General features: G+C 66.9%; 52 protein-coding genes (2 of these 52 only partly in view). 32 read left to right on the top strand and 20 right to left on the bottom strand.

Features of this window, described 5'->3' with window-relative positions; translation table 11 throughout:
• The 9 genes from ACT6UX_RS20490 to ACT6UX_RS20450 form a co-directional block, all read left to right on the top strand.
• Window positions 1-1,032, top strand: the 3' portion of a protein-coding gene (locus ACT6UX_RS20490) for an ABC transporter substrate-binding protein (protein WP_444776999.1). Its footprint begins 174 nt before the window's first position; 1,032 of the gene's 1,206 nt are visible here — the last part of the coding sequence; its start codon lies off the left edge, out of view; it ends in the stop codon at window positions 1,030-1,032.
• Between the two features lie 101 nt (window positions 1,033-1,133).
• The gene (locus tag ACT6UX_RS20485; RefSeq protein ID WP_444776998.1) at window positions 1,134-3,008 is read left to right on the top strand and encodes an ABC transporter permease; all 1,875 of its coding nucleotides are present in this window, start codon (window positions 1,134-1,136) and stop codon (window positions 3,006-3,008) included.
• Window positions 3,005-3,754 (top strand): ABC transporter ATP-binding protein, encoded by a 750-nt coding sequence (locus tag ACT6UX_RS20480; protein ID WP_444776997.1) that lies wholly within the window; start codon window positions 3,005-3,007, stop codon window positions 3,752-3,754. The genes ACT6UX_RS20485 and ACT6UX_RS20480 overlap by 4 nt, the downstream gene beginning before the upstream one ends.
• 11 nt (window positions 3,755-3,765) lie before the next feature.
• A complete protein-coding gene (locus ACT6UX_RS20475; protein WP_444777010.1) occupies window positions 3,766-4,467 on the top strand; it encodes an ABC transporter ATP-binding protein in 702 nt (233 codons plus the stop codon).
• 4 nt (window positions 4,468-4,471) lie between these two features.
• Complete coding sequence (locus ACT6UX_RS20470; RefSeq protein WP_444776996.1) at window positions 4,472-6,547, top strand: hydantoinase/oxoprolinase family protein; 2,076 nt, start codon at window positions 4,472-4,474, stop codon at window positions 6,545-6,547.
• An 8-nt stretch (window positions 6,548-6,555) separates the two neighbouring features.
• The gene (locus ACT6UX_RS20465; protein WP_444776995.1) at window positions 6,556-7,830 is read left to right on the top strand and encodes a metallophosphoesterase family protein; all 1,275 of its coding nucleotides are present in this window, start codon (window positions 6,556-6,558) and stop codon (window positions 7,828-7,830) included.
• Window positions 7,830-11,306 carry an AAA family ATPase gene (locus ACT6UX_RS20460; RefSeq protein WP_444776994.1) on the top strand — a complete coding sequence of 1,159 codons (3,477 nt, stop codon included), beginning with the start codon at window positions 7,830-7,832 and terminating at the stop codon, window positions 11,304-11,306. The genes ACT6UX_RS20465 and ACT6UX_RS20460 overlap by 1 nt, the downstream gene beginning before the upstream one ends.
• Window positions 11,307-11,382: 76 nt before the next feature.
• Window positions 11,383-12,522, top strand: coding sequence for a mandelate racemase/muconate lactonizing enzyme family protein (locus ACT6UX_RS20455; protein WP_444776993.1), 1,140 nt, complete (start codon window positions 11,383-11,385; stop codon window positions 12,520-12,522).
• Window positions 12,523-12,525: 3 nt separating this feature from the next.
• Entirely contained in the window at window positions 12,526-13,665 is a 1,140-nt protein-coding gene (locus tag ACT6UX_RS20450) for a mandelate racemase/muconate lactonizing enzyme family protein (RefSeq protein WP_444776992.1), read from the top strand.
• A 76-nt stretch (window positions 13,666-13,741) separates the two neighbouring features.
• Here the strand turns inward: ACT6UX_RS20450 and ACT6UX_RS20445 are convergent, their stop codons facing one another.
• The 3 genes from ACT6UX_RS20445 to ACT6UX_RS20435 are packed head-to-tail and all read right to left on the bottom strand — an operon-like array spanning window position 13,742 to window position 17,431.
• A complete protein-coding gene (locus tag ACT6UX_RS20445; RefSeq protein ID WP_444776991.1) occupies window positions 13,742-15,340 on the bottom strand; it encodes a GMC family oxidoreductase in 1,599 nt (532 codons plus the stop codon).
• Between the two features lie 35 nt (window positions 15,341-15,375).
• Window positions 15,376-16,146 (bottom strand): aspartate dehydrogenase, encoded by a 771-nt coding sequence (locus ACT6UX_RS20440; protein ID WP_444776990.1) that lies wholly within the window; start codon window positions 16,144-16,146, stop codon window positions 15,376-15,378.
• Between the two features lie 10 nt (window positions 16,147-16,156).
• Entirely contained in the window at window positions 16,157-17,431 is a 1,275-nt protein-coding gene (locus ACT6UX_RS20435; protein WP_444776989.1) for an amidase, read from the bottom strand.
• 128 nt (window positions 17,432-17,559) lie between these two features.
• Here ACT6UX_RS20435 and rutA point away from each other — a divergent pair, with 128 nt between their 5' ends.
• Together rutA and ACT6UX_RS20425 are read left to right on the top strand one after the other, a co-directional pair.
• Window positions 17,560-18,645, top strand: a complete 1,086-nt coding sequence (rutA, locus tag ACT6UX_RS20430) for a pyrimidine utilization protein A (RefSeq protein WP_444776988.1) — start codon at window positions 17,560-17,562, stop codon at window positions 18,643-18,645.
• Between the two features lie 81 nt (window positions 18,646-18,726).
• The gene (locus tag ACT6UX_RS20425; protein ID WP_444776987.1) at window positions 18,727-19,554 is read left to right on the top strand and encodes a transglutaminase domain-containing protein; all 828 of its coding nucleotides are present in this window, start codon (window positions 18,727-18,729) and stop codon (window positions 19,552-19,554) included.
• On the opposite strand, the gene ACT6UX_RS20420 is transcribed toward ACT6UX_RS20425, so the two are convergent.
• Both ACT6UX_RS20420 and ACT6UX_RS20415 read right to left on the bottom strand, forming a co-directional pair.
• Window positions 19,543-22,704: an efflux RND transporter permease subunit gene (locus tag ACT6UX_RS20420; protein WP_444776986.1), complete on the bottom strand. Its 3,162-nt coding sequence runs from the start codon at window positions 22,702-22,704 to the stop codon at window positions 19,543-19,545. The two genes, ACT6UX_RS20425 and ACT6UX_RS20420, sit on opposite strands and share 12 nt — an antisense overlap.
• Before the next feature lie 3 nt (window positions 22,705-22,707).
• Window positions 22,708-23,841, bottom strand: a complete 1,134-nt coding sequence (locus tag ACT6UX_RS20415; RefSeq protein ID WP_444776985.1) for an efflux RND transporter periplasmic adaptor subunit — start codon at window positions 23,839-23,841, stop codon at window positions 22,708-22,710.
• Window positions 23,842-24,119: 278 nt separating this feature from the next.
• On the opposite strand from ACT6UX_RS20415, the gene ACT6UX_RS20410 reads away from it, so the two are divergent.
• Entirely contained in the window at window positions 24,120-25,415 is a 1,296-nt protein-coding gene (locus tag ACT6UX_RS20410) for a hypothetical protein (RefSeq protein ID WP_444776984.1), read from the top strand.
• Between the two features lie 153 nt (window positions 25,416-25,568).
• On the opposite strand, the gene ACT6UX_RS20405 is transcribed toward ACT6UX_RS20410, so the two are convergent.
• The 3 genes from ACT6UX_RS20405 to ACT6UX_RS20395 all read right to left on the bottom strand — a co-directional run bounded on the left by ACT6UX_RS20405 (window position 25,569) and on the right by ACT6UX_RS20395 (window position 27,494).
• Window positions 25,569-26,399 carry a universal stress protein gene (locus tag ACT6UX_RS20405; RefSeq protein WP_444776983.1) on the bottom strand — a complete coding sequence of 277 codons (831 nt, stop codon included), beginning with the start codon at window positions 26,397-26,399 and terminating at the stop codon, window positions 25,569-25,571.
• An 85-nt stretch (window positions 26,400-26,484) separates the two neighbouring features.
• A complete protein-coding gene (locus ACT6UX_RS20400; RefSeq protein ID WP_444776982.1) occupies window positions 26,485-26,931 on the bottom strand; it encodes a TIGR01244 family sulfur transferase in 447 nt (148 codons plus the stop codon).
• Entirely contained in the window at window positions 26,928-27,494 is a 567-nt protein-coding gene (locus tag ACT6UX_RS20395) for a VUT family protein (RefSeq protein WP_444776981.1), read from the bottom strand. The genes ACT6UX_RS20400 and ACT6UX_RS20395 overlap by 4 nt, the downstream gene beginning before the upstream one ends.
• A 95-nt stretch (window positions 27,495-27,589) precedes the next feature.
• On the opposite strand from ACT6UX_RS20395, the gene ACT6UX_RS20390 reads away from it, so the two are divergent.
• Complete coding sequence (locus tag ACT6UX_RS20390; RefSeq protein WP_444776980.1) at window positions 27,590-28,108, top strand: DUF4142 domain-containing protein; 519 nt, start codon at window positions 27,590-27,592, stop codon at window positions 28,106-28,108.
• Between the two features lie 7 nt (window positions 28,109-28,115).
• Here the strand turns inward: ACT6UX_RS20390 and queC are convergent, their stop codons facing one another.
• Entirely contained in the window at window positions 28,116-28,829 is a 714-nt protein-coding gene (gene queC / locus ACT6UX_RS20385; RefSeq protein ID WP_444776979.1) for a 7-cyano-7-deazaguanine synthase QueC, read from the bottom strand.
• An 82-nt stretch (window positions 28,830-28,911) separates the two neighbouring features.
• Between queC and ACT6UX_RS20380 the strand changes: the two genes are divergently transcribed.
• The 5 genes from ACT6UX_RS20380 to ACT6UX_RS20360 all read left to right on the top strand — a co-directional run bounded on the left by ACT6UX_RS20380 (window position 28,912) and on the right by ACT6UX_RS20360 (window position 32,696).
• Window positions 28,912-29,343, top strand: coding sequence for a CBS domain-containing protein (locus tag ACT6UX_RS20380; protein ID WP_444776978.1), 432 nt, complete (start codon window positions 28,912-28,914; stop codon window positions 29,341-29,343).
• Between the two features lie 65 nt (window positions 29,344-29,408).
• A complete protein-coding gene (locus ACT6UX_RS20375; RefSeq protein ID WP_444776977.1) occupies window positions 29,409-30,155 on the top strand; it encodes an SDR family NAD(P)-dependent oxidoreductase in 747 nt (248 codons plus the stop codon).
• The gene (locus ACT6UX_RS20370) at window positions 30,152-31,171 is read left to right on the top strand and encodes a P1 family peptidase (RefSeq protein WP_444776976.1); all 1,020 of its coding nucleotides are present in this window, start codon (window positions 30,152-30,154) and stop codon (window positions 31,169-31,171) included. The genes ACT6UX_RS20375 and ACT6UX_RS20370 overlap by 4 nt, the downstream gene beginning before the upstream one ends.
• Entirely contained in the window at window positions 31,168-31,545 is a 378-nt protein-coding gene (gene crcB, locus ACT6UX_RS20365) for a fluoride efflux transporter CrcB (RefSeq protein WP_298311291.1), read from the top strand. The genes ACT6UX_RS20370 and crcB overlap by 4 nt, the downstream gene beginning before the upstream one ends.
• Entirely contained in the window at window positions 31,542-32,696 is a 1,155-nt protein-coding gene (locus ACT6UX_RS20360; protein ID WP_444776975.1) for an NAD(P)/FAD-dependent oxidoreductase, read from the top strand. Before crcB ends, ACT6UX_RS20360 begins: the two co-directional genes overlap by 4 nt.
• Before the next feature lie 190 nt (window positions 32,697-32,886).
• Here ACT6UX_RS20360 and ACT6UX_RS20355 read toward each other — a convergent pair whose 3' ends face one another.
• The 8 genes from ACT6UX_RS20355 to ACT6UX_RS20320 all read right to left on the bottom strand — a co-directional run bounded on the left by ACT6UX_RS20355 (window position 32,887) and on the right by ACT6UX_RS20320 (window position 40,701).
• Entirely contained in the window at window positions 32,887-33,588 is a 702-nt protein-coding gene (locus tag ACT6UX_RS20355) for an ABC transporter ATP-binding protein (protein WP_444776974.1), read from the bottom strand.
• Entirely contained in the window at window positions 33,581-34,309 is a 729-nt protein-coding gene (locus ACT6UX_RS20350; protein WP_444776973.1) for an ABC transporter ATP-binding protein, read from the bottom strand. Before ACT6UX_RS20350 ends, ACT6UX_RS20355 begins: the two co-directional genes overlap by 8 nt.
• Complete coding sequence (locus ACT6UX_RS20345; protein WP_444776972.1) at window positions 34,302-35,264, bottom strand: branched-chain amino acid ABC transporter permease; 963 nt, start codon at window positions 35,262-35,264, stop codon at window positions 34,302-34,304. The genes ACT6UX_RS20350 and ACT6UX_RS20345 overlap by 8 nt, the downstream gene beginning before the upstream one ends.
• Window positions 35,261-36,133 carry a branched-chain amino acid ABC transporter permease gene (locus ACT6UX_RS20340; RefSeq protein WP_444776971.1) on the bottom strand — a complete coding sequence of 291 codons (873 nt, stop codon included), beginning with the start codon at window positions 36,131-36,133 and terminating at the stop codon, window positions 35,261-35,263. The genes ACT6UX_RS20345 and ACT6UX_RS20340 overlap by 4 nt, the downstream gene beginning before the upstream one ends.
• A gap of 169 nt (window positions 36,134-36,302) precedes the next feature.
• On the bottom strand, window positions 36,303-37,520 hold the full coding sequence (locus ACT6UX_RS20335) for an ABC transporter substrate-binding protein (protein ID WP_444776970.1): 1,218 nt from the start codon (window positions 37,518-37,520) through the stop codon (window positions 36,303-36,305).
• A gap of 18 nt (window positions 37,521-37,538) precedes the next feature.
• Window positions 37,539-38,873, bottom strand: coding sequence for an MmgE/PrpD family protein (locus ACT6UX_RS20330; protein ID WP_444776969.1), 1,335 nt, complete (start codon window positions 38,871-38,873; stop codon window positions 37,539-37,541).
• A gap of 3 nt (window positions 38,874-38,876) precedes the next feature.
• Window positions 38,877-39,800 (bottom strand): polysaccharide deacetylase family protein, encoded by a 924-nt coding sequence (locus ACT6UX_RS20325; RefSeq protein ID WP_444776968.1) that lies wholly within the window; start codon window positions 39,798-39,800, stop codon window positions 38,877-38,879.
• 1 nt (window position 39,801) lies between these two features.
• Window positions 39,802-40,701, bottom strand: a complete 900-nt coding sequence (locus ACT6UX_RS20320) for a polysaccharide deacetylase family protein (protein WP_444776967.1) — start codon at window positions 40,699-40,701, stop codon at window positions 39,802-39,804.
• 80 nt (window positions 40,702-40,781) lie between these two features.
• Between ACT6UX_RS20320 and xdhA the strand changes: the two genes are divergently transcribed.
• Both xdhA and xdhB read left to right on the top strand, forming a co-directional pair.
• Window positions 40,782-42,167, top strand: coding sequence for a xanthine dehydrogenase small subunit (xdhA, locus tag ACT6UX_RS20315; protein ID WP_444776966.1), 1,386 nt, complete (start codon window positions 40,782-40,784; stop codon window positions 42,165-42,167).
• Window positions 42,164-44,482 (top strand): xanthine dehydrogenase molybdopterin binding subunit, encoded by a 2,319-nt coding sequence (xdhB, locus tag ACT6UX_RS20310; RefSeq protein ID WP_444776965.1) that lies wholly within the window; start codon window positions 42,164-42,166, stop codon window positions 44,480-44,482. The genes xdhA and xdhB overlap by 4 nt, the downstream gene beginning before the upstream one ends.
• Here the strand turns inward: xdhB and ACT6UX_RS20305 are convergent.
• Window positions 44,415-45,053, bottom strand: coding sequence for a TetR family transcriptional regulator (locus tag ACT6UX_RS20305; RefSeq protein WP_444776964.1), 639 nt, complete (start codon window positions 45,051-45,053; stop codon window positions 44,415-44,417). The two genes, xdhB and ACT6UX_RS20305, sit on opposite strands and share 68 nt — an antisense overlap.
• A gap of 67 nt (window positions 45,054-45,120) precedes the next feature.
• Between ACT6UX_RS20305 and ACT6UX_RS20300 the strand changes: the two genes are divergently transcribed.
• Window positions 45,121-45,546: a VOC family protein gene (locus ACT6UX_RS20300; protein WP_444776963.1), complete on the top strand. Its 426-nt coding sequence runs from the start codon at window positions 45,121-45,123 to the stop codon at window positions 45,544-45,546.
• Between the two features lie 47 nt (window positions 45,547-45,593).
• Complete coding sequence (locus ACT6UX_RS20295; protein WP_444776962.1) at window positions 45,594-46,391, top strand: SDR family NAD(P)-dependent oxidoreductase; 798 nt, start codon at window positions 45,594-45,596, stop codon at window positions 46,389-46,391.
• 222 nt (window positions 46,392-46,613) lie between these two features.
• Here the strand turns inward: ACT6UX_RS20295 and ACT6UX_RS20290 are convergent, their stop codons facing one another.
• Both ACT6UX_RS20290 and ACT6UX_RS20285 read right to left on the bottom strand, forming a co-directional pair.
• Window positions 46,614-47,570, bottom strand: coding sequence for a hypothetical protein (locus ACT6UX_RS20290; RefSeq protein WP_444776961.1), 957 nt, complete (start codon window positions 47,568-47,570; stop codon window positions 46,614-46,616).
• A 5-nt stretch (window positions 47,571-47,575) separates the two neighbouring features.
• Window positions 47,576-48,745 (bottom strand): acetyl-CoA acetyltransferase, encoded by a 1,170-nt coding sequence (locus ACT6UX_RS20285; protein ID WP_444776960.1) that lies wholly within the window; start codon window positions 48,743-48,745, stop codon window positions 47,576-47,578.
• Between the two features lie 217 nt (window positions 48,746-48,962).
• Between ACT6UX_RS20285 and ACT6UX_RS20280 the strand changes: the two genes are divergently transcribed.
• The 10 genes from ACT6UX_RS20280 to kdpA all read left to right on the top strand — a co-directional run.
• Complete coding sequence (locus tag ACT6UX_RS20280; RefSeq protein WP_444776959.1) at window positions 48,963-49,346, top strand: hypothetical protein; 384 nt, start codon at window positions 48,963-48,965, stop codon at window positions 49,344-49,346.
• Between the two features lie 125 nt (window positions 49,347-49,471).
• Entirely contained in the window at window positions 49,472-50,320 is an 849-nt protein-coding gene (gene cyoA / locus ACT6UX_RS20275; protein WP_444776958.1) for a ubiquinol oxidase subunit II, read from the top strand.
• A 3-nt stretch (window positions 50,321-50,323) separates the two neighbouring features.
• Window positions 50,324-52,297 carry a cytochrome o ubiquinol oxidase subunit I gene (gene cyoB, locus ACT6UX_RS20270; RefSeq protein WP_444776957.1) on the top strand — a complete coding sequence of 658 codons (1,974 nt, stop codon included), beginning with the start codon at window positions 50,324-50,326 and terminating at the stop codon, window positions 52,295-52,297.
• Window positions 52,294-52,893: a cytochrome o ubiquinol oxidase subunit III gene (cyoC, locus tag ACT6UX_RS20265; protein ID WP_444776956.1), complete on the top strand. Its 600-nt coding sequence runs from the start codon at window positions 52,294-52,296 to the stop codon at window positions 52,891-52,893. Before cyoB ends, cyoC begins: the two co-directional genes overlap by 4 nt.
• Window positions 52,893-53,201 (top strand): cytochrome o ubiquinol oxidase subunit IV, encoded by a 309-nt coding sequence (gene cyoD, locus ACT6UX_RS20260; RefSeq protein WP_444776955.1) that lies wholly within the window; start codon window positions 52,893-52,895, stop codon window positions 53,199-53,201. Before cyoC ends, cyoD begins: the two co-directional genes overlap by 1 nt.
• Window positions 53,202-53,217: 16 nt before the next feature.
• Window positions 53,218-53,730, top strand: coding sequence for a hypothetical protein (locus ACT6UX_RS20255; RefSeq protein WP_444776954.1), 513 nt, complete (start codon window positions 53,218-53,220; stop codon window positions 53,728-53,730).
• Window positions 53,727-54,944: an alpha/beta hydrolase family protein gene (locus ACT6UX_RS20250; protein ID WP_444776953.1), complete on the top strand. Its 1,218-nt coding sequence runs from the start codon at window positions 53,727-53,729 to the stop codon at window positions 54,942-54,944. Before ACT6UX_RS20255 ends, ACT6UX_RS20250 begins: the two co-directional genes overlap by 4 nt.
• A gap of 66 nt (window positions 54,945-55,010) precedes the next feature.
• The gene (locus ACT6UX_RS20245) at window positions 55,011-55,133 is read left to right on the top strand and encodes a hypothetical protein (RefSeq protein ID WP_444776952.1); all 123 of its coding nucleotides are present in this window, start codon (window positions 55,011-55,013) and stop codon (window positions 55,131-55,133) included.
• Between the two features lie 7 nt (window positions 55,134-55,140).
• Window positions 55,141-55,230 carry a K(+)-transporting ATPase subunit F gene (gene kdpF, locus ACT6UX_RS20240; protein WP_216956997.1) on the top strand — a complete coding sequence of 30 codons (90 nt, stop codon included), beginning with the start codon at window positions 55,141-55,143 and terminating at the stop codon, window positions 55,228-55,230.
• A 7-nt stretch (window positions 55,231-55,237) separates the two neighbouring features.
• Window positions 55,238-56,510 carry the 5' portion of a potassium-transporting ATPase subunit KdpA gene (gene kdpA, locus ACT6UX_RS20235; protein WP_444776951.1) on the top strand. The gene runs 437 nt beyond the window's last position, so 1,273 of the gene's 1,710 nt are visible here — the first part of the coding sequence; it begins with the start codon at window positions 55,238-55,240; its stop codon lies beyond the right edge, outside the window.

Here is a 56,510-nt window from a genome sequence, read left to right as displayed (position 1 = left end):
AACGCCGCGGGCGGCGTGCTCGGCCGCAAGATCGAGGTGGTGAGCCGCGACGACAACGGCAATCCCGGCGACGCCGTGCGCGTCGCTGAAGAGCTGCTGAGCCGCGAGGGCGCCGCCTTCCTGATCGGCACCTTCCCGTCGAACGTTGGCCTCGCGGTCGCCGACTTCGCCAAGCAGCGCAAGGTCCTGTTCATCGCTGCCGAGCCGCTGACCGACAAGATCGTCTGGGATCAGGGCAACGCCTACACCTTCCGCCTGCGCACCTCGACCTACATGCAGACGGCGATGCTCATTCCCGATGCGGTCAAGCTCAAGAAGAAGCGCTGGGCGATCGTCTATCCGAATTACGAGTACGGACAGTCGGCCACGGCCGCCTTCAAGAAGCTCCTGAAGGAGAAGCAGCCCGACGTCGAGTTCGTCGCCGAGCAGGCGACGCCACTCGGCAAGATCGACGCCGGCGCGGTGGCGCAGGCCCTGGCCGACGCCAAGCCCGACGCGATCTTCTCCTCGCTGTTCGGCCCCGACCTCGCGAAGTTCGTGCGCGAGGGCCAGACCCGCGGCCTGTTCAAGGGCGTCGAGGTCTTCAACCTGCTGGCCGGCGAGCCCGAGTATCTCGATCCGCTGAAGGAGGAATCGCCCGACGGCTGGTACGTCACCGGCTATCCGTGGAGCGAGCTCAAGACCCCCGAGCACACCAAGTTCCTCAACGCCTACCAGGCCAAGTTCAAGGACTATCCGCGGCTGGGCTCGGTCGTCGGCTACGCGACCGTGATGTCGGCAGCCGAGGTGATCAAGAAGGCGGGTTCGCTCGATCAGGACAAGCTGGTCGCCGCCATGAGCGGCCTCAAGCTCATCACGCCGTTCGGCATGATCGAATACCGGCCGATCGATCATCAGTCGACCATGGGGGCCTATGTCGGCCAGATCGGCGTGAAGGACGGCAAGGGCTACATGAAGAACTGGCGCTTCGTCGACGGCAAGGACGCCCTGCCCAGCGACGCCGACGTCCAGAAGATGCGGCCGAAGAACTGACGGTAAAGCCGTCATCCCGAACGGAGTGAGGGACCTTTGAGACATCGTGAAAGGTCCCTCGCTGTGCTCGGGATGACATTCTCTTCTTCCTCGGCCATCGCGTGACCCTCGCTTCCATCTTCATCCAGCTGCTGAACGGGCTGGCGGCGGCCGCGTCGCTGTTCCTGGTGTCGGCCGGTCTGTCGCTGATCTTCGGCGTCACGCGGATCGTGAATTTCGCGCACGGTTCGCTCTACATGCTGGGGCTCTACGGCGCCTATTCGCTGATCGAGATCTTCGGCCGGACGCCGCTCGGTTTCTGGGGCGCCGTCGTGCTGGCCGCCCTTGCGGTCGGGCTGGTCGGAATCCTGATCGAGGTGCTGGTGCTGCGGCGAATCTATCGCGCGCCGGAACTGTTCCAGCTGCTGGCGACCTTCGCGGTCGTGCTGGTGATCAAGGACATCGCGCTCTTCACCTGGGGCGCGGAGGATCTGGTCGGACCGCGCGCGCCGGGCCTCTCGATGGCAGTCGAGATCATGGGGCGGCGGATTCCGGCCTACGACCTGCTGCTGATCGCCATCGGCCCGGTCGTGCTGGGGCTCGTCTGGCTGCTGCTGACGCGCACGCGCTGGGGCGCGCTGGTGAGGGCGGCGACCCAGGACCGCGAGATGGTCGGCGCGCTGGGCGTCGACCAGGCCAAGCTCTTCACCTCGGTCTTCTTCGTGGGTTCGGTCCTGGCGGGCCTGGGCGGGGCGCTGCAGATCCCGCGCGAACCGGCCAATCTCGAACTCGACCTCGCCATCATCGCCGACGCCTTCGTGGTCACGGTGGTGGGCGGGCTGGGCAGCATCGGCGGCGCCTTTCTGGCGGCCATCATCATCGGCGTCGCCAAGGCCTTCTGCATCGGCATCGGCACGGTGACCTGGTTCGGCTTCGAGGTCTCCTTCTCCAAGCTCACCCTGGTGGTCGAGTTCCTGATCATGGCGCTGGTGCTGGTCGTGCGGCCGTACGGACTGCTCGGCAAGCCGCAGGCCGCGCAGCGGGCGGCCGAACCGGCGCCGCGGCTGCAGGTGCCATCCTGGACCTTCGCGCTGGTCTGGCTGGTGTTGCTCGCGCTCGTGCCGCTGGCTGCCGACCGCTACACCACGATCCTGCTCACCGACATCGTCTGCTTCGCGCTGTTCGCGGTCTCGCTGCACTTCATCATGGGGCCGGCGGGCATGGTTTCGTTCGGCCATGCCGCCTACTTCGGCATCGGCGCCTACGCCGCGGGCCTGCTGATGAAGCGCTTCGGCCTGCCAATGGAAGCCGCACTGCTGCTGGCGCCGCTGGTCGCCGGCGCCTTCGCCATCGTCTACGGCTGGTTCTGCGTCCGCCTCTCGGGCGTCTATCTCGCCATGCTGACGCTCGCCTTCGCACAGATCAGCTGGTCGATCGTCTTCCAGTGGGATTCCGTCACCGGCGGCAGCAACGGCGTATTCGGCATCTGGCCGCCCGCCTGGCTTGCCGACAAGACCGCCTATTACTATCTCGCGCTCGTGCTGTGCGGCGCCGGCATCGTCTTTCTGTGGCGCGTGCTGTTCTCGCCCTTCGGCTATGCCCTGCGGGCCGGACGCGACTCGCCGCTGCGGGCCGAAGCGATCGGCATCGATCTGCGCGGCTTCCAGTGGGCGGCCTTCGTGCTGGTCGGCGCGCTGGCCGGCCTTGCGGGCGCGGTCTACGCCTTCTCCAAGGGCAGCATCTCGCCGTCGAGCATCTCGATCGCGCAATCGACCGACGGGCTCATCATGGTGCTGCTGGGCGGTGTCGAGACCCTGACCGGTCCGGTGGTCGGCGCCGCGATCTTCACTTGGCTGCGCGACGTCGTGGCCCGCAACACCGAATTCTGGCGCGCCGTCATGGGAGGCGTGATCCTGCTGATCGTGCTGCTTTTCCCGCAAGGACTGGTCGGCGGCTTGAAGGCGCTGGTCGCGCGCTGGCGGGAGCAGCGGGCATGAGCCAGGCGATCCTCCAGGTCGAGGGGCTGCACAAGTCCTTCGGTGGCGTGCAGGCCGTGGCCGACGTGTCCTTCGCCGTGTCGGCCGGCGAGATGCTGGCGCTCATCGGGCCGAACGGGGCCGGCAAGAGCACCTGCTTCAACATGCTGAACGGCCAGCTCGTGCCCGACTCCGGCATCGTGCGCCTCGAAGGCCGCGATATCGTCGGCCTCCGTCCGCGCGCCATCTGGCGGCTGGGCGTCGGCCGCACTTTCCAGATCACCGCCACCTTCGCCTCGCTCAGCGTCCGCGAGAACGTGCAGATGGCGCTCTATTCCCATGCCGGCCGGCTGCGCTCGCTGCTGTCGCGCTTCGGTGCGGCGTTCCATGCCGAAGCTGACGCGCTGCTCGACCAGGTGGGCATGCTCGACCAGGCGGAGCGGACTTGCGGCGTGCTGGCCTATGGCGATCTGAAGCGGGTGGAACTGGCGATCGCGCTGGCCAACGAGCCGCGCCTATTGCTGATGGACGAGCCGACCGCGGGCATGGCGCCCAAGGAGCGCGTGGCGCTGATGGAGTTGGCGGCGCGGCTGGCGCGGGCGCGCAACATCGCCGTCCTGTTCACCGAGCACGACATGGACGTGGTCTTCACCCAGGCCGACCGCATCATCGTGCTCGACCGCGGCGTGCTGATCGCCGGCGGCACGCCGCCGGAAGTGCGCGCCAACCCCAACGTGCGCGCGGTCTATCTCGGGAGCGCGCATTGACGCCGGCCCCGATGCTGGAAGTGAAGGACCTGCACGCCTTCTACGGCCGCGCCCATATCCTGCATGGCATCTCGCTGGAAGTGCGCGCCGGCGAAGTCGTGGCGCTGCTCGGTCGCAATGGCGCGGGCAAGTCGACGGCGATGAAGGCGATCATGGGGCTGGTGCCTCCGGCGCGCGGCGAGGTGAGCTTCGCCGGAAAGCGCATTGAGCGCCTGCCGTCCTATCGCATCGCGCGCCTTGGTCTCGGCTATGTCCCTGAGGAACGGCGCATCTTCACCGAACTGTCGGTGATGGAGAATCTCGAAGTCGGCCGGCAGGCCGCGCGCGCCGGCGTGCCGACCTGGACCGAGGAGAAGCTCTTCGCGCTCTTTCCGAACCTTGCGCGCATGCGCGAGCGGCCGGGCGGGCGCATGTCGGGCGGCGAGCAGCAGATGTTGACCATCGCCCGCACCCTGATGGGCAATCCGAGCTGCGTGCTGCTCGACGAGCCGTCGGAGGGGTTGGCCCCGATCATCGTCGAGGAGATGGGCAATTCCATCCGGGCGCTGAAGGGCGAGGGCGTGTCAGTCATCCTGTGCGAGCAGAACCTGCATTTCGCGCTGGGCGTCGCCGACCGCGCCTACATCATCGAGAAGGGCCAGATCCGCTTCGGCGGCTCGATGGCCGAGCTGGCCGCCAACGACTCCCTCCGCGAACAATATCTTTCGGTTTGAACCCATGGCGTCCAAGAGCAGCTTCACCGTCGGCATCGATGTCGGCGGCACCTTCACCGACCTGCTGGCGATCGATCCGGCCACCAACGAGGTGCGGCTCGCCAAGGTACCAACCACGGTCGACAACCAGGCGATCGGCTTCATGGCGGCGCTGGCGGCGGCGGGGCTCGATCCGGCGCTGCTGCAGGCGGTCGTGCACGGCACGACGACGACCACGAATGCCGTACTCGAGCGCAAGATCGCCAAGGTCGGGCTCATAACGACCAAGGGCTTTCGCGACGTGCTGGAACTGGGCCGCCGCACGCGCCCTCAGGCTTACGGCTTGCGCGGCACCTTCATGCCGCTGATCGACCGCGAGGTGCGGCTCGAAGTGCCCGAGCGCATGGATGCCGACGGCAAGGTCCTGACGGCGCTCGACGAGGCGGCCGTCGCCGACGCCGCGAGGGCGCTGCTGGCGGCGGGCTGCGAGGCGGTCGTCATTCATTTCCTGCACAGCTACATCAACCCTGTGCATGAACGGCGCGCCGCCGAGATCGTGCGCGGGCTTTGGCCGAACGCCTACGTCACGGCAGGCCACGCCATCCTGTCGGAATATCGCGAGTACGAGCGCGGCGTGACGGCGGCGGTGAATGCTTCGGTGCAGCCCGTGCTCGACCGCTATCTCTCGCGCCTTCGCACGGAGCTGAAGGCCAGGGGCTACGACCGCGACCTGCTGGTGATGCAGGGCAATGGCGGCACCATCTCCTCGCAGCTGATCGCCGAGGCGGCGGTGAACACGGTGATGTCCGGTCCCGCCTCGGGCGTGATGGCTGCGGCCTATACCGGCCGGGCCTCGGGCCACCCCAACCTGATCACCTATGACATGGGCGGCACTTCGACCGATGTCGGGCTGATCGAGAACGCCGTGCCGCAGGTCTCGGGCGAGCTCGAACTCGAATATGCCATGCCGATCCATGTGCCGATGGTCGACGTCCACACGATCGGCGCCGGCGGCGGCTCGATCGCCTCGGTCGATGCGGCGGGCATGCTGCGGGTCGGCCCCGAGAGCGCCGGCGCGCGGCCCGGTCCGATCTGCTACGGCCGCGGCGGTTCAGAGCCCACCATCACCGACGCCAACCTGGTCCTGGGTCGTCTCAACCCCGACAAGCTTTTAGGCGTCGACCATCCGGTGACGCTCGATCACGTGCGCGGGCTGGTGCTGGAGAAGGTCGGCCAGCGGCTCGGTCTCGATGCGGAAGCGGCGGCGGCCGCGATCCTGCGCATCGCCAACGACCGCATGGCCGGCGCCGTGCGCCTCGTGTCGCTGTCGCGCGGCCACGATCCGCGCGACTTCGCGCTGTTCGCCTTCGGCGGTGCGGGTCCGCTGCATGCGACGGCGCTCGCGCGCGAACTCGCCATCCCGACCGTGCTGGTGCCGGTGCGGCCCGGCATCACCAATGCGCTGGGCTGCGTCGTGGCCGATCTGCGCCACGACTATGTGCGCACCGTGAACAAGCCGCTGTCCGCCGTCGACGACGCCACGGTGGCGCGCATCTATGCCGAGCAGGCGGCCGAGGGCGAGGCGACGATCGCGCGCGAGGGCGTGCCGGTGCGCGAGTTGCGGCGCGTGCTCTCGGCCGACATGCAGTTCCAGGGTCAGAGCCACATCCTGACGGTCGGCGTCGACAGTGCCGCCATCGGTGTTGCCGGCCTGCACAAGGCTTTTGCTGCCGCCTACTGGCGCCGCTTCGGCATTGAGCTGCCGGAGATCCCGCCGGTGCTGGTCAACCTGCACACCGCGGTGATCGGCGTGCGCCCGGAAATCTCGTTGGCCGCGCTCGCCGCGACCGAGCGCGCAGCCACGCTCGAAGCCGCGCAGCTCGGCACCCGCCGCGTCTGGTTCAGCGACGGCTGGCACGACACGCCGGTCTATGCCCGCGAGAAGCTGCCGCTCGATGCCACGCTCGACGGCCCGGCGATCCTCGAACAGCTCGACTGCACCACCGTCGTCGAACCGGGCGACACCGTCCGGCAGGACAGGCTCGGCAACCTGTTGATCTCGGTGAGCCGTCAGGACACGATCCGGACCTCGGCAGAGTAGGGATATCGATGGCGTTTCGCTTCGTGCATGCGGCCGATATCCATCTGGATTCGCCACTCCAATCGCTCGCGCTCCGCAATCCCGAGCTTGCCGATCTGATCGGAAACGCGACGCGTCAGGCCTTCACCCTCATCATCGATCTGTGCCTCGCCGAGGAAGTCGATGCGCTCTTCCTCGCCGGCGATCTCTACGACGGCGATCAGACGTCTATGAAGACGGCGCGTTATTTTGCGGATCAGCTTCATCGCCTCGACCAGGCTGGCATCCGGGTCTTCATCGTTCGCGGCAATCACGATGCGCTGTCGCGCATCACCAAGGAACTCGTCCTCCCCGAGTCGGTCAAGGTCTTCAGCGGCCGCGCCGAGGCCATCCCCATCGAGGGTGCGGCCGGCAAGCCTCGCGTGGTGATTCACGGTTTGAGTTTCGCGCAGCCTCACGCGCCGGACAGTCTCCTGCCGCGCTACAAGCCGCCCGTCGAGGGGGCGGTGAACGTCGGGATCCTGCACACGAGCCTGGCCGGGGCGATCGGGCACGATCCCTATGCACCGTGCAGCGTCGCCGATCTGCGCGCCACGGACTTCCGCTACTGGGCGCTCGGCCATGTGCACAAGCGCTTCGTCGCGGATGGCGCCTGTACCATCGTGATGCCCGGCAACCCTCAGGGCCGCGATATCAACGAGGCCGGGGCAAGGTCCGTCACCCTGGGCACGATCGCCGATGACGGTTCGATAGACATCGAGGAACGGTACACGAGCGTTGCGCAGTTCGAGAGGACCGTCGTCGACGCGAGCGGAATAGACGAATGGCGCGACCTGATCGCGGCGGCCGCCAAAGCGATGGAAAGGACCCGGGAAAGTGTCGCGGCGGGCCACCTGGTGGTCCGGTTGAAGATCGCTGGAAAGACCCCCCTGGCGTGGCGGATCCGCAGCGATCTCGATCTCCTGAGGGCCGATGTGGAGCACCGCGCCGCCGCGATGGGCGGGTGCAGCCTGGAGAAGCTGGAAATCGACTGCCAGCCGTCGGGCACGCTCCCCATGTCACCGGGCGATCCGATCGCGGAGTTGCGTCGGCTGATCGAGAGCGAGATCGTCCGCTCCGATGCGTTCCAGCGAGAGGCCGTCGAGATCGGCGAGGAACTGAGGGGGCAACTGCCGCAGGAATGCAGGCATCTCCTCGGGGCCGACGAGGCGGGGCTCAAGGATTTCGTTCTGTCGCTGGCCCAGGACGGAGCCGACGATGTGCTTGCCAGGCTTCATGCCCAGGCGAAAGCTGGAGAGGGCTGATGCGCCTAAGGCGGCTCGACCTCACGCGCTACGGCAGGTTCACCGGGCAAAGTATCGATTTCGGCTTGGCGGAAGAGAAGCAGCCCGATCTGCACATCCTCTACGGTCCGAACGAGGCGGGTAAGTCGACGGCGTTGGCGGCGTTCCTGGATTTTCTGTTCGGGATCGAGCCGCGGTCCCGCTTCAACTTCCTTCATCCGTATCCAACGATGCGCATCGGTGCCGTGCTCGAACTTGCGCGGGGCACCCGCGAACTGGTCAGGGTGAAGCGGGCACAGAACAGCCTCCTCGACTCCAGCGACCAGCCGGTCCCGGATGCGATCATCCAGGCGGAGCTGGGCAGCATCGATCGCGACTCCTACCGGACGATGTTCTCGCTCGACGACGACACGCTGGAAAAGGGGGGCGAAAGCATCCTCGCGAGCAAGGGCGATCTCGGGCAGCTGCTGTTTTCGGCCAGCGCAGGCCTGTCCGATCTGGGCCGCAACCTCGAGGAGATCCGGGGCGAAGCCGACAGGTTCTACAGGTACCGCGCCCGGAGCGGAGAACTGGCCGATCTCAAGGCCCGGCTGGCGACGTTGCGGGCCGAACGAGAGAAGATCGACACCTTCGCCGCGCAATATGCCCAGCTGGTCGCGACGCGGGACAAGGCTTTCGGCTTATACAACGAGGCTCTGGGAGACTGCGCCAGGATCGCTGCCCGATGCGGCGAGATCGAGCGACTGCTGTTCGCCCTTCCGCGCCTCGGAGAGCTGCGAGACATCCGGCAACGTCTGCTGCCGCTCGCCGATCTTCCGGACGTTCCGCGCGATTGGGCGGAGCAGCTGCCCGGGATGCAGAAGGATGAGATCGCCCTGGAGACGCGGGCACAGGCCGCCGAGGACGAAGTGGCGAGGCTGGAAGGTGAGCTGGCGTCGATCGTCGTCGATCAGGCCGCTCTCGCCCTGGCCCCACGGTTCAGCGGCCTCTCCGATCTCCGGGCCCGATACGTCACGGCGACCAAGGACATTCCAGAGCGCCGGCTGCAGTCGCGGGAGGTCGACCTCGTCATCTCGGGCATCCTCGAACGGATCGAGCGTAAGGACGAGCCGGAGCCGGGCAGGCTGCTGCTGGGCGCGTCCATCACGGCGTCCCTGCGGGCGTTGATCGAGAGCTGGTCCGGAATCGAGGCCGCCCTGAAGGCCGCCGAGAACGAGCTCGACGGCGCCAGAGACCGTGTGGAGGAAGCACAGGTCCAGCTCGAGGAGGCCGGAGGCGCCAGCGAGAGGGAACGCACCCCGTCTAGCCTTGCCGCCACGCTTGGTCCGGTCGTCGCAGCCCTGCGGGCCGACGATCACGCGGCGCGGCGGCGCCTTGCCGACCGCTCGCTTGCCACGCATCTGCGCGTGCTGGACGAGCGGTTGCGGGACCTGCACCCCTGGTCGGGCGATATCGAGCAGCTGGCAGGCTTGAAGCTGCCGGACTCCAGTACCGTCGAGCGGTGGAAGAAGGAGGAGGCCGCCGCGCAACGGCTGGTCGACCGGCACGAGGACGATATCGAGCGGCTGACCACCGAGCGCGACAGGATCAAGGCGGAGCGTGATGCGCTGGGTGTCACGGGCGTCGTCAGCGATCAGGAAGCGAGCGAGGTCCGCATGGCGCGGGAGCGCGCCTGGGCCAGCCATCGACGGACGCTCGACGAAGCCTCGGCCGACACGTTCGAGGTGGCTCTGCGCCAGGACGACCTCGTGACGACGACCCGGCTCGGACACACGACTGACCTCGTCAAGCTGCAGGAGGCGACCCGTGCGCTCGTGGTGGCGGAGCAGGCGCTTGGGCGCGCCGTGGGCCTGCGCGATGCGGCGGCGGCGGTCTTGCAGCGCGTGGGAGACGAGATCGCGGCGGCGCTTGGCGATGCGTCCCCGGCGCTGCCGGTCACGATGACCGTGCCGCAGCTGGAGGCCTGGCTGTCGCGGCGCGCCTTGGCCCTGGAAGTGCGAGCGAACCTTCTCTCCGCGCAAAACGACAGGGACGGAGCGGACTCGGACGCGAGGAGGGCGCGCGACAGGCTCACGGCGGCCCTCGCCGCAAGAGGTATCGCGGTCGAGGCGGAGGCAAGCTTCGAGGGGCTTCTGGAAACGGCGCAGAGTGCGATCGACCGGGAGGGTGAACTCGAGAACCTGCGGGCGGCGCTTGCCGCGCGCCAGCGCGACCTGTTGAGGCGAGAGCGGGAGGTGGAGAGAGTTGCCGCCTCGAGGAACGAGTGGACGGACGCCTGGCAGGCTGCGGGCAAGCGATGCTGGTTGGGCGATGCTGACCCGATGCCGTCGATGGGCGCGGTCCGCGAGATTCTGGCGGCATTGGTCGAGTTGCGCCCCGCTCTCGAAAAGCGCGCGGGCTTCGCCGACCGGATCGAAAAGATGGAGAACGACCAGGCGGCTTTTGCCGCGGAACTCGAAGGCATGGCCGGGGAGTTGGGCGTTGCCTCGGCGGGGGTCGCAACCCTCGATCTCGCCCGCGAAATCCAGCGCCGCGTCGATGCGGCGCGCGCGGCCGAGGCGGAGCGTCTCAGCAAGAAGCGCGACCTCGAAGCGGCGCGGGCAAAGCGACGCGCTCTCGCCGAGGATGTCGCCATCCACGCACGACTCAAAGCCGAACGGACCGGGTTTTTCGGCGTCCAGTCGCTCGGCGAGATGGCTGTGAAACTGCAAGCCATCGAAAGAAGGAGCGGGTTGCAGGAACAGTACGATGCGGCGGTCCGCGACATTGTGTCGATGCTGCAGGTATCGACGATCGACGAGGCCGAACGCCTCCTCGATGGCTTGGAAAGAGGCTCTCTCGAAGCCGAGCTGGCCGAGTTGAAGCCGCGGTCTGCCGATCTGGATCAGCGCAGCCGCGATCTCTTCTCCGAGCACAGCAAAGCCGTGGATGACGTCGAAGCGGTGGGAGGCGACGACGCGGTCGCTCGGATCGAGGAGCAGCGACGGACGACGCAGCTCGATGTCGAGGACAAGGCGTTGCACTACTTGCGGCTGAGGCTGGGTTCTGCCGCGGCCGAACACGCCCTGCGGGCCTATCGCGAGCAGCACCGCAGCTCGATGATGGCGCGCGCGTCGGATGCGTTCCGAACCATCAGCCGCGGGACCTATGAGGGCCTCGCCACGCAGCCGGACAAGGACGGCGAGACGCTGATCGCCGTTGGCGCCGACGGCCGCTCGAAGACGGCGATGGAGTTGTCGAGAGGCGCTCGCTTCCAGCTCTACCTGGCGCTCCGGGTTGCCGGCTACCACGAGTTTGCGCGGTCACGCCCGTCGGTGCCTTTCGTCGCCGACGACATCATGGAGTCGTTCGACGACTTCCGCGCGGAGGAGGCCTTCCGCCTGTTCGCCGAAATGGCCGGAGTGGGACAGGTGATCTATCTCACCCATCATCGCCACCTGGCCGAAATCGCCTTGCGTGTCTGTCCGACGGCCCGTCTGCACCAGTTGGGAGCGTGATCGCCGAGTTTGGCCGCTTGCTGATTTGCGCTTCCTGCTCAAGAGTGACGCCGCTGAGTCTGGGAGGAAAAGAAAAGTGAAAATTACCGACGTCGTCTGCCACATCCTGAGCTGCAAGGTCGACAAGCCGTTCGTCTCGGCGCGCGGCTGGGTCTATGGCACGCGCTCGACCTGCCTGGTCGAGATCTCGACGGACGAGGGCATCACCGGCTGGGGCGAGTGCTACGGGCCGGCCGCCGTCGCCAAGACCTTCGTCGAGACGCAGTACAAGGCGCGCGTGGTCGGCCGCGATCCGTTCGACGTCGAGGCGATCTGGGAAGACCTCTACAACAGGATCAAGGATTACGGCACGACCGGCATGGCGATCTCGGCCATCTCCGGCATCGACATCGCGCTGTGGGACATCATGGGCCGCGCCGTGAACAAGCCGGTGCACAAGCTGATCGGCGGCGCCTATCGCAGCGAGGTGATTCCCTACGCGACCGGGCTCTACTTCATCGACATGAACCGCCTGATCGACGAGGCGGTCGAGGAGGCGCTGGAGTTCAAGCATGCTGGCTTCCAGGCGATCAAGATGAAGATCGGCCTCGGCGACCTGAAGCTCGATGCCAAGCGCGTCACCGCGGTGCGCGAGGCGATCGGTCCGGACGTGAAGCTGGCGGTCGACGCGAACCACTGCTTCTCGGTGCCCAACGCCATCAAGCTCGGCCGCATGTTGGAAGATCAGGACATCCTCTGGTTCGAGGAGCCGATCAGCCCCGAGGACCATGACGGCTATATCGAGGTGACGCGTGCGCTCGACATGGCGGTGGCCGGCGGCGAGAACGATTTCACGCGCTGGGGCTTCCGCGACGTCATCGCGCGCAAGGCCATGGACATCGTTCAGCCCGACCTGTGTGCTGCCGGCGGCTTCTCGGAATGCCGCAAGATCGCGACGCTCGCCTCGGCCTTCGGCGTCGAATGCGTACCCCATGCATGGGGCTCGGCCATCGGCCTCGCCGCCACGGTGCAGTTCCTCGCAGCCCTGCCGGACCAACCGCCGGCCTTCCGTCCGATGCCGCCGATGCTCGAGTTCGAGCAGACGCCCAACCCGCTGCGTGACCACCTGGCGCAGGAGCCGATCGAGCAGAAGAAGGGCATCGTGAAGGTCCCGACGGGCCCCGGTCTCGGCATCGAGATCGATCGCGAGGTGCTGAAGAAATACAAGGTGGCCTGAGCCATGAAAATCGTCGACGTAAAGGCCTATCCGACCAGCTATCGCGTGCCCAAGGAGCTGCAGGTGTCGCTCGGCATCGGCACCATGACCAAGCGCGACTGCGTGATGGTCAAGGTGACGACCGAGGACGGGATCGTGGGCTGGGGCGAGAGCCACCATGCGCGCTCGCCGGGCAGCATCGGCCACCTGATCAACACGACGCTCAAGGGCTTCGTGGTCGGCATGGACGCCACTGACACGGTCGGCATCTGGGCCAAGATCTACAAGTTCCAGCTCGGCAGCCACGGCATGGGCGCGGCCACCGCCATGGCGATGAGCGGCCTCGACCAGGCGCTGTGGGACATCAAGGGCAAGGCCGTGGGCTGGCCGCTCTACAAGCTTTTAGGCGGCTCCAACAGGCCGGTGCCGGCCTATGCCGGCGGCATCTCGCTGGGCTATCAGGCGCCGGAATCGCTGGCCGATGAGGCGGAACCCATGGTCGCGGCGGGCTACAGGGCGCTGAAGCTCAGGGTCGGCGACAGCGTCAAGAACGACATCGCGCGCATGACCGCGGTGCGCAAGCGCTTCGGCGACGACATGGTCCTGCTGACCGACGCCAACACCGGCTACACGGTCGAGGATGTGCGGCGCGTGATGCCGGCGATGGACGAGCTGGGCATCGCCTGGCTGGAGGAGCCATTTCCGGCGCACGACCACCGCTCCTACGCGATGGCCAAGGGCTGGGGCGCGACGCCGCTGGCGGCCGGCGAGAACCACTACACGCGCTTCGAGTTCCACCGGATCATCGAGGACGGCAACATCACCATCCTGCAGCCCGACCTGTCGAAGAGCGGCGGCATAACCGAGGTGCAGCGCATCGCGGCCGCCGCGTCGATGTGGAAGCTGCCGATCCATCCGCACAGTTCGATGACGGGCCTGAACCATGCCGTGTCGATCCACTTCCTGGCGTCGATCGACAATGGCGGCTACTTCGAAGCCGACTTGTCCGTGGCCAACAAGTTCCGCGACGAGCTGGGCAGCGCGCCGTGGGAGATCGGCAAGGACGGAACCGTCCGCCCCCTCGACAGACCCGGCATCGGCGTCGAGATCGACGAGCAATTCCTGATCGCCCATCCGGTCATCGAGGGACCTGGGTACGTCTGAGTTTCATTGGAGCGCGCCACTCCAGTGGCGCTCATGATCTTGATGCGCCACTGGAGTGGCGCGCTCCATTGAAAGACTACGTGACGGGAATCAGATCCGACGCCTTCTCCGCGATGGCGTTGGTCGCGGCATAGGTGTTGCCCGAGACCATGGTCGGCATGCAGGAGGCATCGGCGATCCTCAGGCCTTCCAGGCCGATCACGCGCATGCTCAGCGGATCGACGACGGCCATCGGATCGCTGCCGAGCTTGGCGGTGCCGACCGGGTGGTAGGTCGTCGAGCCGGTGGCGCGGGCATGCGCCATCCACTGCTCGTCGGTCTGGACCGACGGTCCCGGCAGGTTCTCCTCGATCACGTAGCCGCTGAGGGGCGGCGTGTCGGTCAGCCTGCGCAGGTACTTCATCGCCGCCAGCAGCGCGTCGCGATCATGCTGGACGGCAAGATAATTCGGCTGGATCTCGGGCTTGGCCGTGGGGTCGGCGCTGGTCGCCTTGACGTGACCCGTGCTCTCGGGCCGCAGTTGCGACACGCCGAGCGTCATGCCCGGCACGCGATCCAGTTCCGACGTGCCGTAGCGGCCGGGCATATAGCTGGCCGGTGCGAAGTAGAGCTGCATGTCGGGCGTGGCGAGGCCCGGTCGCGTCTTGAAGTAGCCGCCGGCATGGCTCGGCGCCGCCGTCAGCAGTCCCCTGCGTGTGAGAGCATAGCGCAAGACCTCGCCCACCAGCGGCAGGCCGCGGCTCTTCTCGTTCAGCGATCCCGCGCCCTTGACCAGCGCCGAGACGCGGACGGCGTAATGGTCGCGCAAATTGCGGCCGACGCCCGGCAGGGCATGCTTCACCGCGACGCCGATGGCGTTCAGGTCGTCGCCATTGCCGATACCGGAGATCTGCAGGAGCTGCGGCGTGTTGATGGCGCCGCCGCTCAGGATCACGTCGCGGCGGGCGCGGATCTGCTTCGTTTGACTGCCCTGGCGATAGGTGATGCCGACGGCCTTCCGGCCTTCGAGGTCGATGCGCTCGACCAGCGCATGGGTGATCACATTGAGGTTGGGCCGGCCCATCGCGGGACGCAGATAGGCGTCGACCGGGCTCCAGCGCCGGCCGCCCTTCATCATGTTCTGGTAGAGCATGGTGCCCTCCTGGTCACCGCTGTTGTAGTCGGGCGAGCGTTTGAGCCCGAGCGCCTCGTTGGCGGCCATGAACGCGTCGCTCAAAACGTGCGGATCGCGCTGGTCCTCGATGACGAGCGGACCCGCGCGACCGCGCGTCTCGTCGCTGCCGCCTGTGCGGCTCTCGGCGCGCTTGAAGTAGGGCAGCAGGTCGTCCCATGACCAGCCGCGGCAGCCGAGCTGCGCCCAGGTGTCGTAATCCGCCGACTGGCCGCGCACATAGAGATGGCCGTTGATCGAGCCTGAGCCGCCCAGCACTTTTCCACGCGGAAACCGGATCTTCCGGCCGTCGATGTGCGGACCGGGCGCGGTCTCGTAGCCCCAGTTGAGATTGTCGTTGTAGACCGTCTTGTTGAATCCGGCCGGCACCTTGATCCAGATGTGGTTGTCCTTGCCGCCGGCCTCGATCACCGCGACTGTGTTCTTGCCCGACGCGGACAGGCGACTGGCCAGCACGCAGCCCGCGGCGCCGGCGCCGACGATGACATAGTCGAACTCTTCCATATGTTTCCTCCCCTTCTTGTGAAGGTGGCTTCTCTTCAGGCCGCGACCACGAGCGTCGACGCGAGTTGGCGGACCGACTTCACCATCGCCATGGCGACCAGCTTGCCGGTCTTGCGGTTCTCCTCGCTGACGGCCACGTCTTCCATGAAGGTGAAGCGGCCGAAGGTGCCCTTGGCTTCCAGCTCGACGATGTGCGTGGTGATGGTGGGATCGGCCACGATGACGAGGCGGGTCTTGTCGAGGCCGAGCCCGGCGATCGCGGCAGCGGCCGAGATGTTGACGTTCTGCGGATAGAGCCGAGCGCCCTCGCGTACCGGTCCGTCGAAGACCGTGTACGGGGCTTTCAGCCCGTCGAGATCGACCAGCGTTTCGGCAATCGTGCCCTTCCAGGCCGAGGGATCCTTGCGCACCGTGACGGTGACGCGGTCGAGCCCGCCGACCGCGGCGCTGCTCAATATGTCGAGTGCGCCGATGCCGGCCGACGGCAGGATGAGCCTCACGCCATTGGTTTTTGCCACGGCGAGCAGCCGCTCGAACAGGACCGTGTCGGTGAAGGCGCCGACGGACGTCACGAGGAAATCCGCGCCGCTTTCCAGCACGCGCTGGCCATGTGTGCGGACGGCTTCGTGGCCGGCGCATTCGGCCACGGCGTCGAAGCCGTGGGCGAAGAACCGGTCGGGCTCGTGCGTCAGCACACCTTCCTGTCGCGGTCGGCGCACGAGGACGGAGACCAGTTCGATGCCCTCGAGGCCGGCGGCTTCGATGTGCTTGCCGATCGCGCCGTAGCCGATCAGTCCCAGTTTCATTGGCCGAGCTTCACGAGAGGCGGGCCTCCACCCAGCGGGCCCAGGCGATGAGCTGGTCGTCGCCGCGCAGCGGCGCGATCAACTGCACCGACAGCGGCAGGCCGAACGGTCCGGCATTGAAGGGCAGGGCGATGCAGGGCGTGCCGAGCAGGGTCCAGAAGCGGTTGAAGATCGGATCGCCGGTGTAGCCGAGACCTGCCGGTGCTTCGCCGCGGGCGGCAGGGGCGATCAGGAAGTCGAAGCGTTCCCACACCTGGACGAGATCGGCCAGCGCGCGGCGCTTGCGCTTCGTGGCATCGGCGAGCTGGGCGCGCGTGACGCTGTCGCCCACCTCGAGGCTTGCCGTCAGGCTGGGCGACAGGAGGTGGGGGAAGCGGGCGCGTTCCGGCCCGTAGTGCTGGGTCGCTTCCTTGGTCATCACCCGGTTGTGCGCGGTGATGAGCGGCCCCCAGCTCTCGGGCATTTCCCATTCGCGCACCTTGGCGCCGCCGGCCCGCAAGGTCCGGGCGGCGACCTCGATGTTCTTCCTGTTGTACGACTCGGCCTGGTCCCACCACAGGGTGCGGCAGAAGCCGATCCGCGGGGCGTGTAGGGGCGGATCGGCCGGGGCATGGCCGTAGGCGGCGCGGATCAGCGCCAGGTCGTTGGCCGTGCGCGTGAAGAAGCCCAGCGTGTCGAGGCTCTTTGCATAGGTTTTGATGCCCGTCGTGTCGGCCCAGCCGTAGGTGCCCTTGTAGGCAACGACACCGTTGAAGGCGCCGGGACGGATCACCGAGCCCGAGGTCTGTGTGCCGTACCCGATGGGCACCATCGTGTCGGCGACCGAAGCGGCCGAGCCGGAGGAGGAACCGCCCGGCGTATGGCGCAGGTTGTGCGGATTGTGCGTCTTGCCGGCATGGGCACCGGCGAATTCCGTCGTCACCGACTTGCCGAGCACGATGGCGCCGGCGTTCACGAGCTGTGTCACGCAGGCGGCGTCACGGCCCGCGACATGGTCTCGATAGATCGGGGAGCCGCAGGTGGTGGGCATCGTCTTCGTCGAGATGATGTCCTTCACGGCGAGCGGGATGCCATGCAGCGGTCCCACCGGCTTGGCGCGCTTGTCGAGCTTGTCGGCGCGCTTGAGCGCGCCTTCGGCGTCGAGTTCCTCCCACGCATGCACCTGCCCCTCGCGGAGCTTGATCCGGTCGAGGCAGGCTTCGACGAGATCGCGGGCCTTCAGGCGCTTCTGCGACATGCGCAGGATCGCTTCGCTGGCCGACAGCTTGTTGGGCGATTTCGCCATTCGCTCATTCCCCTTTTTCAGCTCGTGCTGCGCATGATGACCGAGCCGCCGGCGGAAGGGTAGCCCGTGCGGGATTCGCCGGCTGGCATGCCGCTTGCTGCCGGGAGTCCATACGCAAGGAGGGCTCCATGGACATCGGTGTGTTCATTCCGATCGGAAACAACGGCTGGCTGATCTCCAAGACGTCGCCGCAATACATGCCGAGCTTCGATCTCAACCGGCAGATCGTGCAGAAAGCCGAGGGCTACGGGCTCGATTTTGCCCTGTCGATGATCAAGTTGCGCGGTTTCGGCGGCGAGAGCGAGTTCTGGGACCACAACCTCGAATCCTTCACCCTGATGGCGGGACTGGCCGCGGTGACGGAGCGCATCAGGCTCTATGCGTCGGTCGCGGTGCTCACCATCCCGCCCGCCATCATCGCGCGCATGGCCTCGACCATCGATTCGATCTCGCATGGCCGGTTCGGCGTCAACATCGTGTCGGGCTGGGCCAAGGACGAGTACGAGCAGATGGGCCTGTGGCCCGGCGAGGCCTATTTCGGCTACCGCTACGACTATTCCACGGAGTTCGTGACGGTGATGAAGGAGCTCTGGGAGACCGGCACCTCCGACTTCAAGGGCAAGTACTTCCAGATGTCGGACTGCAAGCTTTCCCCGCGTCCGAACGAGCCGATCAAGATCGTCAGCGCCGGCCAGAGCCCGCGCGGCATGGAGTTCGGTGCCACCTACTGCAATTACAACTTCACCCTGGGCAAGGGGGTGAACACGCCAACCGCCCATGCCCCGACCAACCAGCTGATGGTCGAGGCGGCCGCGAAGACCGGCCGCGACGTCGGCAACTATGTGCTGATGATGGTGATCGCCGACGAGACCGACGAGAAGGCGATGGCCAAGTGGAAGCTCTATAACGAGGGTGCCGACATGGGGGCGATGGCCTGGATGTCGGGCCAGGCCGACGCCGATCCCAACGCGGCCGAAGGCGGCACCGCCAAGGCGATCTCGGCGCCGGAAGGGGCCATCAACTTCAACATGGGCACTCTGGTCGGCTCCTATGCCAGCGTGGCGAAGATGCTCGACGAATGCGCCACGGTTCCCGGCACCAAGGGCATCATGCTGACCTTCGACGACTTCCTGGCCGGCATGGACCAGTTCGGCCAGCACATCCAGCCGCTCATGAAGTGCCGCAGCGACCGCCTGGTCAAAGCCGCCGCTTAGGCCGAGCAAGCTCGGCCTGTGAGCGTCAGGACATCGCGAAGCGATGTCCGGGAGCGCCGCTTTCAGGGAGGACCTGCTACCATGGTCGGCATGACGACCATGGAACACCCCGGACGCTGGCGGCGTCACGGGGAGATGTCGGACCCCGGTGCCGGATCATTGAACTTCGACGGTTTGCCCGTCGATGTCGCAGCGCTCTGCCATGTCGTGCAGGGCGTTCTGATCCATTCCGACTGGCTCGCGGCCTACGGGGTCGACGAGGCCCAGTTCCGTACGGTCTCGCGCGAGACCTTGCCGCTGGCTGGCCGGCTCAGGCAGATCGCCGATCTCGACGGATCCGCCCTGACAACGGAGCGGGCGCCGGACCGGCGTGCCGTCGGGACCTGTCGCGACTACGCGTTGATGCTGTGTGGCATGCTGCGCCAGCAAGGCGTGCCGTCGCGCGTACGCTGCGGCTTCGCGACCTACTTCACGCGTGTCTGGGAGGACCACTGGATCTGCGAATACTGGCATGAGGGGCGCTGGCGCCGCGCGGATGCGCAGCTCGACCCCATCATCGCGCCGCGTCTGGGCATCGGGTTCGATCTCGCAGACCTGCCGGACGACATGTTCATTACCGCCGGTGAAGCGTGGCGTCGTTGTCGTGCGGGCGAAGCCGATCCCATGGATTTCGGTCATGGCTCGCAGGCGAGCGGCCTGTGGTTCGTGCGCGTGAACGTCGTGCGTGACCACCATTCGGTGAACGGACGCGAGACGTCGGATTGGGATACGTGGCGGCGGGCCACCGTGGCACACCACTCCCTTTCGGAAACCGAGTGCACCGAGGTCGACGAGATCGCCGCCCATCCGGAGATGCCGACGGCCGAACCACGCCCACCGTGGCTCGAGGGTACGGCCTCAGTGCTCTGACTTGGCGGGTGTCTCCGCCGGCGCCGCGGGCTTGACGCCCATCCAGCCCTTCACGGTCTCGCGGAAGCGCTGGAACGCGACGTAGAGGCCCGGGATCACGAAGATGCCGAGGAACGAGGCCGCGAGCATGCCGCCGAACACCGCGGTGCCGACGGCGCGCTGCGTGGCGGCGCCGGCACCGGAGGAGATCACCAGCGGCACCAGGCCCAGGATGAAGGCGAACGAGGTCATCATGACGGCGCGGAAGCGCAGGCTGGCGGCCGTCGTCGCCGCGGTGACGACGTCGGCACCCTTGGCGCGTTCGGCCATGGCGAACTCGATGATCAGGATGGCGTTCTTGGCAGCGAGCGCGATCAGCACCACGATGCCGATCTGGGCGAAGATGTTGTTGTCGAGGCCGGCGATCAGCAGCGCCGTCACGGCGCCGAACAGGCCGACGATGACCGACAGCAGCGCCGCCACCGGGATCGCCGTGCTCTCGTAGAGGCCGACCAGGAACAGGTAGGCGAAGACGACGGCGAGGCCCAGGATGAACCCGGTCTGGCCGCTGGCCGCCTTTTCCTGCAGCGCCGTGCCGGTCCATTCGAAGCCGTAGCCGGCGGGCAGGGTGCGGGTCGCGAGCTTCTCCATGGCGGCGATGGCGTCGCCCGAGGAGTAGCCCGGCGCCGGCGCCCCGTTCACGACGACCGAGCGCAGGTTGTTGTAGCGGACGACCGAGGAGGGTGCGGTGACCATCTCGATGTTCGCCACCGCCTGCAACGGCACGAGCTCGCCGCTCGATGCGCGCACCCGCACGCGGAACACGTCGTTCACCTTGCTGCGGTCCGAGGCATCGGCCTGCACCTTCACCTGCCAGGTTCGTCCGAACAGGTTGAAGTCGTTGGTGTAGGCGCCGCCGAGCGACGTCTGCATCGCCGAGAAGATGTCGGAGATCGAGATGCCCAGCGCCTGGGCGCGCTCGCGGTCGAGCTTGAGGTTGATCTGCGGCGTCGAGGCGCTGTAGGTCGTGTAGACCCCGGCGAGTTCCGGCACTTCCTGGGCCGAGATCATCACGCCGCGCGCCACGGCGGCGAGATCGCTGGGCGAGGCGCCGGCGAGCGACTGCACCACGAACTCGAAGCCCGACGAATTGCCCAGTCCCATGATGGGCGGCAGGTTGAAGGCGAAGACGTTGGCGGAGGCGATCTGGCTGAAGGCGATGTTGAGTTCCTTCAGGGCCTGGAACACCGACAGCGAGGCGTCCTTTCTCTGATCGAACGGCTTCAGCTCGACCACGACCAGCGCGCGGTTGGGCAAAGCGAGGCCGTCGATCAGGCTGTAGCCCGAGACGGTGAAGACGCTCTGCTTCCAGGGCTTGTCCGCGATGGTCTTTTCGACTTCCGCGACGGCCGCGAGCGTGCGGTTGGTCGACGCGGCGTCGGGCAGCTGGACCTCGGCCATGAAGGCGCCCTGGTCCTCGTCGGGCAGGAAGCCGGAGGGAACCATGGAGCCGATGCCGCCGGTCGCGGCGGCGAAGCCCACGACCAGCAGGAGCGCGACGATGCCGCGACGCGCCAGCGGCGTCACGACCTTGGTGTAGCCGTCGCGCGTTCTGTCGATGCGGCCCTGCATCCACCCCATGACGCCGGTCGGCTTCTTGCGGTGACGCAGGATCAGCGAGCACAGCGCCGGCGACAGCGACAGCGCGTTGATCGCCGAGATGATCATCGAGACCGACACGGCCACGGCGAACTGCGAGTAGAGCTGCCCCGAAATGCCGGGGATGAAGGCGGTCGGGATGAACACCGACAGCAGCACCAGGGTGATGGCAATGATCGGTCCGGTGACCTGGCCCATGGCCTTCTCGGTCGCCTGGGCGACCGTGAGTTCGGGCTCGTGCTCCAGGATGTGCTCGACTGCCTCGACGACCACGATGGCGTCGTCGACGACGATGCCGATCGCCAGCACCAGCGCCAGCAGCGAGATCGTGTTGGCCGAGTAGCCGAGCGCCAGCATGACGGCGAAGGTGCCGATCAGGGCCACCGGCACCGCGATGATCGGGATCAGCGTGGCGCGCAGGTTGCCGAGGAAGATGAAGACGACGATCGCCACGAGGACGAAGGCCTCGATCAGCGTGTGGATCACGCTCTCGATCGTGGCCTTCACGAACACCGTGGTGTCGTACATCACGTTGTAGGCGACATCCTCGGGGAAGCGCGGTTCCAGCGCCTTGATCGCGTTGCGCACGCCCTGGGCCGTGGCCAGCGCGTTGGCGCCGGGCAGCTGGTAGATCTGGATGCCGGCCGCGGCCTGGCCGTTGTAGCGGCCGAGCTGGTCGCTGGTCTTGGCGCCGAGTTCGACCCGCGCGATGTCCTTGATCCTGACCATCGCGCCGTCGGACTTGGCCCGCACCACGATGTTCTCGAACTCCTCGACCGTGACGAGGCGGCCTTGGGTGGTGATGTTGAGCTGGAAGCTGACGTCGTCGAGCAGCGGTGCCGCGCCCACCAGGCCGACCGCGGCCTGGACGTTCTGGGCCTGGACCGCCTGCACCACCTCGTTGGGGGTGATGTCGAGGCTCGCCATGCGCTCGAGGTTCAGCCAGATGCGCATGGAATAGTCGAGCGCGCCGAACAGCGTGGCGTCGCCGACGCCCGGGACGCGCCGCAGCGTGTCGAGCAGGGTGATGGTCGTGAAGTTCGACAGGAAGAGCGCGTCGCGTGAGCCGTTGGGCGAATAGACCGCCACGACCTGCAGCAGCGCCGAGGATTGCTTCTTGGTCGTGACGCCCAGCCGCTGCACCTCGGGCGGCAGGAGGGCCAGCGCCTGGTTGACCCGGTTGGTGACGTTGACGGTGTTGAGGTCGGGGTCGGATCCGACCTCGAAGCTGACGGTGAGCTGGTAGCTGCCGTCGCCGCCCGAGGTCGACTTCATGTAGAGCATGCGCTCGACGCCGTTGACCTGCGCCTCGATGACCTGCGCCACGCTTTCCTCGACCGCCTGGGCGGAGGCGCCGGGATAGGTCGCGGTGACGCGGACCTGCGGCGGCACGATGTCGGGGAACTGCGCCACCGGCATCGCCGTCATGGCGATGATGCCGGCGATGGTGATGACGGTCGAGATGACGAACGCCAGCCGCGGCCGGCGGATGAACAGCGACGAGATCGTCATGGCTTATTGCTTCTGCGTCGAGGCGGAAGGCGGTGCCACGCTTGGATTGACCGTCATGCCCGGCCTCACGCGCTGCTGGCCCTGGACGATCACCCGTTCGCCGGCCTGGAGGCCGGAGGTGATGGCGACCATGCCGTCGCGCGACACGCCGGTACGGACGCGCTTCTGCTCGACCACGTTCTTGTCGTTGACGACGAACAGGTAGGCGCCGGTCTGGTCCTGGGCGATGGCCGCCTGCGGCACCGCCACCGAGGTCGGTACCTGCTCGCCCTCGATGATGACCCGCAAGGTCTGGCCGTCGGTCAGCATGCCTTCCGGATTCGGGAAGGTGGCGCGCACGATCTGGCCGTCGGTCTTGGCGTCGACCGTGTTGTCGATGAAGTCGATCTTGCCCTTTTCCTTGTAGATCGAGCCGTCGGCCAGCCGGACGCGCACCACGATGCCGTTCGGATCGGCGGCCTGCTCGCGGCGCGCGTCGAGCAGCTCGCGCTGGGTCACGGGAAAGAGCACGCGGATTGGATTCTCGCTGACCACGGTGGCCAGCACCCCAGAGTCGGGGCTGACGAGATTGCCGGGTGAAAAGGCGGCCCGTCCGATACGGCCGTCGATCGGCGATTTGATATCGGTGTAGGAGAGCTGGAGTTCGGCGTCGCGAAGCTGGGCGCTGGCATCCTCGACCTGCGCCTTGGCCTGGAGCTGCTCGGAGAGCCGCTGGTCGTAGGTGACCTGGGTGCCGGTGTTGCTGCGCAGCAGCTCGGCGGCGCGCTTCAGCTGCGTCTCGGCGTTGGCCAGCGCCGCGCGGGCGGCGTCGAGCTGGGCCTTCTTCTGGTCGACCGCTGCCTGGTAGGTCTCGGGCTCGATGGTGAAGACGAGCTGGTCTTTCTTGACCTGGTCGCCGTCGGCGAACTTGCGCGGCCCGAGGAAGCCCTTCACCCGCGCCCGCAGCTCGACCTTGTCGACGGCAGCGGCGCGACCGATGAACTCGGCCTGGTCGGCGATCGGCTTCAGTTCGGCGGCCTGGACGAGAACGGCGGGGGGCGGGGCGCCCGGCTGCTGAGCGAGCGCCGGAGCCATGCTGCAGGCAGCCCAAAGCGCCGCAGCGACGAGCATCGAAGCCGTCGAACGTCGGTCTTTCATCTTGCAGTCCCCGCTCAAAAGTATCGCGGGAACAGTGCCTTAATTCGCCCAAATGGTCACGGCAATTCAAGGTCGAGATGAGTCTTGCAACATAGCGCGTGATCGAGGAGGAGTCGGGAATGGCAGCATGGCGGTGGTTGGCTATCGTTTTCGCGGCGGCGTGTGCCGTCGCGTCCTTCAATGCTGCCGCACAGACGCCTCCGCAGACTCCCCCCTCCTCAGCCGGGAGTCCCGCCCAGCGTAGTTCCTTTGGCAACCCCGCCGAGTACGACAGCTACATGGCTGCGCTGAACACCAAGGACCCGACCCGGCGGGCGCAGGCGATGGAGGTGTTCATCGCCTGGTATCCGGGCAGTGCGCTGCGGCTCGAGGCCCATGAGCAGGCAATCTCGGCGTGGCAGGCGGCCAACCAGCCGGCCAAGGCCGATGTGCTGGTCGCGCGCCTGCTCCAGGTCGATCCGGACAATGTGCGCGCGCTGGCCAACCGGGCCTATGTCGGGCGCCTCAAGGCCGCGGGCGGGGACACTTCGGCCCTGGCGGCGGCCGTCACTGCGGCAGAGCGCGGTCTCGCCGTGATGCCCAAGTGGCAGAAGCCCGCGCTGCTCGACGATGCCGGCTTTACGCAGGTGAAGGAGCAGATGGCCGGCGTCTTCAACGGCGTGCTGGGCTTCGCCGCGCTGCAAGCCAAGGATTACGACAAGGCGCGCGAATATTATCGCCTGGCCGTGGCGGCCGATCCGGCCAACCTGCAGGACATCTATCAGTACGCGGTGGCCCAGCTCGAGGGATCGCCGGTCGATGCGCTGGGCTTCTGGTACGGCGCCCGCTCGATCGCCATCGCCCGGGCCGCGAAGAACGATTCCGCCGCGCAGGACATCGATCGCTACGTTCGCTCGCGCTACAGCGTCTATCGCGGAAGCGAGGAAGGCTGGGATGGGATCGTCTCGCGCGTCGTCAACGAAACGGCACCGCCCGCCAACTTCAAGAAGTCGATTCCGCGGGCCATGACGCCGCCGGATCGGGCGCTGGAAATCCTCGAAGACAACGAGCCGGCCAAGCTGACGCCCGCGCAATGGGTGCTGGTGCTTCGCCATCGCGACGTCAGCCCGGCCAACAAGCGTGCCGCCGAGACGGTGTGGAAGGCGATCGGCGACAGGCAGCAGGGCGGCCAGCGGCTGAAGCTTCCGTTCAAGGTGATCACGGCCACGCCCGAACGCATCGAAGGCGCGATCACGGACGAGGCCCAGGCCGGCAACGTCGTCGAGCTCGACGTGACGATGATGCGCCCTCTCAGTCCCCTGCCGGCCGTGGGTTCGAAGATTTTCATGTTCGGCACGCTGAGCGACTACCGGCCGCAGCCGTTCCTGTTTCGGCTGACTCGTGCCGAACTCGCCCCTGAATCGCTGCCGGTGGCCGGGGGACCTTGCGCCGATCCGCGGCCGAAGATGTGCACCAAGGACTATCGTCCCGCCTGCGGCCAGCTGCGCGATGGCACGCGAAAAACCTACAGCAACGCCTGCAGCGCCTGCAGCGATCCGGAGGTCGTCACCCAAGGTGCCGGCTCCTGCCCCTGAGGCTTGCGACGACGTCGCGAGCAAGTGAATCAAGCGCCGATCATGGTCCTCCCCATTCAAATTGGGGGGGCCGAGGGGGCATGACCCCATCGCCCTCGTAAGACGAGGGCACTTCCCCTTTGCGGAGCCCGCAAAGGGGAAGCATTCGATCCCTCAATGCGCCATCAGCAGCGGCACGCGGCAGGACGAGATCACCTTGCCGGTGGCGCCGCCCAGGCCGAGGAAGCTCATCACCTGGCCGCGGCCGTAGGCGCCCATCACCAGCAGGTCGGCGCCCTTGCCGTGCGTGTAGTCGAGCAGCGCGCGGCCGCGGGCGCGACCCGACACCGCGCCGGGATCGATGGCGTCGATGGTGGTCTTGATGCCGTGACGGCCGAGATTGCGCGCAAGATAGGACGCGCCGACATCGTCGGCCTTGGAGCCGACGATCAGCAGCGTGATGGAACTCGCCTTTGCCAGGAACGGCAGGGAATATTCGACGGCACGAGCGGCCTGGAAGCTGCCGTTCCAGGCGACGATGATCGAGCCGAAGGCGCCAGTACCGGCATTCGGCGGGGCGATCATGACGGGCCGCGCGCATTCGTGGATGGCGGCTTCGACGGTGGCAGGCGCCACGTTCTCGGGATCGGAACCCGGGCGGCCGAGCACCAGCAGGTCTGAGCAGCGGCCCATGGCGACCAGCGTGTCGAGCGTCGCGGTTTCGGCGGCGGTGTAGGTCGAGCCCGCGTTGGCGCCGAGCAGCTCCTTGTAGGCGCGGTCCGATTCCTTGGCCCGCTCCTCGAGGCGTTCGTCGTCGAGATTCATGATCAACGGCATCGCCTCGCCGCTCATGGCGAGGCCACCGATCGCGCCGCCGGCCGGCCCGACCGGCAGATGCAGCGCATCCACGCTGGCGTCGAAAATGCCGGCGACGCGGGCGGCCAGCCGGAACGACATCGCGGCATCGGGACCGCCTTCGGACACGGCCAGAATCGACTTCAACATGGAATTACTCCCCCAAGGATCTTCAGGACGGGCGATTAAGGAGCGGCGACGCCCCCGGTGCAAGCCAAGTCTTTCGGTCGGCGGCTCAGGAGCGCGCCGCCTGCGCGAGGCCGACCATCAGCTCCGCCACGCCGACCAGCTCCTGGCCAGCAGAGCGCGCGCCCTGCACGACCTCGTCGATCGATCGGCCGTTGGCCAGCGACGCGGCGCCCCACAACAATGCCGAACGCATGCCGCTCTTGCAGAAGGCAACGACCTTTTCGTCTCCTGCGGCAAGCAGATCGGCGAAGGCACGCACCTGATCGGGCGTCGCCCGTGGGCCGGAAAAGGGCAGGTCTAGAAACTTCAGACCGGCTGACTGGGCGGCGGTGCGCAGGTCTGCCGTCTTCGGCTGACCGAAGAACGCCTCGCCATCGGGCCGGTTGTTCACGACGGCGGTGAAGCCTGCGGCGGCCAGTTCGTTCATGTCCTCGGGCTTCAGCTGGCCGGAGACGGAGACGCGGTCATCGACCGGGAGGAGGAAAAGACTCATGACGACAACTCGCGTTTGCGGATCCAGTGAATGAAGGGAAGCGCCAGCAGCACCATCCAGAGCTTGCCCAGGACCTGGCCGGCCAGATACTCGAGGCTGCCGAAGGCGAGCCAGAGGAAGAGGATACTGTCGGCGATCAGGCCGACGACGCTGCTGGCCAGCACCGCCAGCACGAGCCCGCGCGACTGCAGCGGCGTGTAGACCGCGAAGTCCGCCAGCTCGGACAGGAGGAACGCCGTCGCCGAGGCGACCAGGAGCTGCGGCGGCGCAACGGCCCCCGAGAGGGCGGCGCCGGCTGCGATGGCGCCGACGGCGACGCCGCGGCCCAGGCGTCGCTGCACGAGGTCGCGCAGGACCAGCGCCAGCCCGATCATCAGGACACCCGAGGGCGCCATCAGGGGCTTGCTGTCCGGACCCCAGGGCCAGACCGGGACCAGGCATGGACCCTGCGGCACGCAGACCGCGCCCACATTCCCGATCATCCAGTTGGCGAGCGGGATGCAGGCGATGAAGCCCAGGAAATAAACCAGGCCCCCGAGTTTGGCCCGCCGCGGAGAAATCATGCCGGCGCTCGTAGCAGGTCCGTCGCGGCGCTGGAACCCTGGGGAACCCGCCAGCTATGGTTGCGTTAGATGCGCACAATCCAGGAGACATTTTCATGCAGCCCATCGCCCGCCGTTCGGTCCTGTTCGGCGTCGTCGCCCTGTCGGGCCTTTCCGCCACTGCCGCGTTCGCCGTCAACGCGCTGCCTGACGCGCGTTTCGTGGGCTTTGCCCAGGAATTCAACGATTTCGAAATCGCCTCGGGCCGGCTGGCGCTCGCCAGGTCGACGAACGAGAACGTGCGCGGCTTCGCGGCCCGCATGGTGGCCGACCAGACCGAAGCCGCCCAGTACCTGAGCAGGGCGCGGCAGGAAGCGGGCGTCTCCTACGCGCCCGATCCCGCCAACGCGCCGGGGTGGACGGCGACCCTGCAGCGGCTGAACGTGCTGCAGGGTGTCGAGTTCGACACCGCCTACGCCAACGCCCAGCTCGCCGCGCACACCGATGCCAACGCCCAGTACGGCGCCTACTCGCAGGATGGCGGCAACGGTGCGCTGCGCCGCTATGCCCAGGGCCAGCTCCCGAAGATCCAGCAGAACCTGACCGGCGCGCGTCAACTCGCGGGCGGCCGCTAGCCATTCGCTAGATCGAGGGCGTGCCCTCGCGCCACGCCACGAAGCCCCGCTTGCGTAACGCGCAGGCGGGGCATTCGCCGCAGCCGTAACCCCATTCGTGCCGTGCGCCGCGAACGCTGTCGTAACAAGTGTGAGTGTGTTCCAGGATCAGGTCGACCAACGGTGGGCCGCCCAGTTCGTTTGCAAGTCCCCAGGTCTCGGCCTTGTCCAGCCACATCAGCGGCGTGTGGAGCACGAAGGCGCGGTCCATGCCGAGGTTGAGCGTCACCTGCAGCGCCTTGATCGTGTTGTCCCGGCAGTCGGGATAGCCCGAGAAATCCGTCTCGCACATGCCGCCGACCAGGTTGCGGATGTTGCGCCGCCAAGCCACGGCGGCGGCAAAGGTGAAGAAGAGGAGATTGCGACCGGGCACGAAGCTGTTGGGCAGCCCGTCCTTCTCCATGGCGAAGGCGACGTCGCGCGTCAGCGACGTGTCACTGATTTGTCCCAGCACGCCCATGTCGATGAAATGGTCTTCGCCCAGCCGCTCCGCCCAGTGCGGAAACGCCCGCCGGACCTGATCCAGGACGATAAGCCTCTGATCCAGCTCGATGCGGTGGCGCTGGCGGTAGTCGAAAGCGACCGTCTCGACATGCGTGAATCGCTCTAGCGCCCAGGCCAGACACGTGGTGGAGTCCTGTCCACCGGAGAAGAGGACGAGGGCAGATCGGGCATCGTTCATGAGGGGCTTTATCGCCCGCAACCTCCCTCCGCGCTACAGTGTTGGCGTTGCGTAGACCCATCCACCACAGAGGGGGGAACCCATGTTCGTCTCCGATATCCTGTCGCGTAAGGGCGGTCTCGTTCACACGGTCACACCGGGCACCTCGGTCGGCCAGATTTCCCAGCAGCTCAGCACGCGTCACATCGGCTCGGTGCTGATCCTCGATGCCGACGATTCGGTCGCCGGCATCGTTTCCGAACGCGATCTCGTGCGCGCCTTCGCCACGCACGGCGCCGGCGCCCTCGATCTCGAGGCCCGCCAGGTCATGACACGCGACGTCGTGACCTGCGATCCCGACGATCCGATCGAGCATGTCATGCAGCTCATGACGCGCGGTCGCTTCCGGCACTTGCCGGTGGTGCGTCACGGCGAACTGCTGGGACTCGTATCGATCGGTGACGTCGTGAAAGCCCGACTCGAAGAAGCGCATCACGAGACCGAGGCGCTGCGGGCCTACATCGTCGCCGGCTGACGGCAACGCTTAAGTTCGCAATCGATCTCCGCTAGGGTCCCCGCCGGACCCTGGGCGGAGAAGGCATGTCATTACCCCTGCAAGGCAAGGTCGCGCTGGTAACGGGCGCGGGCAAGAATATCGGTCGCACGATTGCGCTGACCCTGGCGCGCGACGGCGCGGCCATCGTGGTCAATGGCCGCTCGGACAAGGTCGCGGTCGATGCCGTAGTCGGCGAAATCGAAGCCGCCGGCGGCAGGGCGATGGCCGCAATGGGCGATGTCTCCGATCCCGCCGTGCCGCCGCGTCTCGCGGCCGAGGCGGCTGCGACGTTCGGCGGCGTCGACATCCTCGTCAGCAACGCCGGCCTGCGCCGCCAGACCTCTTTCCTCGACATGTCGTTCGACGAGTGGCGCGAGATCATGTCGGTCGCGCTCGACGGCGCCTTCCTGCTGGGCAAGGCGATCGTGCCGCAGATGGTGGCGCGCGGTGGCGGCGCCTTCGTGGCGCTGTCCGGCATTTCCACCCATGTGGGCACGCCCAACCGCTGTCACGTCTCGGCGTCGAAGTCTGGACTCGAAGGCTTGATGCGGGCGTTGGCGGTCGAATTGGCGCCGCACCGCATCACCTGCAATGCGCTGGCGCCGGGCGCGATCGACACGACGCGCGGCGCGGCAGCGGGCGCGCGTCCGGCGGTGAACCGTCCGATTCCGCTGAAGCGCTTCGGCACGGTCGAGGAGATCGCGGCCATGGTGCGGCTGCTGGTTGGGCCGGAAGGCACCTTCATCACCGGCCAGACGATCCACGTGAACGGCGGCGAGTTCCTGACATGAGGAACCTGATCACCGATGTGCCGGGCGTGCTGGTCGGCAACGCCCAGGACATGCGCGCCGCCACCGGCGCCACGGTCGCGATCTTCGAACAGGGGGCCGTGGCCAGCATCTCGACCCTGGGTGGGGCGCCGGGCGACCGGATGGGCACCTCGCTCGAGCCGGAAATGGTCGGCCAGATGATCGATGCCGTCGTGCTGTCGGGCGGCTCGGTCTATGGGCTCGACGCCGCGGGCGGCGCCTCGGCGGTGCTCTGCCAACGCGGCCAGGGCCGGACCTTCGGCGGTCTCGCCATTCCGGTAGCGGTCCAGGCCATCCTGTTCGACCTGATCAATGGGGGCGAAAAGGACTGGATGCGCGAGCCGGTGAAGCATGAGCCGCCCTATTGGAACTTGGGCCGTGACGCCGCTCTGGTGGCGGCGCACGACTTTGCCCTCGGCACGGCCGGTGCCGGCGTCGGTGCCACGACGGCGGGGCTGAAGGGCGGCCTGGGATCGACCAGCGCGAAGACCAGCCAGGGCTTCACCGTCGGCGCGCTCGTTGCGGTCAATGCCGTGGGCTCGGCGACGATCGGCAGTGGTCCGCATTTCTGGGCCGGCGCCTACGAGCAGGGCGACGAGTTCGGCGGCCTCGGCTGGCCGGCCCGGCTGCCCGACGATGCGCTCAAGATGCGCTTCAAGGGACAGCCCCTGCCGGCCACGGCGACCACCATCGCGCTGGTCGTCACGGATGCGACGCTCACCAAGGCGGAGTGCAAGCGACTGGCCATCATGGCGAACGACGGCTTGTCGAAGTCGCTGCGGCCCGTGCATGCGCCGAACGACGGCGACACGGTGTTTGCCGCCGCGACCGGCAAGGCGGGACGCGGCGGCGATCCGCCGGTCCTGACGGAACTGGGCACCGTGGCGGCCGACTGTCTGGCACGGGCGGTGGCGCGCGGCGTCTACGAGGCGACGGCGCTGCCCTTCCCGAACGCCGTGCCCGACTGGAAGACGAAGTTCGGAGGCGACCGGCGATGAGTTACCTGGTCGTTTTCGTCGGCGCCGGCATCGGCGGTGCGGCGCGTCACGGCATGAACATCTGGGTGGCGCGCCTTCTGGGCTCGCACTTTCCCTGGCACACGCTGGTGATCAACATCCTGGGGTCCATCGTGATGGGGCTCATCACCGGCTGGTTCGCCGAACGGATCGGTGCGGCCGGCCATCTTCGTCTGTTCCTGGCGACGGGCGTGATGGGCGGCTTCACGACTTTCTCGGCCTTCTCGCTCGACGCCGTGCTGCTGTGGGAGCGGCATGAATATCTGATGGCGGGCCTGTATGTCGGCGGTTCGGTCGCCGGCGCGATCGCGGGCCTCGCCGCCGCGCTCTGGATCATGGGCAAGGCGCTGGCGTGAGCCAGTCAAAGTCTTTCGACGTCGTCGTCCTGGGCGGCGGCGCCGCGGGATTGATGTGTGCGATGCGGGCGGGCCAGCGCGGTCGCACGGTCCTGCTGCTCGACCATGCCGAGAAGGTCGGCAAGAAGATCCTGATCTCGGGCGGCGGGCGCTGCAATTTCACCAATCGCGACGCGCGCCCCGAGGCGTTCCTCTCGGCCAATCCGCATTTCGCCAAGTCGGCGCTGGCGCGCTACACGCAGCACGACTTCATCGAACTGGTGAACCGGCATCGCATCGCCTGGCACGAGAAAACTCTGGGCCAGCTCTTCTGCGACGGCTCGGCCCGCCAGATCGTGGCCATGCTCCTCGACGAATGCGCCGCGGTCGGCGTCGACGTGCGGGTCGCGCACAAGGTGATGCGCGTCGAGAAGTCCGACCGTTTCACCGTCATGACCGACCAAGGCGATTTCTCCGCGGCCTCCGTCGTGCTGGCAACCGGCGGGCTCTCGATTCCGAAGATGGGCGCGACCGGCTTCGCGCACGAGGTGGCGCGCCACTTCAAGCTGCGTGTCACGGAAACGCGGCCGGCGCTGGTGCCGCTCACGCTCCCGGTGCCGGAGATCAGCGGCGTGTCGCTGGATGTCGAGGCACGCTGCGGCCGGGCGCGCTTCCGGGAAGCGCTGCTGTTCACCCATCGCGGCCTGTCGGGCCCGGCGATCCTGCAGGTCTCGTCCTACTGGAAGCCGGGGCAGGAGATCGTCGTCGACCTGTTGCCCGATCTCGACGCCGCGGGCTTCCTCAAGGAGCGCAAGCGGACGCGGCCGAAAGCCGAGCTGCGCACGATCCTCGCGGAAGTCCTGCCGCAGCGCCTGGCACAGAGCCTCGCGCCGGAGGGGCTCATGGCCAACCAGCGCGACCGCGATCTCGAGGCCCTGTCGACGCGACTGAAGATGTGGACCTTCATGCCAACCGGCACCGAGGGCTACGCCAAGGCCGAAGTCACCCTGGGCGGCATCGACACCGACGGGCTCTCCTCGAAGACGATGGAGGCGAAGAAGGTCCCCGGCCTCTTCGCGATCGGCGAGGCGGTCGACGTCACCGGCTGGCTGGGCGGCTACAATTTCCAATGGGCCTGGTCGTCGGGCTGGGTGGCCGGCGAGGCGGCCTGACAATTCGTGCTTATTCTAGAACGAGATCGCTTGATTTGGTTCAAAACATCCGTCGTCTCGACCGGAGCACCGAAGGTGCGGAGTGGAGAGACCTCCTCTCCACAATTTGACGGCTTTTGGTGGAGCGAAGGTCTCTCCACTCCGCCTCGCTGCGCTCGGCTCCGGTCGAGACGACGGGAGTCATTTCTTCTCAGTGACCGAGATAGCTGCGCCGTAGATCGGGATCGCGGGCGAGGTCGGCGGCGCTGCCCGACAGGGCGATGCGGCCGTTCTCCAGCACATAGGCGCGGTGGGCGATGGCGAGCGATTGCACGACGTTCTGCTCGACCAGCAGGATCGCGAGGCCCAGCCGGTTGAGCTGGCCGATCAGGCCGAACATCTCCTCGACGAGGAGCGGCGACAGGCCGAGCGAGGGTTCGTCGAGGATCAGCAGCCGCGGCTCGCCCATCAGGCCGCGGCCGATCGCCAGCATCTGCTGTTCGCCTCCCGACAGCGTCCCGGCCGACTGGGTCAGGCGCTCGCGCAGGCGCGGGAAAGTTGCCAGCACGCGCTCGAGGTTGGCGGCGCGGTTGGGCTTGCCGCGGCGATAGCTGCCGAGCTCGAGATTGTCGCGCACCGACAGGGTGGGGAAGACGCGACGGCCTTCCGGTACCTGAACGAGGCCCGCCTCGACGATGCGCATGGAGGAAGCGCCCGTGATCTCCGTGCCGTCGAAGCGGATCGAGCCGCCGCGCGGCCGGTAGAGTCCCGAGACATTGTTGTTGAGCGTCGATTTGCCCGCGCCGTTGCTGCCCAGCAGCGCCACGATCTCGCCGGTGCCGACGGTGAGGTCGATGCCACGCAGCACCTCGATGGCGCCATAGCCGGCGCGCAGGGACGCGATCTCAAGCACGCAGCACCCTGGCGGCGCCGTGGCCGAGATAGGCCTCGATCACCCTTTCATCCTCGGCAATGGTGGCCGGCGTGCCCTCGGCGATCATGCGGCCCTGGTTCAGCACGTAGACTCTCTCGGCCAGCGAGGTCACGGCCTGCATGACGTGCTCGATCAGCAGGATGGTGACGCCGGAAGCACGGATGTTGCGGATGACGCCCACGATCTCGACGATCTCCGTCGGATTGAGCCCGGCCATCACCTCGTCGAGCAGCAGCAGCCGCGGCCCGGTCGCCAGGGCGCGCGCCAGTTCGAGCCGCTTGCGCCCGGCGACGGTGAGGTCGGCGCCGCGCTGCTCGAGCTGGTCCTTCATCCCGACCAGGGCCGCCACGGCTTCCGCTTCGCGCGCGGCCAGGCGGCGGTCGGCGGTATGGAGATAGGCGCCGACCATGATGTTCTCGCGCACGCTGATGCCGGCGAAGGGCTGCGTGATCTGGAAGGTGCGGACCATCCCGGCGGCGCAGACGCGATGGGGGGCCAGCCCGGCGATCGGCTTGCCCTCGAACGAGACCGTGCCGCTATCGGGGCGGTGAAAGCCGGCAATGGTCGCGAACAAGGTCGTCTTGCCCGCGCCGTTGGGGCCGATCAGGCCCACGATCTCGCCCGAGGCCACGTCGAGCGAGGCGCTGTCCACGGCCTTGAGGCCGCCGAAGGACTTCGAGATGTCCCGCACCTCAAGCATGACGCGGCTTTCCCCGGAACAGGCTCATCAGCCCGTCGGGCAGCCGCGCCACGATCAGGATCAGCATGATGCCGTAGACGACGAGGCTGAGCGGCTGGACGTTCTTGAGGGCCGGCACGACGCTGGCCAGCCAGCGCGTCACCTCGTTGATGCCCATCAGGGTGAAGGAGCCGATCAGCGGCCCGAATATCGTGCCCGCGCCGCCGACCATGCTGACCAGCAGCATCTCGACCGACTTGTCGACGCCGAAGGCGATGCCGGGATCGATGTAGAGATATTTCTGCGCATAGAAGGTCCCGCCGGCCGCACACATCGCGCCGGACAAGGTCAGCACTTTCACCTTCTCGGCGAAGACGTCGATGCCCAGCGCCCGCGCCGCATCCTCGTTCTCGCGGATCGCCACCAGCCGCGCGCCGAAGCGGCTGCGCGTCAGCTGCCAGGCGATCAGCAGCGAGACGATGCAGAGCAGCAGGGCGAGGTAATAGATCCAGATCGGGTCCTTGAATTGGAAATTGAGGGGCTGCGGGTCGGCCTTGATCAGCATGCCGAGCCCGCCCTTAGTGAAGGGCACGGAATTGGCGAGGATGCGGAAGACCTCGGCGAAGGCCAGCGTGATCAGCGCGAAGTAGGAGCCGCGCAGCCCGGCGCGGAACGAGAGCACGGCAATCATCCAGCCGACCACGCCGCCCGCCGCCATCGCGACCGGCCAGGCGAGCCAAGGGTTCCATCCATAGGTCACCTGCAGGATGGTCGAGGTGTAGGCGCCGGTGCCGAAGAACACGACATGGCCGAACGAAGTCTGGCCCGCGAAGCCGCCGGCGATGTTCCAGGACTGGCCGATGAAGGCGGTGAAGAAGACCAGCATGCCGATGGTGACGAGGTAGTTCGGCACCAGCAGCGGATAGGCCAGCGCCGCCGCGAGGCCCAGCGCGCACAGGAGGGCGACGCGGCTCACGCCTTGCTCCCGAACAGTCCGGTCGGCTTCAGCAGCAGGATCAGGATGAAGATCAGCGAGATGCCGATCTGGCCGAGCTGCTCGCCGAGAAAGAGCCCGCCCAGCGATTCGGTGATGCCGATGAGGAAGCCGCCGACCGCCGCGCCCGCGAAGCTTCCCATGCCGCCCAGCACGACGATAGTGAAGGCCACGAGGACGAAGGCGTGGCCCGACGACGGCGTCACGTAGTAGGTGGGCATCAGCAGGCATGCCGCGGCGCCGAGGCAGGCGATACCGATCCCGTAGGAGACGGCGAAGACGTTCTCGACGTCGATGCCGACCAGTCGCGCGCCCTGCCTCTCCCGGGCGACGGCCCGGATCGCCTTGCCCATGTCGCTCTTCGCCATGTAGAGGCCGAGCGCTGCGCAGATCACCAGCGAGGCGCCGAACGAAATGATCTTGGGCAGCGGCAGGAAGGCGGCGCCGATCTCGACGAAGCTGCCGGCATAGGGCACGTCGATGGTCTGCGTGTCGCCGCCGAAGAACAGCAGCGCGACATTGTCGATCACGATCGAGAGGCCGAGCGTGATCAGCAGGATGTTCTCGTCGCGGCCGTGATTGTAGCGGCCGATCAGCAGGCGATAGAGCACGTAGCCGAAGCCGAAAGCACCGGCGATGACCACCGGCAGGGCGGCATAGGGATCGATGCCGATCAGCCGCCACAGGTAGAAGACGGCATACATGGCCAGCATCAGCAGGCTGCCATGGGCGAAGTTGATGATGTGCAGGACGCCGTAGATCAGCGTGAGGCCGACCGCGACCAGAACATAGATACCGCCGGCCAGAAGGCCGTTCAGGACGCCCGCGAGAAGAAAGGCGGGATCGAACACGCCTTCAGCGTCCCATACCCCTCATCCTGAGGAGGCCCGAAGGGCCGTCTCGAAGGATGGGCGGCAGGCGCGGTGCTCGTGCCCACCCTTCGAGACGCGCACTGCGTTCGCTCCTCAGGGTGAGGTCTTTGTTGGATAGTTCGGCACGATTCAATTTCACCGGCAGCCCTTAGAGCTTCGGCTTCGGGAAGACCGCCTTGGCGGAGGCGAACGCCTCGGGGGCGATCACCTCGATCTCGCCCTTGAGCGACTGCATGGTCGCCGGACGCCCGCCCTGGTTCTGGCCGTTGACGAATTTCGTCGGCCCGTAGGGCATCAGCTCGGCCTTGAAGGTCGAGGCGGCCAGCGCCGCGATCAGCTTCTCCTTGTCGGCCGAACCCGCATGCTCCAGCGCATCGGCGAGCAGCATGACGTTGGTGTAGGTGAGATAGACCTCGAAGGTGAACAGCGCGCCAGTGGCCTCGACGCGCTTCTTCAGCGCCTGGGCCTGCGGGCTCTTCGGATTGTACCAGTGGTTCACGTCCATCATGTACTGGGAGACGTCGGGTATCTCCTTGACGAACTTGTAGTTGAAGCCGCCGCCCAGGATCGAAAAGAAGCCGGCGACGTTGACCTTCTGCTGGTAGAGGGTGCGCGCCAGCAGCATGTACTCGTTGCCGTAGTTCGACATCATGACGATGTCGGGCGCCAGCGAGCGGATACGCAGCGCGATATTGTCGAAATTGCGCGTCGGGTTGTCGTGAGCGATCAGCTCCTTCGCCGCGATGCCGATCGAGGGCAGCTTGGTGGCGAGCAACTTGGCCGTGCCGGTGCCGAACTCGCCCGATTCGTGGACGATGACCGCCGTCTTGGCGACGTTGTTGGCGGCCTTGTTCAGGGCTCCCAGCGAGGCGATGCCGTCGTCGACGCAGACGCCGAAGCCGGGCTTGAGGCGGAACACGTTCTTGAGGCCGCGGCTCATCAAAAGGTCGGAGGCGCCGACATCGACCAGGAAGGGCGTGCCGTACTTGGCGGCGGCCTGGCTGGCGGCGATGCCGACCGGGCTCTGGAAGCAGCCGATATAGGCGGCCACACCCTGCTCGTTCATCTTCTCGACTTCGCTGACGCCGACTTCGACCTTCGACTGGCTGTCGCCCAGCAGCGCCTCGAGCCTGGCACCGCCCATCGACTTGATGCCGCCGGCCTTGTTCACGTCCTCGATGGCCATCGTGCCGCCGAGCCGGCTCTGTTGGCCGTTATAGGCGACGAAGCCGGTGACGGGATGGATCAGGCCGACCTTCACGGGGGCGGGCTGGGCGCCGGCCAGGGAAGGAGCGCCGATCGCCAGTGCGGCGCCGCCCGCAAGGAGAGACCGGCGCGAAACCGCAGACGTCCGTTGCTTGGTCATGAAAACCCTCCCGGCAGATCAACGAGCGAAGATCGAGCGTATGTCGGCGATACTATCCAGAGCCAGAATCTTCTTCCGCATTTCGGCGGCGACTTCGTGAGGCAACATCCGTGCCGTCAACGAGAAGTACTTCCCGGTAAGCTCGTCGCGCGAGTAGGGATCCCGATCGTCGCCGCGATTGCTCTCGACGGCGGCGGTGAGCGTGCGCCCGTCGCGCAGCCTGAGGTCGACCCGGGCCGGGCGGAACTCGGGCAGCCTGGCGGTCATTGCCTCGTCCTCGGTCACGAAAACGCGCTTGGCCAATGCCAGTACCCGCTCGTCGCGCAGCGCGTCCCAGGTGAAGTTCTCGACCCGCGAGGAGCCGCGCACCAGGCGCGTCGCCACCGCGAAGGGCACGGAGAACTTGCCGGCCAGCGTGTTGCGCGGTGCCTGGTCGTCGAGCTCTGCCGCGTAGAGATAGCTCGCGACGTCGACGCGCTCGACGGCGTCGGCGGCGACGGCTTCCGTCGCGAGCAGGTTATCGAGCGCATCCAGGGCGCCGTGATTGTAGCGACAGCAGGAATGGAGCTTGAAATAGTTCTGGTCGATCTGCCAGTCGCGGCCGAGCCCGTCGATCATGCGCGCCGTGTCGAAGCGCTCGGAGACGACCTTGCCGAACACGCTGGACAGCCCGTCGCGCTCGCCGATGAAGCCGGCCTCGATGAGGTCGATCGCCATCAGCGCCATGCGGTTCGAGATACCGGCATAGGCATTCCGTACCGTGCCGCCCTCCAGCATCGTGCGCTTGGAGCTGGCGAGGGTCAGCGAGGAGGCGACGTTGATGGTCTCGCGGATCCGCGCCGCGTCGTAGCCGAGAAGCTTTGCGACGGCGGCCGCGGCGCCCACCGTGCCCCAGGTCCCGTGCGGATGCATGTCGGGTCGCAGGGAGGCCGCGATGCCGATGCGGGCCCCGACCTCGTAGCCCAGGATAAGCGCCTCCATGGCGGCCTTGCCGGAGAGGCCCTTGATTTCGGCCATCGCCCAGACGGCGGGCAGGGCATGGATCGATGGATGGCCCTTGGCGAAGCGGTTGCCCTCGTCCATTTCGAGGAAAGTACCCGCCGTGCCGTTGAGGAAGGCGGCGGCGGCGGACACGGCCGTCTTGCCGGTGCCCATCACCGCGGCCTCGCCGACCGGGCTGACGGTCAGCTTGGCCGTCAGGGCCTGCACCTCGGGCTCCGCCGCGCCGCCCACGATGGCGCCGATCGTGTCGAGGATGACGTAGGTCGTCTGTTCGACGGTGGCGGGCTTCAGGGTTTCGAGGCGGAAGTCCGCGATGAATTCCGCGAGCGTATCGAGCCAGAAGTTGGTCACGCGTCAGTCCATCATCGTTTCGCGATAGTGCTTCGCCACGTCGCCGGGCGTCGCCTGCCAGATATTGCCGAAGCGCTCGACCCGGCGCAGCGCCTCGTCGAGATATTTTATGCGATGCGCCATGCCCATCAGCCAGGGATGGATCGACAGGTTGAACACCTGGCCGCCCTCGTGGTGCAGCAGTTCGAACGCGTCGCCCACGATGTCGGGATAGCGTGTCGTGTTGATGCGCCGCAGCCAGAGCTGCTGCACGTCGTCCCACTCCGGCTGATTGGGCATCGAGACGAACTTCCGGCCGTCGCCGACATGCATGGGATAGGGCTGGTCGTCGTTGGGCCAGTCGAGGACATAGTCGAGGCCGGCCTCGGCCAGCAGCTTCGGGGTGCGCTGGCTCTCGCCAAATTCCTGGCCGAGCCAGCCCTTGGGCGCCGCCCCGGTCGCTTTCTCGATGGCGGCGATCGAGGTCGCGATCTCCTGCTTTTCCTCGGCCTCGCTCATCTTCGAGCTGATCATGCGATTGGCCGACACGCCGTGACCGATGATCTCGTAGTTCCGCTTGCGGAACTGCTCCATCAGGAAGGGATAGCGTTCGGCCGCCATCGCGTTGACGGCCACGCCGGCCCGGATCTGGTAGCGATCGAGCACGTCCAGCACACGGAAGATGCCGGTACGGTTGCCGTATTCGCGCTGCGTCCAGGTGCGGTAGTCGGGATGGTAGGTGCCGAACTCGCCGGTGAAGCGGCTGTCCCTCACCACGCCGTCCGACGGCAGCAGCTCGTAATATTCGAGATGGAGCACGACGTAGAAGGCGACGCGGGCGTTGCGCGGCCAGTTGAGCTTCGGCCGCTTCGGATAGGGCGCGTAGTCGTACCAGGGATTGTCCATCCCGGCGGGCAGCGGCGGCGGGTTCTTGGGAACGGTGCTCATGTCACGCCTCCTTCCCGAGATGTTGCTGGTACGGTTTCAGCCCGTTGGCGACATACCAGTCGAGAATCTCCTCTGCGGTGCACACCCAGGCATCCTTGTGCTTGCGGATATAGGACAGTGCGCGGTCGAGATGCTTCAGCCGGTGCGGCGCGCCCATCATGTAGGGATGCAGGGCGAGGCACATGACCCGGCCGTTCTCGCCCCCCTCGCGATAGACCGTGTCGAAATGGTCGATGATCATCTGGGCGAATTCCTCCGCCTCGACCGGCTGGCGGTAGATCATCGCGTCGTTGAGATCCATCGAATAGGGGACGTGGATCAGCGGGCCGTGCCTGGTGGCGAGCGGCGTCGGCTGGTCGTCGTGATAGAAGTCGCAGAAGTATTCGAGGCCGGCTTCCTTCACGAGATCGGGCGTGTTCAGCGTGTTGGAGACGGCGGGCGAGAACCAGCCGCGCAGCTTGCGGCCGGTGAGCCTCAGATGCGTCGCCTTGCTGTGCTCGATGACCTCGCGCTCCTCGTCCTCGCCGTAGCCCCAGTGGTAGCGGGTGTTGAAGTAGCCGTGGCTCATATATTCCCAGCGGCGCGCTTCCATGGCCTCGAGGATCTCGGGATACATCTCGATCACCGACATCGAGAGCGAGACGGTGCAGCGGATGCTGTGCTTGTCCAGCACCTCGAACATGCGCCACAGGCCGACCCGGTTGCCATAGTCGCGGCCGCCATAGCCCAGCACGTCGGGATGCGGCATGCGCGGCCACGGGTTGCGCACGCGAACCTCGGCCGGAAGATATTCGTAATGCTCGATGTTGGGGCAGACCCAGACCGCGACCCGCGCATTGTTGGGCCAGGAGAGCTTCGGCCGTTCGACGATGGGGGAATAGCCGAATCGATAGGGGTCCATCCGGGGACTTTCTTTCTTGGGTTGGCATGACGAGTGCAACACGTGTTGCGTTGCACTTCAACGCCCAGCATCCTGTTCGCATGGCGGATAACGTTCGGTTCACCCTCAATGACAAGCCAGTGGAGATCGTCGGCATTTCGCCGGTGACGACCCTGCTCGACTGGCTGCGCGACCATCGCGGCCTGCGCGGCACCAAGGAGGGCTGTGCGGAGGGCGATTGCGGGGCCTGCACCGTGGTTCTGGAGCGAGAAGGCCGGTGCGACGCGGTCAATTCCTGCATCGTCCTGCTGGGCCAGCTCGACGGCCAGTCGGTGCGCACGGTCGAAGGGCTGCGCGGCGCCGAGGGGGGGCCGCACCCGGTCCAGACGGCGATGGCCGAGGCCGATGCCACGCAATGCGGCTTCTGTACGCCCGGCTTCGTCATGTCGGCGCTGGCCTATGCCAGTGGCGGTGGGACGACCGACCCCGACGCGATCCACGACGCGCTGGCCGGCAATCTCTGCCGCTGCACCGGCTACCGGCCGATCGTCGAGGCAATGACCCGGATCTCCGGCCTCGCCGTCGAGCCGCCCACCCCTTCGGCTGCCGCGCCGCGGAGCAGGTCGATGGCCGTCGACGACGCCTTCTTCGCGCCGCGCAGCCTCAATGAGCTCCTGGCCCTGCGCGCCGCCCATCCCGAGGCACTGCTGCTGGCCGGCGGCACCGATCTCGGTCTGCTGGCGAGCCGCGAGCGCAAGCCGCCGAAGGCCGTGATCCATCTCATGCACGTGCCCGAACTGACCGCGATCTCTGCGACCCCGGACAAGATCACGATCGGTGCTGCCACCACCTATGAAGCCGCTGCGCCGGCCCTGATCGAGGCCTTTCCGGCGCTGCGCGCCTACCTCTCGCGGCTGGGATCGCGCCAGATCCGCAACATGGGCACGATCGGCGGCAATATCGGCACGGCCTCGCCGATCGGCGACATGCCGCCGGTGCTGCTGGCGCTGGAGGCCAGCCTGACGCTCGTGTCGCAGCGGGGCACCCGCGACATCCCGCTCGACGACTTCTTCCTCGACTATCGCAAGACGGCGCTGGCGCCCGACGAGGTCATCCAGAGCCTTTCGATGCCGCGCCTGTGGGAGGGCGAGACCTTCCACTGCGACAAGGTGAGCAAGCGCCGCGACCAGGACATCTCGACCGTTGCCGGCGCCTACCGCGTACGCATTCGGAACGGAAAGATCGAAGATGCGCGGCTGGCGTTCGGCGGCATGGCGGCGACGCCGCGCCGGGCGCATGTGGCCGAGGCGGCGCTGCTGAAGGACGGCTTTGCGGCGGCGATCGCCGCGGTCGAAAGCGACTTCAAGCCGGTCGACGACTGGCGCGGGTCGGCCGCCTATCGCCTGCAGGTCGCGGCCAACCTGCTGCGGCGGCTGGAACTGCGCGTCGCCGAGCCGGGCCGCGTGCTGGAGGTCGAGGCGCTGTGAGCGGCAAGGTCCACATCGCGCGCCGCCATGACAGCGCGCTGAAGCACGTCACCGGCCAGGCGCTCTATATCGACGACATGCCCGAACCGCCGGGCACGCTGCATGGCGCCCTGGTGCTGAGCCGGGTCGCCTGCGGCAAGCTCGTGCGGCTCGACAGCGAAGCCGCCAAGGCCATGCCGGGCGTGGTGGCAGTGCTGGGCCCGCAGGACATTCCCGGCCGCAACGACATTGCGGCCATCGGCAAGAACGAGCCGCTGTTCGCCGTCGACCGGATCGAGTTCGCCGGCCAGACGCTGGCGATGGTCGTTGCGAACAGTCTCGATGCTGCGCGGGCGGCGGCTGCAAGAGTGATCGTCGAGATCGAAGCGGAGGAGCCCGTCCTCGACATCGCGGCGGCGCTCGCCCGCGAATCCTACGTCCAGGCGCCGGCCACGATCCTGCGTGGCGACCCGGAGGCGGCGATGGCCGCCGCGCCGCATCGCCTCACCGCCGAATTCAGCGTCGGCGGGCAGGAGCATTTCTATCTGGAGAGCCAGATCGCCTTCGCGCTGCCCGGCGAGGATGGCGACATCACCGTCCATTCCTCGACCCAGCATCCGACCGAGGTCCAGCATGTCTGCGCCCGGGTGCTGGGCTGCGACTTCAACCAGGTGACGGCGGTCGTGCGCCGTCTGGGCGGCGGCTTCGGCGGCAAGGAGAGCAACGCCTCCTGGGTTGCCGCCGCGGCGGTCGTCGCGGCGAACCATACCGGCCGGCCGGTGAAGCTGCGCCTGCCGCGCGAGGTCGACATGGTGACGACCGGCAAGCGCCATGGTTTCGACTATCGCTACACGGTGGGCTTCGACGATGAAGGCCGCGTGCTGGCGCTCGACGCCGTGCTGGCGGCCGATGCTGGCTGGAGCCTCGACATGACGCCCGGTGTCGTGACGCGGGCGCTCACGCACACCGACAACGCCTACTGGATCCCGCATTTCAGGGCGGTCGGCTATGCCTGCCGCACCAACAAGCAGTCCAACACGGCGTTCCGCGGCTTCGGCGGGCCGCAGGGCGTGGTGGTGATGGAGGATGCGCTCGACCGGATCGCCCATCATCTCGGCCGCGATCCCGTCGAGGTCCGCGCGCTCAACTTCTATGCCGAGGGCCGGGACGAGACGCCTTACGGTCAGACGGTCGACGAGAATCATCTGGAGCGCTGCTGGGCCGAAGTGAAGGCCGGTGGCGAGATCGAACGGCGGCGCGCCGAGATCGATGCCTTCAACGCAGCCAACCCGGTGCTGAAGCGCGGGCTGGGTCTCTTCCCGCTGAAGTTCGGCATCTCCTTCAACCTGCCGCACATGAACCAGGCTGGCGCGCTGGTGCATGTCTATACCGACGGCTCAATCCGGCTGAACCATGGCGGCACCGAGATGGGGCAGGGGCTGTTCATCAAGGTGGCCCAGGTCGTGGCCGAGGTGTTCCAGGTCGATGTCGAGCGCATCCGGCCCTCCGCCACCTCGACGGCCGAAGTACCGAACACATCGCCGACGGCGGCCTCGACGGGCTCGGACCTCAACGGCTGGGCGGCGTGGGACGCCGCGAACACGATCCGCAGCCGCATGGTGGCCTTTGCCGCGGAGCATTTCGGCGTCGCCGAAGCCGACATCGCCTTCGCCGACGGCACCGTCCGCATCGCGAAGCCCGGCAGCAATCAGGTGCTGACCTTCGGCGAACTGGCCCGCCTGTGCTGGCTCGGCCGCGTCTCGCTCTCCGCAACGGGTTACTACAAGACGCCGAAGATCCATTGGGATCCCGCAGCGATGCACGGCCGGCCGTTCTTCTATTTCTCCTTCGGCGCGGCGATGGCGGAAGTCGCGATCGACACGCTGACCGGCGAGAGCCGCGTGCTGCGCGCCGACCTCGTGCAGGATTGCGGCGAATCGCTTAATCCCGCCATCGATCTCGGCCAGATCGAGGGCGCGTTCGTGCAGGGCCAGGGCTGGCTCACCTGCGAGGAACTGTGGTGGGACGCGAGCGGCCGGCTGCGCACGGCGGGACCGTCGACCTACAAGATTCCCGGCAGCCGCGACGTGCCGCCCATTTTCAATGTGAAGCTGCTCGAGAACGCCCCCTCGCGCGAGGCCACGATCTTCCGCTCCAAGGCGGTGGGCGAGCCGCCGCTGATGCTCGCGACCGCGGTCTGGACGGCCCTCAAGGATGCGATCGGTGCGGTGGGCGGCGGGAAGGTTGCCGTGCGGCTCGATGCACCGGCTACGCCCGAGCGCGTGCTCGCGGCGGTCGAGCAGGTTCGGCGGGAGGCCCGAACAGCCGCTCCATGAGCTGGACCAGCATGCGGTCCATCTCGCGGCGCGCGGTCTTCTCTTCCTTGGCTTCGGCGATCCACAGAGCGGCTTCGTTGAAGGCACCGGACAGCAGGAAGGTGATGGGCTCGACGTCGAGGGTTTGATCGGGCCGCGCCGCCAGCACCGCCGCAACACCCTCGCGCAGCGAGCGCAGGCCGTGCGGCGCATCGATCTCGCGCCAGCGATGCCAGCCCAGCACGGCGGGCGCATCGATCAGGTAGATGCGGCGCACGGCGGGATCGAGACAGGTATCGAGGAAGGCTCGCGTGCCCTCGATCAGCGCCTGCAGGGGATCGCCGACGGGCTCGGCCCTCTCGTCGATCGCCGCCGCGATCTCGCTCGACACTTCTTCGACGATGGCTTCGAACACCGCCCGCTTGTCCTTGAAATGATAGTAGAGCGCGCCGCGTGTCACCTCGGCCCGCTGCACGATCTCCTCGGTGGCCGCGGCGTCGTAGCCGGACGCAGCGAAGATCAGCCGCGCTTCCCGCAGCAGCGTCGCGCGCGTGACGGCCAGCCGCTCCGCCTGGGTCCTGGGCCTTGACATACATACAACCTGTATCTAAATCGCTTCACATACTCATTGTATGTAAATGGCCACAGAGGAGAGGGCAATGCAGCTCAGGGAGTTCTACACCGTGCTCTGCACCGACGATGTCGCCGGCACCGCTTCCTTCTGGGAGAAGCATTTCGGTTTCCGCCGCGCCTTCGAGGCGGACTGGTACGTCCATCTGACCGGCACGGTCTCGGACAGGGCGAATCTCGCCATCCTCGACTATCGCCATGAGACGATCCCCGCGCCGTTCCGCAAGAAGGCGTCGGGCGTCCTGGTGAATGTCGAGGTCGACGACGTCGATGAGCTCTACGCCAGAGCGCAGGCCGCAGGGCTCACGATTCATCTGCCCCTGCGCGACGAGCCTTTCGGTCAGCGGCACTTCATCACCGAGGATCCCAACGGCATCGCCATCGACGTCATCAAGCCGATTCCACCCAGCGCGGAGTTCGCCCAGCAATACGCGCCGGACTCGCTGCCCCGTTGATCGATAGATAAGGTGTCGCCCGATTTTGAAGCTTTCGGGAGGACAAGATGGACGTACGTATGGATGGCCGCGTGGCCGTGATCACCGGCGCGAGCACCGGCCTCGGCCTCGCCATGGCCAAGGAATTCGCGGCCTCTGGCGCCTCGGTCGCGCTGCTGGCGCGCAAGCAGGACGCGCTGAATGCCGCCAAGGCCGAGGTCCAGAAGGCCGTGGGCAAGGCCAACATCAAGATCGAGGCCTATTCCTGCGACGTCGCGAAGGCCGCGCCCATCGCCGACACGTTCAAGAAGATCGAGGCCGAGTTCGGCAAGGTCGACATCGTCGTGAACAATGCCGGCATCAGCCACGCCAAGTCGTTCGAGACCGTGACCGACGAGGACTGGCAGGGCGACCTCGACCTCAAGCTGTTCGCCGCCATCCGTCTCAGCCGCGCGGCGATCCCCGGCATGCGCGAGCGCAAGTGGGGCCGTATCGTCAACGTACTGAACATCGGCGCCAAGGCGCCGACCGCCAACTCGACGCCGACCAGCGTCAGCCGCGCCGCCGGCCTCGCGCTCACCAAGGCGATGAGCCAGGAACTCGCCAAGGACAATATTCTCGTCAACGCGATGCTGGTGGGACTGATCGAGAGCGACCAGTGGCAGCGCCGTCACAAGACTGCGGCGGGCGAGGGCAAGACCTACGAGGAGTTCCTGGCCGGCATGGCCAAGGGCCGCATCCCGCTCGGCCGCATGGGCAAGGCCGAGGAATTCGCCCGCATGGCCTGCTTCCTCTGCTCCGATGCCGGCTCCTTCATCACCGGCGTCGCGATCAACGTCGATGGCGGCGCAAGCCCGGTGGTGTGATCAACATCAACCTCATGCTGAGGAGGCTGCCCCTCGAATACCTCGGGGTAAACTCCACAGCCGTCTCGAAGCATGGGAACGCGCACCTTGCCCGTTGCCCATGCTTCGAGACGCACCCCTGCGGGGCGCTCCTCAGGATGAGGTAAGTGTTTGAATCGATTCAATTCATTTCCGGCCAGCCTCTCAGGATGAGGTGGTGCGGGTGAATTCGAAGCGAAGCCTCTACCGACGGTTCCCCGGCGGCGTCACGTTCCACTGGCGACGCAGCTCGTCGAGATCGTGCTCGACCCAGTCCCAGACGTTCCACTGCGGATCGAAGATATCGACCGTCATTTCGGCGCCGCGCGCCCAGGCGTGCCAGAATTCGTCGGGATCGAGGCCGCCTTTGCCGGCATGGCCGACGTCGTTCATCTGCTCGCCGAAGTGAAAGAAGAAGATCACCGGCAGGATGTGGCCGCTCATCGGATTGATCGGATGCATGCCGGCCGTGAAGGTCGACACGAGGAGCTCGCCGCGCGCGCTGGTGTCGTAGCCCGAGATCACATGCGTCGAATCGTGCGCCGTGCCGAAGGCCGCGTTGAGCGCCGCCGGATCGCCCGGGAATGGGTAGCCGTTCGTCTTGTCGAAGTCCCAGAGCGCCTTGCCGAAACTGTTTTGCGGCAGGCGGCCCAGCGCCTCGTAGCGCGCAACCCGCGCGGGGTCGGCGCTGACGCCGGCATAGGGGCGGATCCAGGTGTTCGGATCGAGGCCTTCTGACGAGCGGCTCAACACACTGTCGAAGTTCTTGCGCCACATATCGGCCGTGGCCCAGGCGAGATGACCGGAGGCCGCCTCGACGAGATCGGTGAGATAGTCGGCCTCGATGTCGAGGGCGCGGGAATATTCGAGAACGCGCCTCAGCTTGCCGCGATCGAGCGTGCCGTCGACCATCGCCATGACGGCGAGATATTTTATCGCCTCTTCGGCGAGCGACCGGTCCTGAAGCACTGCGACGAGATCGGCCGGCTCGACGGCGGGAAGCGTGCCGAGATCGACGAAATCGCGGCGGCGCAGCAGATAGTGCGCCGCCGAGAGGATGCTCGCCGTGTCGGCGTAGGAGAGCGCCCGTCCGCCGGCCAGCGCCACCTGGCGCATGGCCCCGAGAATGGCGTCGCTCTCGGGATGACCGACGGCGCGCACGCCTTTTAGCGCAGCGGCTCGAGGATGCTCACATAATTGGCGACGGCGGCGCCGCCCATGTTGAAAACGCCGCCCAGCTTGGCCTTGGGCAGTTGCAGCCCTTCCGGCGCGGTGCCCGAGAGCTGCATCGCCGACATCACGTGCATGCTGACGCCAGTCGCGCCGACCGGATGGCCCTTGGCCTTGAGGCCGCCCGAGACGTTGACCGGCAGCTTGCCGTCGCGCTCGACCCAGCCTTCGTGGATCGCGCGCTCGCCTTCGCCCGGCGCCGTGAGGCCCATCGCCTCGTATTCGATCAGCTCGGCCGAGGTGAAGCAGTCGTGGCTCTCGACGAAGGAGAGGTCGAGCAGGTCGAGATGCGCCGACTTCAGCGCCCGCTGCCAGGCGAGTTGTGGCCCCTCGAACTTGATGATGTCGCGGCGACTCATCGGCAGGAAGTCGTTGACGTGCTCGGTGGCGCGGAAGGCGATCGCCTGCTTCATGCCGAGCGCCGTGCCGACATCGGTCAGGATCACCGCCGCCGCGCCGTCGGTGACGGGCGAGCAGTCTGTGCGCTTCAGCGGGCCGGCGACGAACGGGTTCTTGTCCGACGGCGTGCGGCAGAAATCGTAGGCGAATTCCTTCTGGAAGTGCGCGAACGGATTCTTGGCGCCGTTCTTGTGTGCCTTGACCGCGATCTTGGCGAGCGCGTCGGACTTGTCGCCGTAGCGCTGGAAGTAGGCCGAGGTGATCTTGCCGAAGATGCCGGCAAAGCCGGCCTCGATGGTCGCTTCCTCGGCGACATAGGAAGCCTTGATCAGCACCTCGCCCGCTTGGGCGGAATTGAGCTCGGTCATCTTCTCGACGCCGACCACCAGGACGAAGCGCGCCTTGCCGGCGGCCAACGTGTTGAGGCCCATGTGGATCGCGGCCGAACCGGTGGCGCAGGCATTCTCGACCCGGGTCGAGGGCTTGAAGCGGAGGTCGGGGTGGGCTTGCAGGGCCAGCGAGGAATGGAACTCCTGCCGCACGAATCCGCCGTTCATGTTGCCGACGTAGATGACGTCGACGTCCTTCGGCTCGATGCCGGCATGGGCGATCGCTTCGGACGCCGCCTTGACGATCAGCGACTCACTGGTCTCGCCATCGAGCTTGCCGAATTTGCCGTGGGACCAACCAACGATGCACGCGGTCATGGACTCTCTCCTTCGTTCGTGGCGGCGACCCTAGACGCGGTCGCAGGGCCGGTCGAGAGGCTGCCATTGTGTGCATATACACTTAGATGTCCGACCGGATCGCGCAAGAGGGCGATGCAAGAGGCGCTAGAAGAGCCTCCGCGCGGTCAGCGCGGCGCCCAAATTCCGCCGCGCGCCGGGTATTGACTGCATCCCTCAACCGGAGCCTCACTGGTACATGGCCGACCTTCCGCCGCCCGAGCGATCGTTCCCCCCGCAATCCACGCCGCGATGGCCGTGGATCATGGGCGGGCTGTTGGGCGGTTTCTTCCTGCTCGCGGCGGGGCTGGGTCTGGGCTGGTACTTGTTCTACCGGCCGATCGTGAACGTGGCCGTCCAGTTGCCTGCCCCGCCGGCGCTCCCCGCGCCGGCCGGTCCCGATGCCGCGCAGGTCAAGGCGCTCGAGGAGCAGATCGAGAAGCAGAAGCTCGCGAACAAGCAGATCGAGGACCAGATCGCCACCTTGAAGGACCGGCTTCGCGCCGATGTCTGCACGGCGAAGGACCCGGCCGGCAAGGCGCCGCCGGCCGCGACACCGGCGCCGGCCGGCCAGAAGACCTGATTGGCAGACGGAACTTAACAAAAGAAACGTTGCTCCAGAGAGAAGGTCGCTTCACTCTGCCTGACGGTTAATCAGGTCAGGTGGGGAGCGTGACGCAGGCTGTGTCTCGATGGCGGGGAGCCGCTTTGACGGCCGGCTTGGCCCTTTTGCTGGGTGCCTGCGACCTCAAGCGGGCCGCCGTGATCGATCCGAAGGGGCCGATCGCGCTCGCAGAGCGAAATCTTCTGTTCGATGCCTTCTGCGTGATGATGGTCGTGATCGTGCCGGTCATCGTCCTGACCCTGTGGTTCGCCTACCGGTATCGCGCCTCCAACACCAAGGCCGTCTATACGCCGACCTGGGCGAATTCGGTCCGGATCGACGCGCTCACCTGGCTGATCCCGGCCCTCATCGTCATGGCCGTCGCCGTCCTCCTGTGGCGCAGCACCCACCGGCTCGATCCCTACCGCCCGCTCGAATCGAAGGAGCCGCCGATCGACGTTCAGGTCGTGGCCCAGGATTGGAAGTGGCTGTTCATCTATCCCGAGCAGGGGATCGCCGTCGTGAACCAGCTCGTCTTCCCGGCGGGCCGGCCGGTCAGCCTGCGCATCACCTCCGACACGGTGATGAACTCCTTCTACGTGCCGCAGCTCGCCGGCCAGATCTACGCCATGGCCGGCATGCAGACGCGGTTGCAGATGCTGGCCGACCAGCCCGGCACCTTCGTCGGTCGCAACAGCCAGTACAGCGGCGGCGGCTACTCGCAGCAGCATTTCGAGGTCCAGGCGATGAGCCAGGCCGATTTTGACGCCTGGGTGGCGCGCGCCAAGCAGGGCGGCGCGCGGCTGGACGAGACGACCTATCCGGCGCTGGCGGCCAAGAGCCGCGCCAACCCCATCACCTACTATTCGGCGGTCGAACCCAAGCTGTTCGATTCGATCATCGACAAATACAGGCACAGCGGCCACGCGCACTCCGCGCCGGTCCGGAGATAGCGGATGTTCGGCAAACTGACGATCGAGGCCCTGCCGTTCTACAGCCCCATCGCCGCGGGCGGCGCCCTCGTCACCGTGGGCGGCGCGCTGCTGGTGGCCATCGTGCTCACCTGGCTCAAGGCCTGGAAGTATCTGTGGACCGACTGGCTGACCAGCGTCGACCATAAGCGCATCGGCGTCATGTACGTGGTGCTGGCGCTGATCATGCTGCTGCGCGGCTTCGTCGATGCCATCATGATGCGCGCCCAGCAGGCGATGGCGCTGAACGGCGGCGGCTACCTGCCGCCCGAGCATTTCGACCAGATCTTCAGCTCGCACGGCACCATCATGATCTTCTTCATGGCGATGCCGTTCATGACGGGGTTGATCAACATCATCGTGCCGCTGCAGATCGGCACGCGCGACGTGGCCTTCCCGTGGCTGAACGCGGTCAGCCTGTGGCTGAGCGCGGCCGGTGCGGCGCTGGTCATGGTCTCGCTGGTGATCGGCAAGTTCTCGACCGCCGGCTGGACCGGCTATCCGCCCTATTCGGGCATCGAGTACAATCCAGGCGTCGGCGTCGACTACTGGATCTGGGCCATCCTGATCAGCGGTGTCGGCTCGACCATGTCGGGCATCAACTTCATCGTGACGATCCTGAAGCGCCGCGCGCCGGGCATGACTCTGATGCGCATGACGCCCTTCGTCTGGACCGCGCTGGTCGCCTCGGTGCTGATGGCCTTCGCCTTTCCGGCCATCACGGTGGCCTGCGGCCTGCTCGCCCTCGATCGCCTCGCCGGCATGCACTTCTTCACGAATGCGCATGGCGGCAACATGATGAACTACGTCAACCTGTTCTGGATCTGGGGCCATCCGGAAGTCTACATCCTGATCCTGCCGGCCTTCGGCATCTTCTCCGAGGTCGTGTCGACCTTCTCGCGCAAGCGCCTGTTCGGCTACGAATCGCTCGTCTATGCGACGGCGGCGATCGGCGTCCTGTCCTTCACCGTCTGGCTGCACCATTTCTTCACCATGGGCTCCAGCGCCGGCGTCAACGCCTTCTTCGGCGTCATGACCATGATCATTGCCGTGCCCACCGGCGTGAAGGTGTTCAACTGGCTGCTGACCATGTATCGCGGCCGCATCGACTTCCACCCGTCGATGATGTGGAGCATCGGCTTCATGGTGACCTTCGTGATCGGCGGCATGACCGGCGTGCTGCTGGCCATCCCGCCGGCCGACTTCCTGATGCACAACACGACCTTCCTGGTCGCGCACTTCCACAACATGATCATTCCGGGCGTGCTGTTCGGCTATCTCGCTGGCTACATGTACTGGTTCCCCAAGGTCTTCGGCTTCGCCTTTCACCGCGGCTGGGGCCTCGGCGCCTTCTGGTGCTGGATCATCGGCTTCTATCTCGCCTTCATGCCGCTCTACCTGCTTGGCCTGAAGGGCATGCCGCGCCGCATGGAGACCTACAACGATCCGACCTGGCAGCCCTACCTGCTGGTCGCTGCCTTCGGCGCCTTTGTCGTCCTGTGCGGCATCGGCTGCATGGTGATGCAGCTCTACGTCTCGATCCGCGACCGCAACAAGACGCGCGACCTCACCGGCGATCCGTTCAACGGCCGCACCCTGGAATGGTCCACCTCCTCGCCGCCGCCGCCGTACAATTTCGCGGTGCTTCCGACGGTGAGTGACCGCGAGGCCTTCCTCGAGATGAAGGAGAAGGGCAACGCCTACCAGCGGCCGGCCGCCTACGAGGCGCTGCGCATCCCGTCCAATACGCCGATCGGCGTGATCCTGGGCGCCTTCGGCTTCGTGCTGGGCTTCGCCATGGTCTGGCACATCTGGTGGCTGGTCGTGGCGGCCGGTCTCGTGATGTTCGCCGCCGTGATCGTGCGCTCGTCCAACGACGATCAGGAGTTCACCATGTCCGCGGCCGAGGTGAAGTCCATCGAGGACGAGCGCTTTCGCGCCATGGGGAGCCGGCCATGAGCGTCGCCCCCATGAATGAGCACGAGCGCGAGGAGATCGAGGTCCACGAACAGCGGGCGCTCGGCTTCTGGCTCTACCTGATGGGCGATGCGGCGATCTTCGCGCTGTTGTTCGCGACCTACGCCATCATGATCCCCGGCACCGCCGGTGGTCCGACCGGCAAGCAGCTCTTCGAACTCGACAATGCCGCCATCGAGACCGTGCTGCTGCTGGTTTCCAGCATGACCTTCGGCTTCGCCAGCCTGCAGGTGAAGGCGGGTAATCGCGGCGCCGTGCTGGTATGGCTGGTGATCACCTTCCTGCTGGGCGCGGGCTTCGTGTTCCTCGAGGTGCGCGAGTTCGCCGGCATGATCGCCAAGGGCGCCGGCCCGGATCGCAGCGGCTTCCTGTCGGCGTTCTTCACGCTGGTGGGCACGCACGGCGTCCATGTCACGATGGGCCTGATCTGGATCGTCGTGCTCGGCCTCCAGGTCGCGCTGAAGGGGCTCACCCTGCCGGTCGCCTCGCGGCTCTACCGGCTCGGCCTCTTCTGGCACTTCCTCGACATCGCCTGGGTCGGCATCTTCTCCATCGTCTACCTGCCGGGATTGCTGTGATGGAACACCAGACCCCGCACGCCCTTCGCTCCTACCTGATCGGCTTCGTGCTGGCGGTCATCCTGAGCGCGGTTCCCTTCTGGCTGGTCTACACGCACGCTCTGCCGCCGCATCGCACGCTGCTGGTCATCGGCATCGCCGCGGTGCTGCAGGTGCTGGTCCACCTGCGCTTCTTCCTGCACATCAACTTCACCACCACGCCGCGCGAGAACATCCTGGCGCTGGTCTTCACCTGTCTGCTGCTGTTCATCATGGTGGGCGGCAGCTTCTGGATCATGTTCGACCTGCACAGCCGCATGCTGATCTAGCCTGCGGACGCGACGGATGGCGCCGCCCAAATCGAAGATGACGCCGATCCTGGTGTGGGAGTGGATCCTGGTCCTCTCGCCCATACCGGTGATGGTGCTCGCCTATGTCGTTCTCGCGAATACGACGATGGGAGAGGGCGCGGTCGCCTTCACGGAGAAGACGCTCGACGGTCTGTGCGCCGCGGGCCTGCCGGCCTTCTGGTGCCGCCTCGCCAAGCCCGCGACCCTGCTCACGGCCGTGCAGTTCCTGAGCTTCCTCTGGTTCGTGGCGATGTCGGTCTACCTGTTCTGGCGGGTGCGCTTCGCGCCCTACGCCAAGCCGGCGAACTACGTGCCCGGTGCGGCCTCCCTGTTCGAGATGGCGAGCTGGGCGGCGATCTGGCTGTTCATGATGATCGGCGGCCAGGTGTTCCCCTATCGTGGCGCTGAGCTGGCGGAGCCCAGCCTGCTGTTCGGCATGCTGGGGCTGAGCCTCGGGCTGCTGTCGCTGCGCATGCTGGCGGTCGCCCTGCGGTTCCGCCCCCAGTGAAGCTGTTCGGCGACGAGCTGCACCAGGATTTCGGCAGCTGGCCGCTCGCCTACATCCCCTATGGCGGGCCGGATTTCGGCACGATCGCCGCCGTCGCCGAGGCTGTGGGCGATGGCGACGACACGGCCTTTCATGCGGCATGGCTCGCGGCCGGCGATCGTCTGGCAGCCGAGGCGCGGGATGCGCTCGTTCGAGAGCACCGCGTTTCCGCACGCGAGTCGTTCCTGCAGGCGAGCGTGGCCTACTGCGCGTCCTACCATCCGCTTTACGGAAAGCCGGTCGATCCGAGGCTTATCGAGGCGTTCCGCAAGCAGATCAGCGCCTTCGACGAGGGGCTCGCGCTCTTCGATCCGCCCATACTCCCGGTTCGCATTCCCTTCGAGGGCACGTCGCTTCCCGCCTATCTCGTTCCCGCCACCGATCGCGGGGTGGAGATCCGGCCCCTCGTCATCCTGACCAACGGCTACGACGCCACCGTGACCGACCTCTACTTCGCCTCCGCGGTGGCGGCGTCGCGCCGTGGCTATCACTGCCTGATCTTCGACGGGCCGGGGCAGGGCGAGATGCTCTACGAGCACGGGGTTCCACTGCGGCCGGATTGGGAAACGGTGGTGCGGGCTGTGGTCGACTTCGCCGTGTCGTTGCCGACCGTCGATCCCACCCGGATCGCGCTCAGCGGCTGGAGTCTGGGCGGCCATCTCGCTTTGCGCGCCGCGACGGACGAGCCTCGGCTCGCCGCCTGCATTGCCGATCCCGGGCTGTGGAGCGTGGCCTCGGCCGCGCGCGACTTCGCGAATCGATTGGGCGCCGGCCTCGCGCCCGAGGCCAGCCTCGCGACGCTCGATGCGGACGTCGTCGACAGGATGTTCGCGATCATCCAGGTCGATCGCGGCCTGCGCTGGAAGATCGTGCAGCGCGGCTTCTGGGCCAACGGCGCTTCCGATCTGCGCGATTATCTCCACCGCCTCGAGGATTTCACCCTCGAAGGCCGCATCCAGAACATCGAATGCCCGGTCCTGCTCACCCAGGCCGAGAACGATCCTCTGGCCGGTGACACGCAGACGGTTTTCGATGCCCTGCGCGGCCCGAAGAGGATCATGCGCTTTACCGCGGCCGAAGGAGCAGGGGACCACTGCGAGATGCAGAACCGGTCGCTGATGAACCGTCGCGTCCTAGACTGGCTCGACTCGGTTATGGCGGCGCGTGGGGCCTGACGGGCCTGCGTTTGAAATTCCTATGAGGTTCCTATGCCGGCGGCGCGTCCGCCGGCTCGAATTCCTATGCCTGGAACGCCTTCTATCCCGCCGAAGGAGTTTTCCATGCTCGACATCCTGTTCTTCGGCGGCGGGCTCGTCCTGTTCTGCCTTCTGATCGCCTACGAACGCCTGTGCAGCAGGCTGTGAGGCGGCCATGAGCTTCGACTATGCCCTGGGCGGCGCACTCGCTGCCCTTCTGCTCGTCTATCTGACGGTCGCGCTGGCGCGGCCGGAGAAGTTCTGAGGCGGTCATGACTCTCAACGGCTGGGCGCAGATCGCGCTCTTCTGCGGCCTCGTGCTGCTGCTCACGCGGCCGCTCGGCTTCTATCTCGACAACGTCATGGCGGGACGCCGCACCCTGCTGTCACCGGTGCTGCTGCCGGTCGAGCGCGGCTTCTATCGTCTGGCCGGCATCGACCCGGCAGAGGAGCAGAGCTGGTGGGTCTATGCCCGCGCCATGCTGGTGTTCCACATCGTCGGCTTCGCCTTCCTGTACCTGCTGCTGCGCCTGCAGGACTTGCTGCCGCTCAATCCGCAAGGCATGTCCGCTGTGGCGCCCGACCTTGCGGGCAATACCGCCGTGAGCTTCCTGACCAACACCAACTGGCAGAACTACGGCGGCGAATCGACCATGAGCTATCTCTCGCAGATGGCCGGGCTCTCGGTGCAGAACTTCCTGAGCGCGGCCACCGGCATCGCGCTGGCCGTCGCGCTGGTCCGCGGCTTCGCCCGCGCCGAAGCGAAGGGCATCGGAAACTTCTGGGCGGACATGGTGCGCGTCACGCTCTATGTGCTGCTGCCCTTCTGCCTGGTGCTGACGATCTTCTATGTCTGGCAGGGCGTGCCGCAGAATTTGTCGTCCTATGTCGAGGCAACCACGCTCGAGGGCGCCAAGCAGACGATCGCGCAGGGGCCGGTGGCCTCGCAGCTTGCCATCAAGATGCTGGGCACCAATGGCGGCGGCTTCTTCAACGCCAACTCCGCGCACCCTTACGAGAATCCGACCGCGCTTTCGAACCTTGTCCAGATGCTGTCGATCTTCGTGATCGGCGCGGCACTCACCAACCTGTTTGGCCGGGCCGTGGGCGACGAGCGTCAGGGCTGGGCGATCCTGGCTGCCATGAGCGTGCTGTTTCTGGCCGGCGTCGTCGTCTGCTACTGGGCCGAGGCCGGTGGCAACCCGTTGCTGGGCGCGCTCGGCGTCGACAATGCCGCCGGCAACATGGAAGGCAAGGAGGTGCGCTTCGGCGTGTCCCTTTCGGCCCTGTTCGCGGTGATCACCACCGCCGCCTCGTGCGGCGCGGTGAACGCCATGCTCGACAGCTTCATGCCGCTCGGGGGCATGGTCCCGTTGCTCAACATCCTGCTGGGCGAGATCATCATCGGCGGCGTCGGCGCGGGCCTCTACGGCATGCTGCTGTTCGCCATTCTGGCGATCTTCCTCGCCGGCCTGATGGTCGGCCGGACGCCGGAATATGTCGGCAAGAAAATCGAGGCGCGCGAGGTGAAGTTCACCATGCTGG

The sequence above is a fragment of the Reyranella sp. genome, assembly GCF_052439685.1.
Lineage (GTDB): Bacteria > Pseudomonadota > Alphaproteobacteria > Reyranellales > Reyranellaceae > Reyranella.
This window is presented reverse-complemented; position numbering and strand designations above follow the sequence as displayed.

Excerpts from the sequence above, each read along its gene's own strand:
- ACT6UX_RS20480 (WP_444776997.1), top strand. The coding sequence starts at position 3,005 with ATGAGCCAGGCGATCCTCCAGGTCGAGGGGCTGCACAAGTCCTTCGGT.
- ACT6UX_RS20475 (WP_444777010.1), top strand. The coding sequence starts at position 3,766 with ATGCTGGAAGTGAAGGACCTGCACGCCTTCTACGGCCGCGCCCATATC.
- ACT6UX_RS20470 (WP_444776996.1), top strand. The coding sequence starts at position 4,472 with ATGGCGTCCAAGAGCAGCTTCACCGTCGGCATCGATGTCGGCGGCACC.
- ACT6UX_RS20465 (WP_444776995.1), top strand. The coding sequence starts at position 6,556 with ATGGCGTTTCGCTTCGTGCATGCGGCCGATATCCATCTGGATTCGCCA.
- ACT6UX_RS20460 (WP_444776994.1), top strand. The coding sequence starts at position 7,830 with ATGCGCCTAAGGCGGCTCGACCTCACGCGCTACGGCAGGTTCACCGGG.
- ACT6UX_RS20450 (WP_444776992.1), top strand. The coding sequence starts at position 12,526 with ATGAAAATCGTCGACGTAAAGGCCTATCCGACCAGCTATCGCGTGCCC.
- ACT6UX_RS20445 (WP_444776991.1), bottom strand. The coding sequence starts at position 15,340 with ATGGAAGAGTTCGACTATGTCATCGTCGGCGCCGGCGCCGCGGGCTGC.
- ACT6UX_RS20440 (WP_444776990.1), bottom strand. The coding sequence starts at position 16,146 with ATGAAACTGGGACTGATCGGCTACGGCGCGATCGGCAAGCACATCGAA.
- ACT6UX_RS20435 (WP_444776989.1), bottom strand. The coding sequence starts at position 17,431 with ATGGCGAAATCGCCCAACAAGCTGTCGGCCAGCGAAGCGATCCTGCGC.
- rutA (WP_444776988.1), top strand. The coding sequence starts at position 17,560 with ATGGACATCGGTGTGTTCATTCCGATCGGAAACAACGGCTGGCTGATC.
- ACT6UX_RS20425 (WP_444776987.1), top strand. The coding sequence starts at position 18,727 with ATGGTCGGCATGACGACCATGGAACACCCCGGACGCTGGCGGCGTCAC.
- ACT6UX_RS20420 (WP_444776986.1), bottom strand. The coding sequence starts at position 22,704 with ATGACGATCTCGTCGCTGTTCATCCGCCGGCCGCGGCTGGCGTTCGTC.
- ACT6UX_RS20415 (WP_444776985.1), bottom strand. The coding sequence starts at position 23,841 with ATGAAAGACCGACGTTCGACGGCTTCGATGCTCGTCGCTGCGGCGCTT.
- ACT6UX_RS20410 (WP_444776984.1), top strand. The coding sequence starts at position 24,120 with ATGGCTGCGCTGAACACCAAGGACCCGACCCGGCGGGCGCAGGCGATG.
- ACT6UX_RS20405 (WP_444776983.1), bottom strand. The coding sequence starts at position 26,399 with ATGTTGAAGTCGATTCTGGCCGTGTCCGAAGGCGGTCCCGATGCCGCG.
- ACT6UX_RS20400 (WP_444776982.1), bottom strand. The coding sequence starts at position 26,931 with ATGAGTCTTTTCCTCCTCCCGGTCGATGACCGCGTCTCCGTCTCCGGC.
- ACT6UX_RS20395 (WP_444776981.1), bottom strand. The coding sequence starts at position 27,494 with ATGATTTCTCCGCGGCGGGCCAAACTCGGGGGCCTGGTTTATTTCCTG.
- ACT6UX_RS20390 (WP_444776980.1), top strand. The coding sequence starts at position 27,590 with ATGCAGCCCATCGCCCGCCGTTCGGTCCTGTTCGGCGTCGTCGCCCTG.
- queC (WP_444776979.1), bottom strand. The coding sequence starts at position 28,829 with ATGAACGATGCCCGATCTGCCCTCGTCCTCTTCTCCGGTGGACAGGAC.
- ACT6UX_RS20380 (WP_444776978.1), top strand. The coding sequence starts at position 28,912 with ATGTTCGTCTCCGATATCCTGTCGCGTAAGGGCGGTCTCGTTCACACG.
- ACT6UX_RS20375 (WP_444776977.1), top strand. The coding sequence starts at position 29,409 with ATGTCATTACCCCTGCAAGGCAAGGTCGCGCTGGTAACGGGCGCGGGC.
- ACT6UX_RS20370 (WP_444776976.1), top strand. The coding sequence starts at position 30,152 with ATGAGGAACCTGATCACCGATGTGCCGGGCGTGCTGGTCGGCAACGCC.
- crcB (WP_298311291.1), top strand. The coding sequence starts at position 31,168 with ATGAGTTACCTGGTCGTTTTCGTCGGCGCCGGCATCGGCGGTGCGGCG.
- ACT6UX_RS20350 (WP_444776973.1), bottom strand. The coding sequence starts at position 34,309 with ATGCTTGAGGTGCGGGACATCTCGAAGTCCTTCGGCGGCCTCAAGGCC.
- ACT6UX_RS20335 (WP_444776970.1), bottom strand. The coding sequence starts at position 37,520 with ATGACCAAGCAACGGACGTCTGCGGTTTCGCGCCGGTCTCTCCTTGCG.
- ACT6UX_RS20325 (WP_444776968.1), bottom strand. The coding sequence starts at position 39,800 with ATGAGCACCGTTCCCAAGAACCCGCCGCCGCTGCCCGCCGGGATGGAC.
- ACT6UX_RS20320 (WP_444776967.1), bottom strand. The coding sequence starts at position 40,701 with ATGGACCCCTATCGATTCGGCTATTCCCCCATCGTCGAACGGCCGAAG.
- xdhA (WP_444776966.1), top strand. The coding sequence starts at position 40,782 with ATGGCGGATAACGTTCGGTTCACCCTCAATGACAAGCCAGTGGAGATC.
- ACT6UX_RS20305 (WP_444776964.1), bottom strand. The coding sequence starts at position 45,053 with ATGTCAAGGCCCAGGACCCAGGCGGAGCGGCTGGCCGTCACGCGCGCG.
- ACT6UX_RS20300 (WP_444776963.1), top strand. The coding sequence starts at position 45,121 with ATGCAGCTCAGGGAGTTCTACACCGTGCTCTGCACCGACGATGTCGCC.
- ACT6UX_RS20295 (WP_444776962.1), top strand. The coding sequence starts at position 45,594 with ATGGACGTACGTATGGATGGCCGCGTGGCCGTGATCACCGGCGCGAGC.
- ACT6UX_RS20285 (WP_444776960.1), bottom strand. The coding sequence starts at position 48,745 with ATGACCGCGTGCATCGTTGGTTGGTCCCACGGCAAATTCGGCAAGCTC.
- ACT6UX_RS20280 (WP_444776959.1), top strand. The coding sequence starts at position 48,963 with ATGGCCGACCTTCCGCCGCCCGAGCGATCGTTCCCCCCGCAATCCACG.
- cyoB (WP_444776957.1), top strand. The coding sequence starts at position 50,324 with ATGTTCGGCAAACTGACGATCGAGGCCCTGCCGTTCTACAGCCCCATC.
- cyoC (WP_444776956.1), top strand. The coding sequence starts at position 52,294 with ATGAGCGTCGCCCCCATGAATGAGCACGAGCGCGAGGAGATCGAGGTC.
- cyoD (WP_444776955.1), top strand. The coding sequence starts at position 52,893 with ATGGAACACCAGACCCCGCACGCCCTTCGCTCCTACCTGATCGGCTTC.
- ACT6UX_RS20255 (WP_444776954.1), top strand. The coding sequence starts at position 53,218 with ATGGCGCCGCCCAAATCGAAGATGACGCCGATCCTGGTGTGGGAGTGG.
- ACT6UX_RS20245 (WP_444776952.1), top strand. The coding sequence starts at position 55,011 with ATGCCTGGAACGCCTTCTATCCCGCCGAAGGAGTTTTCCATGCTCGAC.
- kdpF (WP_216956997.1), top strand. The coding sequence starts at position 55,141 with ATGAGCTTCGACTATGCCCTGGGCGGCGCACTCGCTGCCCTTCTGCTC.